The organism is Caenispirillum bisanense (assembly GCF_900230255.1).
Classification (GTDB): Bacteria; Pseudomonadota; Alphaproteobacteria; order Rhodospirillales; family Rhodospirillaceae; genus Caenispirillum; species Caenispirillum bisanense_A.
Genome location: NZ_OCNJ01000002.1, coordinates 53099 through 108184 on the forward strand (window position 1 = coordinate 53099; position 55086 = coordinate 108184).

A 55086-nucleotide genomic window follows, 5' to 3' on the forward strand; every position below is an offset into this window, starting at 1 on the left:
GATACGGCGTTCCGGGCCCCGATGGCCATTGCCGTGATCGGGGGGCTGATCTCGTCCACCGCTCTCAGCCTCGTGTTCGTGCCGGTGCTGTTCGACTACGTGCGCGATTTCGAGGACTGGCTGGTGCCCCGGCTCCGGCGGCTGCTCTGAACCGGAAGCGCCGCTTTCCCGCACTCCCCATCGCATCTCCACACGGCCCCGACCGCATCCCGACCTGCCTGTCCGATCACGCTCGCAGGGCGGGGTGTCGGGTCGGGGATGAGGACCGAACCCATGCGTCTCCCCATCCTGTTCCTGCTCCTGTCGTCGGTGTCGGCCTGCTCTCTGGTACCGCCGCTCGAAACGCCGGCGCCGCCCGTTCCCGTGGCCTTTCCCGACCATGAGGCGGTGCCTGCGGAGGCGAGCGCCGCCGGCCTGAGCCGCGCGGCGGTCTTCCGGGACCCGCGCCTGCTTTGGATCATCGATCTGGCGCTGGAGAACAACCGCGACCTGCGGCTGGCGCTGCTCGATGTCGAGGCTGCCCGCGCGCTGAACCGCGTTCAGACGGCGACCGCGCTGCCCGGCCTCGACGCCCAGGCCTCCTACAGCCGCGAGCGGACGCAGGGGCTCGGCGAGGGGCAACCCGCGACCGCCGATCGCCATGGGGCCTCCATCGGGCTCACTGCCTTCGAACTCGACCTGTTCGGCCGGGTCCGCGCCGTGTCCGACGCCGCCTTCGCCCGCTACCTCGCCAGCGAGGAGGGGTACCGGGCGGCGCGCGTCACCCTGATCGGCGCCGTCGCCGATGCCTATTTCGCCGAGCGGCTGGCCGTCGAGCAGCACGCGCTGTCCCAGCGGACGCTGGCGGATTGGCGCGGCTCGCTGGCGCTTGCGCGCGTCCTGCAGCAAAGCGGTCGCGGCGGTGCCCTGGACGTGGTCCGGGCGGAGGCTCAGGTGGCGTCGGCGGAGGCCGATCTGCGGGCGCGGGACCGAGCGGCCGCGCAAGCCGCCAACGCCCTGCGGCTGGTGGTCGGGGCCGAGGTACCGGCCGATCTCCCGCCGCCCCTGGCTCTGGAGCACGATCCGGTGGTGACGCGGTTGCCCGCCGGTCTCCCGTCGGACCTGCTGCTCAACCGTCCGGACATCCGCCAGGCCGAGCGGACGCTCGCCGCCGCCAACGCCGACATGGGCGCGGCCCGTGCCGCCTTCTTCCCGCGGCTGTCGCTGACCGCTGCGTTCGGCTTCGCCTCGCCGTCGCTGACGGCGTTGTTCAGTTCCCAGCACAGCGTCTGGAACGTCTCGCCCGGTATCGTCCTGCCGATCTTCGACGGCGGCAGACGGGACGCCGAGCTGGATCTGGCGAAGGTGCGCAAGACCGAAGCCGTGGCGCAGTACGAGAAGGCGATCCAGACGGCGTTCCGCGAGGTCGCCGACGGGCTGGCAGGGAGCGCCACGCTCGGCGCCCAGATCGAGGCCCAGACCCGTACCGTGTCGGAGTCCGCCCGCGCCGTGGCTCTGGCGGAAACCCGGTACCGCGCCGGGCTGGAGAGCCGCCTGGAGCTGCTGGATGCGCAGCGCCAGCTGCAGGCCGCGCAACAAGCGCTGCTGACCCTGCGCCATGACGAGATCGCCAACGCAGTCGCGCTGTACAAGGCGTTGGGCGGCGGAGCGGCGGGCGAGACCCGGACCGAGCCGAAACCATGACCTCGAACGAAACCGCCGATCCCATCGGCGCGCGCTGGAGAATCCGGTTCTGGACGATCTTCGGCGGTCAGGCCCTGTCCCTCGGCGGCTCGTCCCTGACGCAGTTCGTGTTGATGTGGTGGATCGCCGACACGACGGGCAGTGTCGCCGCCCTGTCGATGGCGGGCCTCGCCGCCCTGCTGCCGCACGCTCTGTTCAGCCCCATCGGCGGGGTTCTCGCGGACCGCTACAGCCGCCGTTGGCTGATGATCGCGGCCGATACCGTCAGCGCGTCGTGCATGGCGATCCTGATGATCCTGTTCCTGACGGGCCGGGTCGAGCCCTGGCATGTCTATGCGATGATGGCGATCCGCGGCGCCATGCAGGCGATCCAGGAGCCGGCCGCCATCGCATCGATCGGGATGCTCGTGCCGCGCTCGTTCCTGCCACGTGTCGGTGGTATTGAGCACTCCGTGCACAGCGTCACGGAAATCGTGGCCGCTCCCCTCGGCGCTTTGACGATGAGCCTGCTGCCATTGGGGTGGGCGCTCGCCATCGACGTCGTCACCGCCCTTCTCGGCATCGTACCCCTGCTGATCTTCCGCATACCGCAACACCGGATTCCCGCTGAAGACCGCACTGGCTTGTGGGGTGAGTTCCGCGACGGGATGCGTGTGGTGCGGCGCTCCCAGGGTTTGCAGCACCTGTTCCTGTTGCTGGCCGTGGGGCTGCTCGCGGTCATGCCGTCGTTCATGCTGATTCCCTTGCTGGTCAAGGAACATTTCGGCGGCGATGTTCGCGACGTGGCCTTGATGGAGGGGCTTTCGGGAGCGGGCATGATGATCGGCGCAATGATGGTGGCGGCCCTCGCCCCTCGGCGGCAGGTTCCCTGGGTTCTTTGGGGGATGACGCTGTCCTGTGCGTCGTTGGCGCTGACCGGTCTGGTGCCGTCCGGCCTGTTCGGCCTCGCCCTCGTGTGGTGGGTGCTGAGCGGCGTGACCTATTCCCTCAGCGCCGCCCCGTGCATGGTTCTGCTGCAACTGGTCGTACCCAACCATCTGCTGGGACGGGTGCAGTCGCTGCTCAACATGATGCTGAGCCTCGCCGCTCCGGTCGGCCTGGCCGTCGCCGCCCTGCTGAGTGAGTACACGGGGGTGCGCACGCTGTTCGTGTGCGCGGGCGCACTGGCCGCCGTTGTGACCACGTTGGGATTCCTGTCGCCCGCGTTGAGACGGCTCGACGAGGATGCGTGTGTCACGCCCGCCCGGGGGTGACCCGCTGCCACGCGCCGGGCCATCGACCTCCGCGACGGCGACACCGTCGACGCCGCGGCGTTCAAGGCGCTGGTCGAGGCGGCGGTCGCGTTCAACGAAGCGAACCGGAAGACGAAGCGCCGATAGCCGGGCCTGCGGCCGCGGCGGTGCGCTCCACCGGGTGCCCCATCGCCGGGGAGAGGCCCGAAGGACCCGCCCCGGCGATGGCGACGTCTGCGGTCTGCGGCAGCGCGGTCAGGGGGGCCGGGCGGATGGTCAGTGGGCGACGGTGAAGCGGGCGCGCCGATGCCGCGGGTTCTCCGCCTCGTCGAGCAGGGCCACGGCGAGGTCCTCCATGGAGATTGCCGAGCGGCCCGCGCCGTCGACCAGCAGCGTGTCGCCGCCGACCCGGTAGCGGCCCGTCCGCGCGCCGGGCTGGAGATCGGCGGGCGGGCTCAGGTAGGTCCAGTCCGCCTGCGTTTCCGCCTCGCAGACGGCGTACTGGTCGCAGCAGGCGACGGCGATGGCGCGCCACGCCGCCTGAACGTAGCGCTCGTCGTCGACGATGGGAAGCCCGGTGTCGGGCGCCAGCAGGCTGCCGGCGCCGCCCACCAGCAGAAGGCGCACGCCGGTCTGGCGGAGCCCCTCCAGCAGCGCCTCGGCGGTGGTCACGTGATCGCGCTCGTGGCCCGGCCCTGGGCGGGTGGCGCTGACGACGAGGTCGTGGCCGGCGCTCAGGGCCGCGACGTCGGCCGCACGGGCGGCATCGCCGGCGCGGAGGGTCGCCCCGTGCAGCGCGTCGGGCGCCTGGGACGGATCCCGCAGGACGGCCGTCACCGCATGGCCCCGCCGCAGGGCTTCGGCGACGACGCGCCGCCCGACGTTTCCGGCGGCTCCGAAGACGAGAATACGCATGGTCTTCACACTCCTGTATCCGAGGATGTCTATGGTGTCGGGGTCAGTGCCGGGCGGCCGCGCGGGCGGCGCAACAGCGAGGCGATCGCCAGCACCACCGCCGCGCTGCCGGGCAGCCACTGCCAGCCGATGGTGGCGGGATCGGTGGCGAACAGAATGAGCATCGAGAGGAAGGGGACGAGGTAGGTGTAGGCGGTCACCGTTCCCGGCGTGAGGACCGCCGCGCCGCGCTGCATCAGCCAGAAGGTGACGCCGCTGGAGAAGACGCCGAGGTAGGCCACCAGCAGCAGATCCGCGGCGGTGATGCGGGACAGCGCCTGCACCGGCTCGACCGCCAACCCCAGCAGGCCGATGAGCACGCCGCCGACGGCCAGGCTCCAGAAGGTCCGCAGCGCCGCACTGTCCGACAGCCACCCCCGCTCCAGACCCCACTTGCTGAGGACCGGATAGAGCGCCGAGGCGCCGCAGCCGAGGAAGAACAGCCCCTCCGCCAGGCCGAAGTCCAGCCCGCCGGCCGCACCGCCCGCGCCGACCCACGCCAGGGCCAGCGCGCCGCCGGCACCGAGGAGGAGCGACGCCACCAGGCCGCCGTTGCGCCGTTCCACGCCGAACAGCCGGCCGAGGCCGTAGGCGAGCAAGGGGACGCTGACGTAGAGGGTCGCCATGGACAGCGCCGTGACCTGATGTGCGGCCCAGAACATGGCGCCGAAGAAGCCGGCGAGGCACAGGCCCATCACCCCGTAGAGCGCGAGGCCCCGGCCGCCCGGCCAGCGGTCCCGCGCGCCCCGGATCACCACCGCCATGGCGGCTGCCGCAATGGCGAAGCGGATCGCCGTCAGCAGCAGCGGCGGCAGCCCGTCGCTCAGCAGCGTCACCGCCGGGAACGACAACCCGACGATCAGCGCCCACAGCAGCATGCCGGCGTGCGCCCCTTCGGGCGTGGCGGCGGAGGACTTCGACAGGGACGACATGGGCTTTCCTCTGCGGATCGGGGGAACGGCGCGGGGCGGGTGGACTCCGTCCGGCGCGCGGAAGTATCTTCACATCAAGATATCTCCTGGCGCCAAAGTGGTCGTGATTTATCTTGATGTCAAGCTATCTTCGGCCTCACCCGGAATAGGGACGCTTCGCCCGCGGCCGCTTCGGCGGCGAGGCGGTCGGCCAGGGCTTCTGCGGTGGCGTCGGCCCGGCGCAGGGAGTCCTGCAGGCGGGCGTCGGCGAACTCGTCGTATTCGGCCGCGACGCTGTCGACCCTGGTGATGCCGATGTAGCCGAAGGCGGTGCGGATGCTGGGTTCCACGTGGTTCATGTGGGCGATGCGCTGCGCCGGATCGTAGCCGAAGTCGCCGCGCGCGCTCAGGATCACCAGCCGCTTGTCCAGGCCCGCCAGCAGCGGCCAGTAGGGGACGTCGCCGCGCGTCCGGTCGAACCCGAAGGTCCGCCCGACGCGGACGATGTTGTCGATGTAGGCCTTGAACTGGGCCGGCGGGCCGAAGTTGTACATGGGCACGCCGGCGACGATGACGTCGGCCGCCAGCAGTTCGTCGACCAGGGCGTCGCTCTCGCGCAGCACCTCGGCCATCCAGGGTTCCCGCGCTTCCGGCGGGGTGAAGGCGGCGCGGATCCAGCGGCCGCTCACCGGCGTCGGCGGCTCCTGCCCGACGTCGCGGTAGACGATGCGGTCGTCCGGCCGGATCTGCGCCCAGCGCTCGACGAACTTGGCCGACAGCCGCCGGGTGTGGGCGCCGTAGCGGTCGCGGTCGGAGCGTCCGGGGCGGGCGCTGGCGTCGATGTGAAGTAGCGTGGCCATGGGCCTCTCCTGTCTCCTGCGGGATGAGCCGAAGGCGCCGCCGGACATCCGGACGGCGGCCCCTGCGATACCCCAGGGATGGCTCTTTTCCACCGCCTGCACAAAATCGTATTGCTCAGGAGGGGGATGAGGAGAATTCATCATGGACCGGTTCCGCCGGCTGCCGCCGCTCGCCGCCCTGCGGGCCTTCGAGGCGGCGGCGCGCCACCTGAACTTCCGCCGCGCCGCCGAGGAACTCGCGGTGACGCCGACCGCCATCAGTCATCAGGTGCGCCTGCTGGAGGAGACGCTGGGGCTGCGGCTGTTCGAGCGCGGCAGCCGCGGCGTGCGCCTCACCGCCGCCGGGGCGGACCTGTTCCCGGCACTGCGCGATGGCCTGGACACCATGACCGCCGGCGTCGACCGATTGCGCCGGCAGCGCGACCGGGCGGTGGTCCTGAGCGCCCCCATGGCCTTTTCCTCGCGCTGGGTGATCCCGCGCGTCGCCCGCTTCCACGCGACGAATCCGGGCATCCGGCTGCATGTGCTGGCGTCCGACGATGTCGTGGCGCTGGACGGGCGCGGCGCCGACCTCGCCGTGCGCTACGGCAGCGGCGAGGTGGCGGGCTGTGCCGTCACGGCGCTGCTGCCCGGTCTGTTCGCGCCCGTGGTCGGCGGTGCCCTGGCGCCGGCGCGGCCGGACGATCTCGCCGATCACACCCTCATCGGCTATCGCTGGCGCGAGCCGCGCGACCGGGCGCCGCTGTGGCCGGAATGGTGCCGCGCCGCCGGCATTCCCTGGGCGACGCCGGCCCGCGAGCTGTTCTTTTCGGAGGAAGGCGACGCCCTGCAGGCCGCCCTCGCGGGTCAGGGGGTGGCACTGGCCAACCTGGCGCTGGTGGCATCGGAGATCGCGGCCGGCCTCCTGCGGATTCCCTTCGGCCCCATCCTGCGGGACCGCGCCTTCCGGCTGGTGGTGCCGGACGGGCCGGCGCGCCGGCGGCCGGACGTGGCCGCCGTCTGCGACTGGCTGCGGGACGAAGCGGCGACGGCGGCGCACGACGTGGAGCGCCTCGCCGCCGCATGGCAGCCCGGGGCGGCGGCCCGGTGAGGGGCCGGCGTCCCGTCGGGGCGTCTCAGCTGCCGATGCCGGTCAGGTGTACCGCCTGCGAGCCGTACTCGTACACCGCCTCGTGGACCGGCCGCCACGGGTGCGGCGCGGGCTCGGTCACCGGCAGCGGCAGATCGGACTCGGGCAGGCGGCCGAGGACGTGCTCGGCGAGCAGGCGGCCGAACACGGTGCCCGGCGCGATGCCGCGGCCGTTGTAGCCGGAGAAGCCCACCGCCTGCGGCCCGAAGCGGTGGAAGCGCGGCAGGGCGTCGGCGGTCATGCCGATCCAGCCGTACCACGACTGCTCGAAGGGCACGCCGGCCAGCATGGGGAACAGGCGCTTCAGGGTGCGGCGCGCCCAGGCGCCGTGGATGGCCTTGCCGGTGCCGCGCAGGGCGCCGACGCTGCCGAGCACCAGCCGCCCCGCCGCATCCATGCGGAAGGAAGTCAGCACGTCGCGGGTGTTCCAGCAGCCCTCGCCGCCGGGCAGCACCGCCGCCCGCTGCTCCGCCGACAGCGGCACGGTCGCGAAGTTGAAGTAGGGCAGGTGGACGATCTCCGCCCGCACCTGCGGCCAGGGCGCGCTGGTATAGGCGTTGGTGGCGACGATCACCCAGTCGGCCTCCACCCGCCCGCCGCCGGCGGTGGTCAGCTGCCAGCGCTGGTCGCCGCGGTCGCAGGCGGTGACGCGGCTGTGGGTGTGGACGGTCGCGCCGGCCTTCAGTGCCGCCGCCGCCAGCCCGCGGGCATAGGCGAGCGGCTGGATGGTCCCGGCGCGCTCGTCGAGCAGGGCGCCGGCATAGGCGGTGGTGCCGATGCGGCGCGCCGCTTCCTCGGCCGACAGCACGCGCACCGGCGCGCCGCGCCTCTGCCACTGGGCGCAGCGTTCCTCGATCTCCGCCAGGCCCTCGGGGCCGACGGCGCAGTGCAGGGTGCCGGCGTGGCGGGCCTCGCAGTCGAGGCCGTGGCGGGCGACGATGTCGAACACCAGGCGCGGCCCGTCGCCGAGGCACTGCAGCAGGCGGTCGCCATGGACGGGGCCGAGCACGCCCGGCAGGTCGTCGGGCTTCACCCACATGCCGGCGTTGACCAGCCCGACATTGCGGCCGGAGCCGCCGGAGCCGATTTCCTCGCCTTCGAGCACCGCCACCGAGGCGCCGCCCTCGGCCAGGTGCAGGGCGGCCGACAGGCCGGTGTAGCCGCCGCCGACGATGGCGACGTCGACGCGGCTCAGGCCGCTCAGCGGGGCGGTGGCGGGGGCGGCAGGGGCACTGGCGGCCCACAGGCCATGGCTGTCGATCATCGGGTCTTTCCTCGCGGCACATGGCCGCTCTTGATTTTTCGCTCGGGTCAGCTTCTCGATAAGGACGGGTCGCTGCCAAGCGTCATTTCATCGAGACCTCATTCCGGGACGGAATACCCTTCATGCTCATGCCCCGCCGCTTCCTGCCGTCGCTGTCGCTGCTGACCGCCTTCGACGCCGCCGCGCGCACCGGCAGCATCACCAAGGCGGCGCGCGAGCTGAACCTGACGCAGAGCGCCGTCAGCCGACAGATCAAGCTGCTGGAGCAGCAGCTGGAGGTGGAGTTGTTCGTGCGCGAGCGCCAGACCATCCGCCTCAGCCTCGCCGGCGAAGTCTACGCCCGCGAAATCCGCGACGCGCTCCACCGCATCAGCATGGCATCGCTGAACCTGCGCGCCAACCCGCGCGGCGGCACGCTCAACCTGGCGATCCTGCCGACCTTCGGCACCCGCTGGCTGGCACCGCGCCTGCCGCGCTTCCTGGCGCGTCACGCCGGCATCACCATCAATCTGGTGACGCGCCTCAGCCAGTTCGATTTCCGGCTGGAGCCGGTGGACGCCGCCATCCACTTCGGCGCCCCGCACTGGCCGGGGGCGGAGATGGTGCTGCTGCGGCGGGAATTCGTGGTGCCGGCCTGCGCGCCGGCGCTGGCGGCGGAGTACGGCTTCGTCGAACCGGCCGACCTGCGGCGGGCGCCGCTGCTGCACCTGACGACGCGACCCGATGCCTGGGAACGCTGGTTCGCCGCTCACGACGTACCGCCCGAGCCGGTGCACGGCATGCTGTTCGACCATTTCGCCACGGCGGCCCAGGCGGCGGTCTCGGGCCTCGGCGTGGCGCTGCTGCCGACCTTCCTGGTGGAGGACGACCTGAGGCGCGGCGACCTGGTGCCGGCGCTCGACCTGGTGACGGAAAGCGCCGAACGCTATTACCTCGCCTGGCCGGCGGAACGGGCCACGTACCCGCCGCTGGTCGCCTTCAGGGAATGGCTGCTGGAAGAGACGGCGGGGGATAGATGAGTCTTTGTTTGCCCTCAGGCGCCGGGCGCGGCCTGCGCCCGCTTGGCTCCCGCGCCAGGGGGCGCGCGGCGCGGTCGCGCCGTCCGGGCCGCGCCGAGGAAGCCTCGGCACGGCCCGGTTCACGTCGTGTCACCCGATGTCGAACTTGATGCCCTGGGCGAGCGGCAGGTCGCGCGAGTAGTTCACCGTGTTGGTGGCGCGCCGCATGTAGCCCTTCCAGGCGTCGGAGCCCGACTCGCGGCCGCCGCCGGTTTCCTTCTCGCCGCCGAAGGCGCCGCCGATCTCGGCGCCCGAGGGGCCGATGTTGACGTTGGCGATGCCGCAGTCGGAGCCGGCGGCCGACAGGAACAGCTCCGTCTCGCGCAGGTCGGTGGAGAAGATGCACGACGACAGGCCCTGCGGCACGCCGTTGTGCAGGGCGATGGCCTCGTCCAGCGTGTCGTAGGTCATGACGTAGAGGATGGGGGCGAAGGTCTCCTCGCGCACGATCTCGGTCTGCTCGGGCATCTCGACGATGGCCGGGCGGACGTAGAAGGCGTCGGGGAAGCGGTCGGCCAGCAGGCGCTCGCCGCCGTGGACGGTGCCGCCCTGCAGGCGCGCCGATTCCAGGGCGTGCTGCATGGCGTCGAAGGCGCCCTGGTCGACCAGCGGCCCGATCAGGGTGCCGGCCTCCAGCGGGTTGCCGACGGGCGCGCTCTGGTAGGCCTTCAGCAGGCGCGGCAGCAGGGTGTCGCGCACGTCGCGGTGGACGATCAGGCGGCGCAGCGAGGTGCAGCGCTGGCCGCAGGTGCCGACCGCCGAGAACACGATGGCCCGCACGGCGAGGTCGAGGTCGGCCGAGGGCGCCACGATCATGGCGGCGTTGCCGCCCAGCTCCAGGATGCTGCGGCCGAAGCGGGCGGCCACCTTGGCGGCGACGTCGCGGCCCATGCGGGTGGAGCCGGTGGCCGAGACGATGGCGACGTCGGGGCTTTCGACCATGCGCTCGCCGATGTCACGGCCGCCGACGGCCACCTGCGACAGGCCGGCGGGCACGTCGCCGAAGCGGGCGGCGGCGCGCTCGAACAGCACCTGGCAGGCGAGCGCGGTCAGCGGCGTCTTCTCCGACGGCTTCCACAGCACGGGGTTGCCGCACACCAGCGCCAGGGCGGCGTTCCACGACCACACGGCGACCGGGAAGTTGAAGGCGCTGATGATGCCGCACACGCCCATGGGGTGCCAGGTTTCCATCATGCGGTGGCCGGGGCGCTCCGACGCGATGGTCAGGCCGTAGAGCTGGCGCGACAGGCCGACGGCGAAGTCGCAGATGTCGATCATCTCCTGCACTTCGCCCAGGCCTTCCTGGTAGATCTTGCCCGTTTCCAGGCTGACCAGGCGGCCGAGGTCGTCCTTGGCGGCGCGCAGTTCCTCGCCGAGCAGGCGGATCAGCTCGCCGCGGCGCGGCGCGGGCACGGTGCGCCAGGCGAGGAACGCCTGCTTGCCCGCGGCGATCATGGCGTCCATGTCGGCCGCCGTGGCTTCGGGGATGGTGGCGAGGCGGCTGCCGTCCACCGGCGAGCGGACGGCGAGGCTGCCGCCGGCGGGGAAGGAAAGGCCGAAGCGGTCGAGAATGTCGGCGTGGGACACGGTGTGAAGCTCCCGGTGTTGGTCTTGATCTGAAGGGTCAGCGGCCGGCGGCGACGGCGGCGGCGCGGATGTCGGACAGGGACCGCGCCGGCGTCAGCGCCTCGGGGTCCAGCTTGACGTGCAGGATGGCCGGCACGCCGGCGGCCAGGGCGCGGTCCATGGCCGGCGCGAAGTCTTCGGTGCGCTCCACCGTCTCTCCGTGGCCGCCGTAGGCGCGGGCGAAGGCGGCGAAGTCGGGGTTGGCGAGCTGGGTGCCCGAGACACGGCCGGGGTATTCGCGCTCCTGATGCATGCGGATGGTGCCGTACATGCCGTTGTCGACCACCACCACCACCACGGCGGCGCCCGCCTGCACGGCGGTGCCGAACTCGAGCCCGGTCATCTGGAAGCAGCCGTCGCCGGCGAAGCACACCACCGGCCGTTCGGGGTGCGCCAGCTTGGCGGCGACGGCGGCGGGCAGGCCGTAGCCCATGGAGCCCGAGGTCGGCGCGAGCTGGCTGCCGAAGGTGCGGAAGCGCCAGAAGCGATGGATCCAGGTGGCGTAGTTGCCGGCGCCGTTGGTGACGATGGCGTCCGGGCCGAGGCGCTCCTGCAGCCAGGCCATGATGGGCGCCATCTGCACCGGGCCGGGGACGACGGGGCTGGCGCCGCTCCACGCCAGGAAGGCCTCGTGCGCCGCCGCCGCGCTGCCGGCCCAGGCCGGGGCGGCGGGGGCGTCGAGGGCCAGCAGGCCGTCGAGGAAGGCGCCCGGCGTCGCGTTGACGGCGATCTCCGGCCGGTAGACGCGGCCCAGTTCCTCCGCCCCCGGATGGACGTGGATGAGCGCGGCCTCGGGGCTCGGGATGCCGAGCAGGCCGTAGCTCTGCGACGGCACTTCCGACAGGCGGCCGCCGAGCAGCAGCACGAGGTCGGCGCCCTGCAGGCGCTCCAGCAGCTTCGGATTGATGCCGAGGCCGACGTCGCCGGCATAGTTGGGGTGCAGGTGGTCGACCAGCATCTGGCGGCGGAACGAGCAGGCGACCGGCAGATCCCAGGCTTCCACGAAGCGGGCCAGGGCGGCGCGGCTGTCGGCGGTCCAGCGCGAGCCGCCGGCGATGACGACCGGGTTCTTGGCGGCCTTCAGGCGCGCGGCGACGGCGGCCAGGGTGGCGGGCGTCGCGGCCGGTTCGGCGATGACGGCGGGGCCGGCGGCGGCGACCTCGGCTTCCTCCACCAGCATGTCTTCCGGCAGCGCGAGCACCACCGGGCCGGGGCGGCCGGAGCAGGCGACGTGGAAGGCGCGGGAGATCATCTCCGGCACCCGGTCGGGGCTGTCGATCTCGGCCACCCACTTGGCCATGGTGCCGAACACGTGGGTGTAGTCCACTTCCTGGAAGGCGTCGCGGCCGCGCATGCCGCGCTCGATCTGGCCGATGAGCAGCACCATGGGCGTGCTGTCCTGCTGGGCCACGTGGACGCCCGAGGCGGCGTTGGTGGCGCCGGGGCCGCGGGTGACCATGCAGACGCCCGGCGTGCCGGTCAGCTTGCCGTGGGCTTCGGCCATCATGGCGGCGCCGCCTTCGTGGCGGCAGACGACGGTCTGGATCGCCGAGTCGTGCAGGGCATCGAGCACGGCGAGGTAGCTTTCGCCGGGGATGCAGAACACGCGCTCGACGCCCTGGGCGGCGAGGGCGTCGACGATCAGGCGGCCACCGGTCTTCTTCATGGAAACGGTCCTCGGGAACGGGGGTGTCACGACAGGGCGGCGCAGGCGGCGGCGATGCGGCGGCACGCCTCCTGCAGGTCGGCGGTGGCCGACGCGGTGGAGATGCGGAAGTGCTCGGGCGCGCCGAAGGCCTCGCCGGGCACCACGGCCACGTGGGCGGCCTCCAGCAGGTAGGTGGCGACGTCCATGGCGGAGGTCAACACGGCGCCGCCCGGCGTGCGGCGGCCGAACAGCCCGGCGCAGGACGGGAAGACGTAGAACGCCCCGCCCGGCGGCGGGCACGACAGGCCCGGCACGGCGTCCAGGGCGGCGCACACCAGGTCGCGGCGCTCGCGGTAGACGGCGACCATCTCGGCGACGCACGCCTGCGGCCCGGTCAGGGCGGCGACGGCGGCCGCCTGGGCGATGGAGCAGGCGCCGGAGGTGGATTGCCCCTGGGCGGCGGTCATGGCGGCGATCAGCGGCTTCGGCCCGGCGGCGTAGCCGATGCGCCAGCCGGTCATGGCATAGGCCTTGGACACGCCGTTGAGGGTCAGGGTGCGGTCGCGCAGCTCGGGGACGCAGGCCGCGGTGGTGACGAAGGGGCCGCCGTCGAAGCGGATGTGTTCGTAGATGTCGTCGCTCAGCACCCACACCGCCGGATGATCGGCGAGCGGCGCCAGGGCGGCGCGCAGCTGCTCGGGCGTGTAGGTGGCGCCCGACGGGTTGCCCGGCGCGTTCAGCAGCAGCCAGCGGGTGCGCGGGGTGATGGCGGCGCGCAGGGCCTCGGCCGTGATGCGGAAGCCGTCGTCGGCGGAGGTTTCCACCACCACCGGCACGCCGTCGCACACCCGCACGATGTCGAGGTAGCTGGTCCAGTAGGGGGCGGGGATGACGACCTCGTCGCCGGGGTCGAGGGTGGCGAAGAAGGCGTTGAACAGCACCTGCTTGGCGCCGGTGGAGACCAGGATCTGGTCGGGCGTGAAGACGAGGTCGTTCTCGCGGCGGAACTTCTCCACCACGGCGGCCTTCAGGGCGGCGGTGCCGGCGGTCGGCGGATAGCGGGTGTCGCCGGCGGCCATGGCGGCGGCGGCGGCGTCCTTGATGTGCTGCGGCGTATGGAAATCGGGCTCGCCGGTGCCGAGGCCGATGATCGGCTCGCCGCGCGCCTTGGCCTCGCGCGCCTTTTCCGAGATCTGGACGATCAGCGACACCTCGATGCCCGACAGGCGGGCGGAGCGGCGGAAGGCGGCGGCAGCGGTGGACATGGACAGGCGGACCTTCGTCGGAACGGGAATGATGTCGACCGATCCTGCGAAGAGACCGCCAGCCCTGCAAGCGATGATGCGGACTTAAGTCATGATGCTGCGTCATGACCCCCGGTCGCGGGGCGCCACTCAAGCGCCAGCTTCTCGCGCCAGGCGAAGCGGCCGAGGTGGTCGTCGACGACGGCGCGGATGCGGTCGACGCCCTCCGGCGACGCGGCGGTGACGGCGACGACGAGGTCGCCGTCCTCGGCGGTCATGCGGCAGGTGCCCCAGGCGAAATGGCAGAGCCCTTCGTCGGGGCGCGTGTCGGCGTCGTAGTCGACGGTGATCTTGTGGGCGAAGTGCTTGCACAACTGGCCCAGGTACTTGGCGGCGGCCGGGGTGGCGGCGCGGCCGGTGGCGGTGAACGTGTCCTCTTGCATGACTTGCCTTCTTGCAGCGGTCGGGCCGGGCCCTCCTGCGACGGAGGGTCCGGCCCGGTTTCGGCGAGCGGGTGGGAGGTCCGGCCTCAGAAGCGGACGGTCGACGACAGCAGGAACGACCGGCCCGGCTCGTAGACCGGCGTCACGCGCGAGGTCTGGCCGTAGCTGGCGCGGCTGACGTAGGCGGCGTCGAACACGTTGTTGGCCTCCGCCCGCAGGGTGAGCCACGGCGCCATCGGGTCGGGCGTCCACTCGGCGAAGAGGTCGACCACCGTGTAGGCTTCCAGGTTCTTATAGCCGTTGGCGGCGAGGTCGGCGTCCTCGAACGAGAAGGCGTGCTCGGCCGAGCCGCCGACGGTCAGGTCCGCCGGCTCGATGGTGTAGAAGCCGCTCAGCGTCACCACGTCGCCGACGGCCGTGCCCATGTTGTAGTCGCCGGGCAGGGCGATGCGGTCGCCGTAGGTGATGTCGGTGTGGGTGTACTTGGCGCTGATGCCGGCGCCGTCGGTGGTGTAGGACAGCGCCAGGTCGACGCCGCGGCTTTCCAGGTCTTCGCCGTTGATGCGGGTCCAGGTGGTGTAGTTCCAGTCCATGGGATTGCGCATGACCGTGCGGAAGTACGCCGCCTCGGCGCCGAAGCCCAGCCAGTCGGTGCGGACGCCGACGCGCATGTTGTGCGCCGTGGTCGGCTCCAGGTCGCCGGCGTAGGTATAGTTCTGGGCGTGGAACAGCGCCGTCTCCGACGGCTCCAGGCCGCCCCACACGTAGCTGTAGCCGCCGAACACCGACAGCCACTCGGTGACGCCGTATTCGGCCGAGACGTTGGGGCTGAGGCCGCCGTTGTCGAAGGTCTGGCCGTCCACCGACTCGTAGCTCTGGATGTCGCCGCGCAGGCCGGCCGACAGGGTCAGGCGGTCCACCGGCTCGACGGTCGCCTGGGCGAACAGGCCGGCCTGGGTGATCTCCTCCGACACGTCGGTCGTGAAGTGGAAGCGCTCGACCGTGATGTCGTCGTGGCTGAAGTCGGTGCCGACGGTCAGGCTGCCCATGGGGATGGCGAAGGTGTTCTGGATCTTGCCGCCGATGCTCTCGACCTGCGAGTTGAAGTCGCCGGACGGGCGGCGGTAGCCGCTCTCGTTGGGGCGCTTGAGGTCGTAGAGGTTGTAGGTCAGCAGCACCTCGGGGTCGAACAGGTCGGTCGGCGCCGTGGTGGTGTACTGGGCGGTGAAGGTGGTGCGCGTCAGGTCGTTGCGGTTCAGGTCGGCGCTGACGAAGCCCATGTTGGGGCGCAGGCGGCGCACCGTATCGTCGTTCAGGTACTCGCCGCTGACCTTGATGCGGTGGCCCTCGGGCGAGGTGTAGCCGACCTTGGCCAGCACGTCGACGAGGTCGCTGCCGGTGCCCTTCTCCTCGCCACCCTTGCCGTTCTCGTAGTCGTCGCCCTGCTCGCGGGTGACCAGGCCGAGCACGTCGAAGCCCTGCGCCGTGCCGTAGCCGGCGACGGTGCCGCGCACGGTGCCCGGATTGGTGTCGTAGGACGTGGTGACGTGGCCGCCGGCGGTGCGGCCGGGGGCGAGCAGGTCGGCGGCGTCCTTGGTCTCGAAGGCGACGGTGCCGCCGAGCGCCCCGAAGCCGGCATCGGCCGGCGCGACGCCGGGGTTGACCTCGACGCTCTTCAGCAGGCCGGGATCGAGGAACAGGTTGCCGTTGTGATGCCACACGTTGTTGCGCTGGCCGGCGCCGTCGATGGTGACGTTCAGCTTGTTCTGCGACACGCCGTGGACGAACAGCTTCTGCGCCGCCGCGCTGCCGCCCGAGACGCTGACCGCCGGCTGGTCGGCGAACAGGTCGCGCAGGGTCTGCGGCTGCTCGCGCTCCAGGGTCTCGGCGCCGAGGCGGATGGGCTCCACCGGGGCCGGGCGGGCCGCTTCGACGCTGATGGGCCGCAGTTGCACCGCCGCACCGGCCGCCGCATCCTGCGCCGCCGCCGCGCCGGACAGGGCGCCGGTGGTCAGCGCCGTCGTCGTCAGCAGCACCGTCAGCCGGCGCATCCCCCTCGTTGCACTCTGGTTCGTCATGCTCTCATCCCTCACCGCGGGAGCCGGGCACCGCAGCGCCGGCTCGACCGCATCGTCGTGTTGTGTTAATAATGCAAGTCATTCTCAATAACGGGGCGCAGAGTGCCCCGAAGCCGTCATCCTGTATAGGGCTTTCTCGCCGGCCCGGCTTTTGCGGAGCGATCAAATGCGTTTGCACGACGGTCAAAATGCGGGGCAGGCGGCCCTGTCGTGGCAGGACCTGGCGGCGCTGACCCAGGACCACGGCTTCAGCCTGGTGGCGCCCGACCTGCGGCCGCAGGACCCGGCGGTGCGCGGGCTGTTCGTGCGCCGCACCCTGCGCAGCGGCCTGTCGGTGCACATGTCCGACGCCGTCGACCTGCACGACCTGACGACCCGGGTGGTGGGGCGGCCGGGCACGACCCTGACCGTGTTCCTGCACGGCCGCGCCGCCGTCACCCTCGGCAGCCGGGCCTATGAGCTGGGGGCGGGGCGTGACGGCGGCGGCCGCCCGGTGCCGCAGGCGGCGCTCTATTCCCTCGCCGAGGCCGACCTGTTCGAGCGTCGCGGCATTCGCGGCCAGCACCTGCGCAAGGTGGCCCTGCGCCTGCCGCCCGGCTGGCTGAGCGGTGCCGGCCTGAGCGGCGACGCCGCCCGCCTGGCGGCCCGGCTCGACCACGAACACGCGGCGCTCACGACCCTGCCGGTGCCGCCCGAGGTGGTGCGTCTGGCCGAGTCCATGCTGACCGAGTCGGCGTCGGCCTGCCGCGGCTGCGGCGACCTGATGCAGGAGAGCCGGGCGCTGGAACTGCTCGCCCGCGTGCTGGAGGCGGCATCGGGTGCGGCGTCGGCGGGCACCGCGCCGCCCCATCACGCCGACGCCCGCCTGCGGGCCGCGCAGGAGTTCCTGGCCGCTCACCTGGACCAGGACGTGACCCTGGCCGAGGCGGCGAGTGCGGCCTGCGTCAGCGTCAGCACCCTGCAGCGCCTGTTCCGCGACCGCCTGGGCGTGCCGGTCTACGAATACCTCCGCCGCCTCCGCCTCGCCGAGGCCCGCCGTTTCCTCGAACGCGGCGAGGGCCCGGTGACCGAAGCCGCTCTGCGCGCCGGCTACACCTCGCCGGCCAACTTCGCCACCGCCTTCAAGCGCGAATTCGGCATCCCGCCGAGCCGCTGCCGAGGGTGAAGGGGGGCGGTGCCGGCGCGCGGCCGGGCATGACACGCCGCTGGGTCGGCACATGACCCGTCGTGGCCGCGTTCGGCGACGGACGGCCTACCGCTGCGCCGTCGCCCAGGTGTCGCTCACCCAGTACTGCGGGTCGGCATCGCGCAAGGGCGTGCGGCCGCGGATCAGGTCGGCGGCCTTCTCGGCGATCATGATGGTCGGCGCGTTCAGGTTGCCCGAGGTGATGGTCGGCATGATCGAGCTGTCCACCACCCTAAGGCCCTGCACGCCGCGCACCCGGCAGTCTTCGTCCACCACGGCCAGATCGTCGCTGCCCATCTTGCAGGTGCAGGAGGGGTGGTAGGCGCTTTCGCAGTTGGCGGCGACCCAGGCGTCGATCTCGGCGTCGGTCTTCACCTCCGGCCCCGGCTGCAGTTCCTTGCCGCGGAAGGGGGCGAAGGCGTCCTGGGCGAAGATCTCGCGGGTCAGGCGGACGGCGGCGCGCATTTCCACCCAGTCGTCGGGGTGGCTCATGTACTTGGGGTCGATGAGCGGCGCCTCGCGCGGGTCGGCGCTCGCCAGCTTCACGAAGCCCCGGCTCCGTGACCGCATGGGGCCGACGTGCGCCTGGTAGCCGTGGCGGTCGGACGGGTTGCGACCGTCGTAGCGCACCGCCATGGGCAGGAAGTGGTATTGCAGGTCGGGGTGCTTCACCCCCGGCCGCGAGCGGATGAAGGCGCCCGACTCGAAGTGGTTGGTGGCGCCGACGCCGGTCTTGAACAGGTACCACTCCATGCCGACCATCATCTTGTTCCACGGGTTCAGCACCCGGTAGAGCGTGATCGGCTGGGTGCATTCCTGCTGGACGTAGAGTTCCAGGTGGTCCTGCAGGTTCTGCCCGACGCCCGGCAGGTCGTGGACCGCATCGACCCCGACCGCCCGCAGGTCGTCGGCCGCGCCGATGCCCGACAGGTTGAGGATCTGCGGCGACTTGACGGGACCGGCCGACAGGATCACCTCGCGCTCCGCCCACACGGTGGTGGACGCGCCGCCGTCGACGCCCGCGACCTCGACGCCGCGCGCGACGCCGTTCTCCAGCACCACGCGCAAGGTCAGCGCGCCGGTGCGCACCGTCAGGTTGGGGCGCGTCATGGCGGGGCGCAGGTAGGCGGTGGCGGTCGACCAGCGCTTGCCGCGGTGGACGGTCATGTCCATGGACCCGAAGCCTTCCTGGCTGAAGCCGTTCTGGTCTTCGGTGCGGCGGTAGCCGGCCTGCACGCCGGCCTCGATGAAGGCGGTGTAGAGCGGGTTCTCGCAGGCGCCGGTGGCGACGTTCAGCGGCCCCTCGCCGCCGTGGTAGGCGTCCGCCCCCTTGGTGCGGTTGCCGGCCTTGCGGAAGTAGGGCAGCACGCCGGCGTAGTCCCAGCCGGCGAGAGCCGGGTCTTCCTGCGCCCAGCGCTCGTAATCGAGCGCATGGCCGCGCACGTAGGCCATGCCGTTGATGGACGACGACCCGCCGAGGGTGCGGCCGCGCGGGCAGTGCAGGCGGCGGCCGTTCAGGTGCTCCTGCGGCACCGTGTAGAAGTCCCAGTTGTAGGTCTTGGACTGCATGGGATAGCTGAGCGCGCTCGGCATGTGGATGCGCCAGTCCCAGGCGTGGTCCTTGGGGCCGGCCTCCAGCAGCAGGACGCGCACGTCGGCGTCCTCGGTCAGGCGGTTGGCCAGCACGCAGCCGGCCGAGCCGGCGCCGACGATGATGTAGTCGAAGGTCTCCGTCATGGCGGGGTTACCCCTCTTCTTCTTGCTCAGTAGGGCGCGTCGACGTCACCGAGGGCGACATAGACGCTCTTTTCCTGGGTGTAGTGGGCGATGGCGGCATGGCCGTTCTCGCGCCCGAGGCCCGACTGCTTGACGCCGCCGAAGGGCATCTCCACGGGCGTGATGTTGTAGGTGTTGATCCAGCAGGTGCCGGCCTCCAGCCGCGCCACCACCCGGTGGCCGCGGGCGAGGTCGCGGGTGAAGACACCGGCGGCGAGGCCGTAGTCGGTGGCGTTGGCGCGGGCGATCACCTCGTCCTCGTCGTCGAAGCACAGCACCGTCATGACCGGGCCGAAGATCTCCTCGCGCACGATGCTCATGGCGTCGGTGCAGTCGGCGAAGACGGTGGGGCGGATGAAGACGCCGGCGTCGCAGCCGGGCACACCCACCCGCTCGCCGCCGGTGACCACGGTCGCCCCGGCGGCGCGGCCGGCGGCGATGGCGGCCAGCACCTTCTCGCCGTGCTCGGGCGCGATCATGGGGCCGACGTGGGTGGCCGGGTCGCGCGGGTCGCCGATGACCATGGCCTCGGTGCGCGTCTTCAGCTTGGCGAGGAACTCGTCGCGCACCGCGCGGTGGACGAACACCCGCGTGCCGTTGGAGCAGATCTCGCCCTGGCTGTAGAAGTTGCCGAGCAGCGCCCCGCCGACGGCGTTGTCCAGGTTGGCGTCGTCGAACACGATGAGCGGCGACTTGCCGCCCAGTTCCATGGTGACGTGCTTCAGCGTCTTGGCCGCGTCGGCCATGACCGCCTTGCCGGTGCCGACCTCGCCGGTCAGCGAGACCTTGGCGATGCCGGGGTGGGCGGTGATGGCCCGGCCGGTGTCGGCGAAGCCCTGCACCACGTTGAACACGCCGTCGGGCAGGCCGGCTTCCTTGTAGATCTCGGCCAGCTTCAGCGCGGTCAACGGCGTCAGCTCGGCCGGCTTGAAGATCATGGCGTTGCCGCAGGCGAGCGCCGGGGCGCTCTTCCAGCAGGCGATCTGCAACGGGTAGTTCCACGCCCCGATGCCGGCGCAGATGCCGAGCGGCTCGCGCCGGGTATAGGCGAAGGCGCCCTCGCCGAGCGGGATGTGCTGCCCGGTCAGGGTGGCGGCCATGCCGGCGTAGTATTCGATGCAGTCGGCGCCGGACACCACGTCGACCACGGTGGTTTCCTGCAAGGGGCGGCCGCTGTCCAGGGTTTCGAGCAGCGCCAGCTCGTCGTTGCGGGCGCGCAGGAGGGATGCAGCGCGCATGAGAATGCGGCCGCGCTCGGCGCCGGTCATGGCCGACCACACACGGAAGCCCTCGCGCGCGGCCGCGACGGCGGCATCCACGTCGGCGGCGCCGGCCAGGGCGACGCGGCCGAGCGATTCGCCGGTGGCCGGGTTGCGGGTCTCGAAGGTCTCGCCGGAGGCGGCGGGCACGAAGGCGCCGCCGATGAACAGACGGTGGTCGGCGGTGGGATGGGTCACGGCAAATCCTCGTCTCGGTCGGTCGGTCAGGCGGGCGGTCGTTGGGCGGACGCTCAGGCGTCGGCGGCGGCGGCCAGCAGGTGCAGGCGCAGCACCGTCATGACGCGGCGGCGCGCGGCGGGGATGTCGAGCCCGTCCTCGGCCAGCGCGGCGCGCAGCCAGATGCCGTCGATGAGGCTGCCGAGCACCTCGGTCATCTCGTCGAGGTCGCGCTCGGCGAGCTTCAGCTGGCGCAGGGCATGGCGCAGGTCCGATCGCAGGCGGCGGCGGTAGACGCCCTGCAGGCGCGCCAGTTCGGGCGCGTGCGGCACCTGCGCCCAGAAGGCGAGCCAGGCGGCCACCACCTCGGGCGTGCACTGGGTTTCGTCGAAGTTGGCGGCGACGATGGCTTCCACCCGCGCCAGCGGCGAGTCGGCCTGCGTCAGGCGGCGGATGGCCTCGCGCCGCAGGTCTGTGAGCAGGCTGCGCATGGTCGCGGCCAGAAGCTCGTTCTTGCCGCCGAAGTAATGGGCGATGATGCCCGCCGACAAACCGGCGGTGGACGCAATGCGGGCCACAGTGGCGTCGCCATAGCCGTAGCGGTGGATGGCCTGGATTGTGGCGTCTATCAACTGCTTCCTGCGGATCGGCTGAACACCGACTTTCGGCATGGATATTCTCTTCAGCGGCAAGGGCATTTTGTGTTGACAGAGGCGACCCTGCCCTTTTTTAATTGAACGGTCAATCAAAAAAGACGGCGCACCGCGGACCGGCCCCAGGGCCAGCGACCATGGTCCGCCATCGCGGTTCGCAGGGCTTTCGCCGCGACCGCAGCGCCGTCCCTTTCCTTGGGCCGCCTGTCCTTTTCCAGGCCCGTCAACCCGCTGGTCGCTTCGACCGGTCGCCCCCGCGGGCGGCACCGGACGCCGAGGCCGACGCAGACACAGGAGACGAGACCATATGACCGCCCTCGCGCCTCGCGCCGCCGCAACCGCTTTCGCCGCTGCGCTCGCCGCCGGAACCACGCTGACCGCCGCGCCCGCCGCCTTCGCCGCCGACCCGGAGGCCTGCCGCAGCGTGCGCTTCGCCGACGTCGGCTGGACCGACATCACCGCCACCACCGCCGCCACCTCGGTGGTGCTGGAGGCCCTGGGCTACCAGCCGAGCGCCGAGATCCTGGCGGTGCCCGTCACCTACGCCAGCCTGAAGAACGGCGACGTCGACGTCTTCCTCGGCAACTGGATGCCGACCATGGAGGCCGACGTGCGGCCCTACCTGGAAGACGGCTCGGTGAAGGACCTCGGCGCCAATCTGGAAGGCGCCAAGTACACGCTCGCGGTGCCGCAGTACGCCTTCGACGGCGGCCTCAAGTCCTTCCAGGATATCGCCAAGTTCAAGGACAAGCTCGACGGCAAGATCTACGGCATCGAGCCGGGCAACGACGGCAACCGCCTGATCCAGGGCATGATCGATGACGACAAGTACGGCCTCGGCGGCTTCGAGCTGATCGAAAGCTCGGAACAGGGCATGCTGTCGCAGGTGACCCGCGCCGACCGCCGCGACGAGTGGGTGGTGTTCCTCGGCTGGGAGCCGCACCCCATGAACGCCAACCACGACATGGCCTACCTGTCGGGCGGCGACGACGTGTTCGGCCCGAACTTCGGCGGCGCCACCGTGCACACCAACGTGCGCGCCGGCCTGCCCGAGCAGTGCCCGAACCTGGCGCGCTTCATCGACAACGTGACGTTCTCGCTGGCCATGGAGAACGAGATCATGGGCGCCATCCTCAACGACAAGGAACAGCCCAACGCCGCCGCCCGCGCGTGGCTGAAGCAGAACCCGCAGATGGCGCTGTCGTGGCTGGACGGCGTGACCACCGCCGACGGCGGCGACGCCAAGGCCGCGGTAGAGACGGCTTTGGGCGGCAAGTAACCGCGCAAGGCCTCGTCTCCCGCAGCACCGCCGCGTCCGTCCGGTCCTCCCCTTCCCCCGGACGGACGCGGCGGTGCCCCTTCTCCCTTTTCAGGTCGAGACATGGACTGGCTCACCGACAATAAGATCCCGCTCGGAAACTGGATGCGGACCTTCGTCGACTGGTTGAACGACCATGCGGCGTTCGTCTTCTATTTCATTTCCGACGTCTTCGGCTTCCTCATCGACGGGCTGATCGACCTGCTGCTGTGGGTCCATCCGCTCGCCTTCATCGCGGCATTGGCCGGCCTGGGGTGGTGGCTGCACCGCTCCATCGGGCTGGTCGCCATGACGGTGCTGTCGCTGCTGCTGGTGGTGAACCTCGGCTACTGGGCCGACACCATGGAGACGCTGGCGCTGGTGCTGTTCGCCACCGCGCTGTGCATGGCCGTCGGCGTGCCGCTCGGCATCGCGGCGGCGCACCGGGCGTGGCTCTACCAGGTGCTGCGGCCGATCCTCGACCTCATGCAGACCATCCCCACCTTCGTCTACCTGATCCCGACGCTGATCCTGTTCGGGCTGGGCGTGGTGCCGGGGCTGATCTCGACGGTCATCTTCGCCATCGCAGCCCCCGTGCGCCTCACCTACCTCGGCATTTCCTCGGCGCCCAAGCAGTTGCTGGAGGCCGGCGAAAGCTTCGGCGCGACGCGCAGCCAGATGCTGTGGAAGATCGAGCTGCCGCACGCGATGCCGACCATCATGGCGGGGCTGACCCAGTGCATCATGCTCAGCCTGTCCATGGTGGTGATCGCCGCCCTGGTGGGCGCCGGTGGCCTCGGCAAGCCGGTGGTGCGGGCGCTGAACACGGTGAACATCGGCATGGGCTTCGAGGCCGGCCTGTCCATCGTGATCCTCGCCATCGTGCTCGACCGCCTGTTCAAGCAACCGGAACGGAGGGCCGCCCGATGACGACCCCGACCCAATCCGACGCCCGCACCGCCGTCGATTTCCGCCACGTCGACGTGATCTTCGGCAAGCGCCCGAAAAAGGCGCTGGAGCTGCTCGACGCCGGCCAGGACCGCGACGCCATCCAGGCCGCCACCGGCGACGTGGTCGGCGTGTGCGACGCCACGCTGGAGGTGAAGGAGGGCGAGATCTGCGTCCTCATGGGCCTGTCCGGCTCCGGCAAGTCGAGCCTGCTGCGCTGCGTCAACGGCCTCAACACCGTCACCCGCGGCGAGGTGCTGGTGCGCACCGGCGACGCCATGGTCGACGTCGCCCAGTGCAACGCCAAGACCCTGCGCCAGCTTCGCACCCACACCGTCGCCATGGTGTTCCAGCAGTTCGCCCTGCTGCCCTGGCGCACCGTCGCCGAGAACGTCGGCTTCGGCCTGGAGGTCCAGGGCATCCCGAAGAAGCAGCGCGACGAGGTGGTGGCAGAGAAGCTCGCCATGGTCGGCCTCGACGCCTGGAAGGACAGCTACGCCCACGAGCTGTCGGGCGGCATGCAGCAGCGCGTCGGCCTCGCCCGCGCCTTCGCCCAGGACGCGCCGATCCTTCTCATGGACGAGCCGTTCTCGGCGCTCGACCCGCTCATCCGCAACAAGCTGCAGGACGAGCTGCTGGAACTGCAGCAGACGCTGAAGAAGACCATCATCTTCGTCTCCCACGACCTCGACGAAGCCATGAAGATCGGCAGCCGCATCGCCATCATGGAATCGGGCCGCGTCGTGCAGTACGGCACGCCGGAAGACATCGCGCTCAACCCGGCCGACGCCTACGTCGCCGACTTCGTGGCGCACATGAACCCGGTGAACGTGCTGCGCGGCGCCTCCATCATGACGCCGGTGGAAGTGCTGAAGCGCCTGTCCGGCGGCCGCATCCTGGTCGAGCCGGCCAGCGGCACGGTGGTGAAGCTCGACGCCGAGGGCGGCGCCGCCACCGCCACGGCCACCGCCGCCGCCGAGCCCAGCCCGGTGGTGGAGTACCAGGGGCCGGAGCAGGTGGCCGACCTGCCGGCGCACGCCGTGGTCGCCGCGCCGGCCGACATCACCATGCGCGAGGCCATGGAGATCCACCGCGCCACCAACGCCCCCATCGTGGTGCAGGAGGACGGCAAGGCGGTCGGCGTCATCGGCCACCGCGAGATCTACCAGGGCATCCTCGGCCGCGAAGGCGCGCCGGAGGACGCCCCGGCGCCTCAGGACGGCAAGGCGGCCGGCGACACCTCGGCGGCCTGATCGGCCTCCACCCGCACGGCGGCGAACTTGAACTCGGGGATCTTGGCGGTCGGGTCGAGCGCCGGGTTGGTGAGCAGGTTGGCCGCCGCTTCCGTGTAGCAGAACGGCACGAAGACGATGCCCTCCGGCACCTGCGGGTCGGGCCGCCCGGCCAGCCGGATGCTGCCGCGCCGGGTGGTGAGGCGCACCGGCCCACCCTCGGCGATCCCGAGCCGCGCCAGGGCGGCGGGGGCGAGCAGGCAGTGCGGCTCGCCCTCCAGCGCTTCCAGCGCGGTCGCCCGGCGGGTCATGGCGCCGGTGTGCCAGTGTTCCAGCACGCGGCCCGTGGTCAGCACCAGCGGGTAATCGGCATCGGGCAGTTCGGCGGGCGGCAGCACGTCGGCGGTCTTCAGGCGCGCCTTGCCGCCGGGCAGCGGGAAGACGTCGTCGAACAGGATCGCCTTGCCAGGCTCGTCCTCGGCCGCGCAGGGGTAGGTGACGGCGCCCTCGCGCTCCAGCCGCGCCCACGAGATGCCGGCGATGGAGGGCATGCAGGCGCGCATCTCCTCGAACACCTCGGCCGGGCCGGCGTAGTCCCACGTCAGCCCGAGCCGGCGGCCCATCTCCTGGATGATCGCCAGGTCCTGGCGCGCCTCGCCGGGCGGCGTCAGGGCGGCGCGGCCCATCTGCACCAGACGGTCGGTGTTGGTGAAGGTGCCGGTCTTTTCCGGGAAAGCGGAGGCCGGCAGCACCACGTCGGCCAGCATGGCGGTTTCCGTCAGGAAGATGTCCTGCACCACCATGTGATCGAGCGCCGCCAGACTGGCGCGGGTGTGGACGAGGTCGGGGTCGGACATGGCCGGGTTCTCGCCCATGACGTAGAGACCCTTGATCCGACCGTCGGATGCAGCGTGCATGATCTCCACCACCGTCAGGCCCTTGTGCGGGTCGAGCGGGGTGTCCCACAGGTCTTCGTAGAAGCCGCGCACGGCGGCGTCCTCCACCGACCGGTAGTCGGGGTAGACCATGGGGATCAGCCCGGCGTCCGACGCGCCCTGCACGTTGTTCTGGCCGCGCAGCGGGTGCAGGCCGCTGCCGGGCTTGCCGACGTGGCCGCAGATCAGCGTCAGGTCGATGAGGCAGCGGGCGTTGTCGGTGCCGTGGGCGTGCTGCGACAGGCCCATGCCCCAGAACACCATGGCGCCGCGCGCCGTGGCGAAGGCGCGGGCGACCTCGCGCACCACGTCGGGCGCGATGCCGGTGATGGGCGCCATGACCTCGGGCGAGAAGGCGGAGACGTGCTGCTTCAGCACCTCGAACCCCTCCAGCCGCTCGGCCACGAAGGTGCGGTCGTAGAGGCCTTCGGCGATCACCACGTGCAGCAGGCTGTTGAGCAGCGCCACGTCGGTGCCGGGGTTGAACTGCAGCATCCAGGTGGCATGGCGCGACAGGGCCTGCCCGCGCGGGTCCATGACCACCAGCCTGGCGCCGTTCTGCACGGCGTTCTTGATGTGCGTCGCGCCGACCGGGTGGTTCACCGTCGGGTTGGCGCCGATGACGACGATGACCTCGGCATTGGCGCATTCGCGCACCGGCGCCGTCGTCGCGCCCGAGCCCACCATCTCCATGAGCGCCGCCACCGACGAGGCGTGGCAGAGCCGCGTGCAGTGGTCGACGTTGTTGGTGCGGAAGGCCGTGCGCACCAGCTTCTGGAACAGATAGGCTTCCTCGTTCGAGCCCTTGGCCGAGCCGAAGCCGGCCAGCGCGCCGCCGCCGTGGTTGTCGCGGATGCGACGGAAGCCGCCGGCCGCGCGCTCCAGCGCTTCCTCCCACGTCGCTTCGCGGAAATGCGTCCACGGGTTCGCCGGGTCCATGTCGCAGGTCTTCGGCGCACCGTCCTTGCGGATGAGCGGCACGGTCAGGCGCTGCGGATGGTGGACGTAGTCCATGCCGAAGCGGCCCTTCACGCACAGCCGGTTCTCGTTGGCCGGACCGTTGCGGCCTTCCACCTCGACGATGCGGTTGTCGGCGACCGTGAGGCGGACCTGACAGCCGACGCCGCAATAGGGGCAGGCGGTGTCGACGGTCTGCGCCGCCGCCGGCTCCGCCACGCGGGAGGCCGGCAGCAGGGCATCGGTCGGGCAGGCCTGGACGCATTCGCCGCAGCCGACGCAGGAGCTGTCGCCCATGGGCCGGGCGGTGTCGAAGACGATGGTCGTCTCCATGCCGCGCCCGGCGAAGCCGATGACGTCGTTCACCTGCACGTCGCGGCAGGCGCGGGCGCACAGGCCGCAGCTGATGCAGGCGCTCAGGTTCACCCGCATGGCCGGATGGCTGGCGTCGGGGGCGGGCGCTGCGTGGCGGCGGGCGGGGAAGCGGCTGCGGTCGATGCCGGCGTCGGCCATCCAGTGGTGGACGCGCGAGCGCTCGGCCGTCTCCGGCTGGTCGGCGCCGAGCAGTTCGAGCACCAGCGCCCGGCTCTTCTCGGCGCGGGCGCTTTCCGTCGTCACCACCATGCCGGCGGTGGGGGTGCGGATGCACGAGGCGGCCAGCGTCCGCTCGCCCTCGATCTCCACCAGACAGGCGCGGCAGTTGCCGCCGCGGCCGCCCTTGGCCTGGCCATAGCCGGGCTCGTCGCGGTAGCACAGGTGCGGCAGGGTGACGCCGAGGCGGTCGGCCACCTGCCAGATGGTCTCGCCGGGCCGGGCCTCGACGGACTGGCCGTTGAGCGTGAAGGCGGTCATCGGGCGGCCTCCTCGGGGAAATGGCGCAGCAGCGTCTGCCAGATGTTGGGGGCGGCCTGGCCGAGGCCGCAGATGGAGCCGTCGCGCATCACCTGCCCCAGATCGGCGAGCAGGTCCGTGTCCCACCGATCGGCCTCCAGCAGCGTCACCGCCTTGTCGCAGCCGACGCGGCAGGGGGTACACTGGCCGCAGCTTTCGTGCGCCATGAAGCGCATGAGGTCGGCCGCCACGACGCGCAGGTCGTCGGCGTCCGAAAACACGACCACCGCCGCCGAGCCGATGAAGCCGCCGTGCGGCTCGAAGCTGCCGAAGTCGAGCGGCAGGTCGGCGAGCGACGCCGGCATGATGCCGCCCGAAGCGCCGCCGGGCAGGAAGGCCTTCAGCGTGTGGCCCGGTGCCATGCCGCCGCAGTGTTCCTCGATCAGTTCGGCGAGGCTGATGCCGGCCGGCGCCACCTTGGCGCCCGGCTCGGCGACGCGGCCGGAGACGGAGAAGGCGCGGAGGCCGGCACGGCCGCGGCGGCCCTGGCTCTTCCACCAGTCGGGACCCTTCTCCAGGATCTCCGGCACCCAGGCCAGCGTCTCGACGTTGTTGACCACCGTCGGCCGCCCGAACAGGCCGCGCTCGGCGACGTAGGGCGGGCGGTGGCGCGGCCAGCCGCGCTTGCCCTCGATGCTCTCGATCATCGCCGACTCTTCGCCGCAGATGTAGGCGCCGGCGCCGCGCCGCAGGTCCACCGTCACGCCTTCCGTCAGGCCGTGGGCGGCGAGTTCGTCGATCTCGGCGGCGAGCAGCGCGTGGGCTTCCGGGTATTCGTCGCGCAGGTAGACCACCACCAGGTCGGCGCCGACCACGTGCGCCGCCACCAGCGCCCCTTCCAGCATGCGGTGCGGCCGGGTTTCCAGCCACACGCGGTCCTTGATGGTGCCGGGTTCGCCCTCGTCGGCGTTGACGCAGACCGCCTTGGGGCCGGGCAGGCCGCGCACCGTGCGCCACTTGCGCGCCGTCGGGAAGCCGGCGCCGCCGAGACCGCGCAAGGCCGCCTCCTCCAGCGTCGCCAGAACATCGTCGTCGGACCGCCGCCCGGCCCGCAGGTCGGCCAGCACGCGGTAGGCACCTTCGGCATGGGCATGGGCGAGGCGCTGGGCATCCGACGGCGGCAGCGGATCGGCGGCATGGGCCACCGCGTCGGCGACCGAGGCCGCGCTCGCCCGCGTCACCGCCCGGCGCCCGACCAGCACCGTCGGCCCCTGCTCGCAGCGGCCCATGCAGGGGCCGTGGGTCACCCGGCAGCCTTCGGGCGGCGCCGCGGCCAGGGTGTCGTGCAGGGCGTCGGCGCCGGCCATGCGGCAGGCCGGACCGTCGCAGACGCGCACCGCGACGGCCGGCGGCAGGGGCTCGGCGGCGGGGACGAGGTCGAAATGGGCATAGAAGGTGGCGACCTCGAAGACCTCCACCGGCGCCAGCTTCCAGGCGCTGGCCAGCGCCACCACATGCGCTTCCGGCAGGCAGCCCAGCGCGTCGTTGACCCGGTGCAGCGCCTCGATCACCAGGTCGCGCCGGCGCGGCAGGCCGGCCGTCAGCCGCTCCACCTCGGCCAGCGTCGCCGGGTCCGCCACCGGCCCGCGCTGCCGCCGCCGCCCGCGCGTCGGAGGGGTGAGGAGCGTCTCGGTCATGGCGGCATCTCCCTGTGGCCCGGCCGGATCATCGTTAACATCCGCCCGCCGCGCCCGTCCACAACAAGGCGGCAGTTTTGTTTCAGGCCTGAACATTTCAGGCATCACAGAACATTCATGGACCCGTCATCGCCGCGTAACGTCCTGATGATACTGGGGTACCCGAGAAACCTGACCAATAGATCAACCAATCGGGAGCACCCCCATGAAGGCGATCAAATACGGCGTCGCGAGCCTGGCGCTCGCCGCCACCCTCGGTGCCTGGCCCGCGCTCGCCGCGCCGACGGAGATCCAGTTCTGGCACGCCATGGGCGGCGGCGTCACCGGCGAGAAGGTCGTGGAATACGCCGAGAAGTTCAACGCCAGCCAGGACGCCTTCAAGGTCGTTCCGGTCTACAAGGGCAACTACACCGAGACCCTGACCGCCGCCGTCGCCGCCTTCCGCGCCAAGCAGCAGCCGCACATCGTGCAGGTGTTCGAGGTCGGCACCGCCTCCATGATGGCCGCCGAGGGCGCCGTCTACCCGGTCCACCAGCTGATGGCCGAGCACGGCGGCAGCTTCGACCCCGACCAGTACCTGGACGCCGTGAAGTCCTACTACACCACCACCGACGGCAAGATGCTGTCCATGCCGTTCAACAGCTCGACGCCGGTGATGTTCTACAACAAGGACGCCTTCGCCAAGGCGGGCATCGCCGAGCCGCCCAAGACCTGGGCCGAGCTGGCCGAGGCCAGCCGCAAGATCATGGCGGTGAAGGCCGAGGGCCAGCCGACCTGCGGCTTCACCACCGGCTGGCAGAGCTGGGTGCAGCTGGAGACCTTCGGCGCCCTGCACGACGCCGCCTTCGCCACCAAGGACAACGGCTTCGGCGGCTTCGACACCGAGCTGGCGTTCGATGCGCCGCCGTTCACCAAGCACATCGCCGACATGAAGGAGTGGCAGAAGGACCGCACCTTCGTCTACGGCGGCCGCCGCGGCGACCCGAACCCGCTGTTCCTGACCGGCGAATGCGCCATGCTGATGAACAGCTCCGCCTACTACGGCGCGGTGAAGGACGGCGCCAAGTTCGCCTGGGGCATCGCGCCCCTGCCCTACGACGACAGCGTCATCGACCAGCCGAAGAACTCCATCATCGGCGGCGCCACCCTGTGGGTGCTGCAGGGCCACGACGGCAAGGAATACGAGGGCGTCGCCGAGTTCCTGAAGTTCCTGTCCACCGACGACGTGCAGCTCGACTGGCACAAGGCGACCGGCTACGTGCCGATCACCCACGGCGCCTACGAAGCCGCCAAGGCCGAAGGCTTCTACGACAAGACCCCCGGCGCCGACGTCGCCATCCTGCAGCTGACCCGCGGCGAGCCCGGCCCCAACTCCAAGGGCCTGCGCCTCGGCAACTTCACCCAGATCCGCGACATCATCAACGAGGAGCTGGAAGCCGTGTGGTCCGACAAGAAGTCGGCCGACCAGGCGCTGAGCGATGCCGCGAGCCGCGGCAACGACCTGCTGCGCAAGTTCGAGAAGACGCACTGAGCCGTCTTCTCCTCGACCGGACCGCCCGCCGCCTTTCGGGGCGCGGGCGGTTCCCCGTTTTCGGCTGAAGCCCGGTTGCCCGTCCCATGCAGAAGCGCGTCACCTTCCCGTCGTCCCCGCTGCCCTACCTGCTGGTCCTGCCGCAGGTGGTGGTGACGCTCGTGTTCTTCATCTGGCCGGCGGGCCAGGCCCTCCATCAGTCGCTGCTGCGCGAGGACGCCTTCGGCCTGAGCACCGAGTTCGTCGGCCTGGAGAACTTCGAGGACCTGTTCTCGAGCGGCGAATACCTGGAGGTCTTCGGCAACACCGTCGTCTTCAGCGTCGCCACCACGGCGCTGTCCATGGGCTTCGCCCTGCTGCTGGCGGTCATGGCCGACCGGGTGGTGAAGGGCGGATCGGCCTACAAGACGCTGCTCATCTGGCCCTATGCCGTGGCCCCGGCCATCGCCGGCGTGCTCATGTGGTTCCTGTTCAACCCCTCGCTCGGCGTGGCGCCCTGGCTGCTGCGCGGCGTCGGGGTGACGTGGAACCACTACACGAACGGCGGCCAGGCCATGGCTCTGGTGGTGATCGCCGCGGCATGGAAGCAGATCAGCTACAACTTCCTGTTCTTCCTGGCCGGGCTGCAGGCCATCCCGCGCTCGCTGATCGAGGCGGCCGCCATCGATGGCGCCGGCCCGGCCAAGCGGTTCTGGACCGTGGTCTTCCCGCTGTTGTCGCCGACCACCTTCTTCCTGCTGGTGGTGAACGTCGTCTACGCCTTCTTCGAGACCTTCGGCATCATCCACGCCACCACCGAGGGCGGCCCGGCGGGCGCCACCGAGATCCTGGTCTACAAGGTCTACAAGGACGGCTTCGTCGGCCTCGACCTGGGCGGCAGCGCGGCGCAGTCGGTGGTGCTGATGGCCATCGTCATCGCGCTCACCGTTGTGCAGTTCCGCTACATCGAGCGCAAGGTGCAGTACTGATGGTCGAGAACCGCCCGGTCCTGACGCTGGTCAGCCACCTGATCCTGCTCCTCGGCCTCGCCACCGTCGCCCTGCCGCTGTGGGTCGCCTTCGTCGCCTCCACCCTGCCGCAGGACGCGATGGTGGCCGGCACCATCCCGCTGCTGCCGGGCGACGCCTTCCTCGCCAACTGGGGCGAGGCGGTGGCGCGCGGTCTCGCCAAGGCGGGCGGCGTGCCGGTCGGCATGATGCTGGTCAACAGCCTGGTCATGGCGCTCGGCATCGCGCTCGGCAAGATCGTGATCTCCATTCTGTCGGCCTATGCGGTGGTCTATTTCCGCTTTCCCTTCCGCATGCCGATCTTCTGGCTGATCTTCGTCACGCTCATGCTGCCGGTGGAGGTGCGCATCCTGCCGACCTTCAAGGTGGTGGCCGACCTCGGCATGCTCGACAGCTACGCGGGCCTGACCATCCCGCTCATCGCCTCGGCGACGGCCACCTTCCTGTTCCGCCAGGCCTTCCTGACCATCCCCGACGAACTGCTGGAGGCCGCCCGCATGGACGGCGCCGGGCCGCTGAAGTTCTTCCGCGACATCCTGCTGCCGCTGTCGTGGACCAACATCGCGGCGCTGTTCGTCATCCTCTTCATCTACGGCTGGAACCAGTACCTGTGGCCGCTGATCGTGACCACGGACGAGAGCTATTACACCATCGTCATGGGCATCCAGCGCATGGTGACGGTGTCCGACGAGGAACCGCGCTGGGGCATCGTCATGGCGACGGCCTGCCTCGCCATGCTGCCGCCGGTGGCGGTGGTGGTCGCCATGCAGCGGCTGTTCGTCAAAGGTCTGGTCGACGCCGAGAAATAACTAGCGAGAAGACGCCCCTCCCATGGCCACCGTGCAGTTTTCCGAGGTCGCAAAGACCTACGCCAACGGCTTCCGGGCCATTCCCGGCATCGACCTCGCCATCGCCGACGGCGAGTTCATCGTGCTGGTCGGCCCGTCGGGCTGCGGCAAGTCCACCCTCCTGCGCATGACCGCGGGGCTCGAAGAGGTGTCGGGCGGCGAGATCCGCATCGACGGGCGCGTCGTCAACCGGTTGGAGCCGGCCAAGCGCGACATCGCCATGGTGTTCCAGAACTACGCCCTCTATCCGCACATGACGGTGTTCGGAAACATGGCTTACGGCCTGCGCAACCGCGGCACGCCCAAGGCCGAGATCGAGCGCCGGGTGAAGGAAGCCGCGGCGATCCTCGAACTCGGGCCGCTGCTCGACCGTCGGCCGGGGCAGTTGTCGGGCGGCCAGCGCCAGCGCGTCGCCATGGGCCGCGCCATCGTGCGCGAGCCGGCGGTGTTCCTGTTCGACGAGCCGCTGTCCAACCTGGACGCCAAGCTGCGGGTGCAGATGCGCCTGGAAATCCGCCGCCTGCAGCGCGCCCTGCGCACCACCTCGCTCTACGTCACCCACGACCAGGTGGAAGCCATGACCATGGCCGACCGGCTGGTGGTGATGAACGCCGGCGTCGCCGAACAGGTGGGCGCGCCGCTGGAGGTCTACGCCCGGCCGGCGACAACCTTCGTCGCCGGCTTCATCGGCAGCCCCGCCATGACCCTGCTGCCGGCGGTGATCGGCCCCGCCGGCGCCGCCGTGCTGCTGGGCGAGGACGGCGACGGCCCGGCGATCACCCTGCCGCAGCCCCGCCCCGCCGAGGCCGGGCGCCCGGTCACCTTCGGCCTGCGGCCCGAGCACCTGCACCCCGAGGGCATGGCCGGCCCGCGCCTGTCGCTGACGGCCGACCTGGCGGAACCGCTCGGCGCCGACATCATCGTCCACGGCCGCATCACGGGGACCACGCTGCCGCTCACCATGCGCCTGCGCGGCACCCGCACGGTGGCGGACGGCGCGACGCTGACCGCCATCGCCGACCCCGCCCACCTGCACCTGTTCGACCGCGACACCGGCCGCCGCCTGCCCGACTGAGGCTCAGGCCAGGACGGCGTCCCAGTCGGCGCGCTGGCGGGCATCGCGCCAGCCTGGGGCAGGAGGCCCACGGCGTGCCCTGCCCACCCGGTAGGTGAGGCAGCAGGCCCCGCGGTCGCGCACGAGGCGATCACGGGCGTCGCCGCGCGGCTCAGCGCAGGGCGAACAGCACCGGCACGGTGATGTCCATGGTCCCCGCCGTCATGCCGGGGGGCATGGGCGGCAGGGGCGAGGCGCGGCGGATCATGGCGTCCACCTCGGCGTCCAGGGCGTCGTGGCCGGAACCGCGGACGATGCGGTGGCTGAGGACCCGGCCGCTGCGGTCGAGCACGAACTGCAGCAGCACCGTGCCCTCCTGGCGCCGCACGCGGGCCGAGCGCGGATACTCCTTGTGCCGTTCCAGCCAGGCCTGCACCTGGGCGAGGTAGTCGCGCCGCTCGCCCGGCGTGCCGCCGCCGGTGGCGGCGGGGCTGCTGCCGGTGGCGGCCCCGGCCGCCGCGCCCGCCTGACCGGCGTCGCCCGGCGGTGCCACCGGACCCGGCTGCGTCGGCGCCGGAGCGGCCTGCGTGGCGGCGGGGGGCGGGGCGGGCGGAGCGGGCTGGACCGGCTTCGGCTCGACCGGCCGGGTCGGCGGCTTGGGCGGCGGCGGCTTGCGCACGGGCGGCGGGGGCGGCTCGGGCGGCGGCGGCTCGACCGTCTCCACCGGCAGCGGTTCGACCGGCTCGGGTTCCGGTTCGGGTTCCGGCTCGACCACCGGTTCCGGCTCGGGCTGCGGCTCCTGTTTCACCACCGGCTCGGGTTCAGGCTGCGGCTCGACGACGGGTTCGGCCGGCTCCTCCACCGGCTCTTCAGCGGGTTCCTCGGCCGGTTCCTCCACGGGGGCGGCGGCGCTTTCCGCACCGGCGGCGGCACCGGCCGGCCCCAGGTCGATGAGGATGCCGCCGACACCGGCACCCAGCGCCGTCGCCGGCGGCGGTTTCGGCGCGTGCAGCCACCACACGGCGCCCACATGGGCCCCGAGCGCGAGCGTGAGGGCGAGCGGCCAACGGACGAAGGACCTCACCGCGCCGCCTCCGCCAGCAGCACCACCTGGGGCACGCCAGCGGCGCGCAGGTCTTCCAGCAGCGCCACCACCTCCAGCGCCTCGGCGGTGGCGTCGGCCTTGACCGTCAGGATCTGCTCGGGATTGGCCGCGCGCCACGCCTGCACGGCGGTGGCGAGGGCGCTGCGCTCCACCGGCTGGTCGGCGAGTGCGAGGCGCCCGTCGGCGGCCAGCAGCAGGACGCCGTGGCGATCCTCGGGCGTGGCCTCCACCGCCGTCTCGGGCGGCGTCACGGCGAACAGGTCGGCGCGCTCCAGGGCGCCGGCGACCATGAAGAACACCAGCAGCAGGAACACCACGTTGATGAGCGGCAGGACGTTCTCGCCGTCCGGGGCCGGACGGTGGCGGGTGCGGAAACGCATGGCTCAGCCCCCCGCGCCGCGCACGAGGGAGACCTTGGTCAGGCCGGCGGCGGCCACCGTCTCCATCACCGTCACCACCCGCTGCAACGGCACGCCGGCGTCCGGCTGCACGGCGACGCGGCGCTCGGGCGCGACGTCGGCCAGCCGCGCCGCCAGATCGGCCTCGGCCACGCGGGCGCCGGCCACGTCCAGCGCCCCGTCGGCGCGCACCCGTACCACCAGCGCGCCCTCCGCCGACGACGCCGCGGCGACGGCCTTGCCGGCGGTGGCGAGGTCGAGGGCGCGCCAGTCGGTGAAGCTCGACGCCAGCATGAAGAACACGAGCAGGATGAACACCACGTCGATGAGCGGCGTCAGGCTGATGAGGGCCCGGCCGCCGCGCCGGGCGCCGGTGACACGGAAGGCGCGGCTCATTCGGCGGCGCGCGCTTCGTGGCGGCGCCGCAGGGCGGTGGCCGGCTGGTGGGTGAAGATCTGCGTCGCGGCGTCCTCCATGGCGCGGCCGGCGCGCTCCACCACGCCCTCCAGCCACTGGTGGGCGGCGGCGGCGGGAATGGCGACCAGCAGGCCGGCGGCGGTGGTCAGCAGCGCCACCCAGATGCCGCCCGACAGGATTGACGGGTCGACCTTGCTGCCGGCGCTTTCCAGCGCCTGGAAGGCGTCGATCATGCCGATGACGGTCCCCAGCAGGCCGAGCAGCGGGCTCAGCGTCGCGATGACGGCGAGCAGGCGCAGGCCGCCGGTCAGGCGGTCCATGTGCAGGGCGGCGATGCGCTCCGCTTCCTCCCGCGCCTCGGTGGCCGGCAGGTTGGGATCGAGCCGCCCGAGCAGGGCCGCCAGCACCACCTTGGCGACCGGGCTGCGCTCCTTGCGCAGGACGGGCGCGGCCTCGGCGCCGCGGCCGGCGTGCCACAGCTCCAGCGCCCGGGCGACGCCGCGGCGCGCCCACAGGCGGGCACCGGCGAACTGCAGCAGCTTGACCAGCACCAGCGTGAGCGTCACCACCGACATGGCCGCCAGCACGTACATGATCGGCCCGCCGGCATCGAGCAGCCCGAGCGCCTCGGCGAAGGGTCCGAGCGCCTCCGGCGGCGGCACGGCATCGGCGGCCGGCATGGGGTCCAGGGCCGGCGTGGCGGCGACAGCGGCGGCGGGGTCGCCCGGCGGCGTGACGGCGGCGGCAGGATCGGCCGGCGGCGGGGTCTGGTCGGTCATGGTGGCGGTCCCCGGTTGGGATGACTGGTCTCGTTTGCGCGAATGACAATGCGAGTCATTTGCAAAGTCAAGGCAAAACCCGCATGGACGAAGGGTTTCGTCGGTCGCCGAAGGGTCGAAGGGCGGTGGCGGGGCCAGGTCATTCGGGGTGTGCGGCCGGACGGACAGGCGGACCTGCCAGGCCCGTGCCCGACTCGGCCCGCCCCACGGCGCACCCGCGGCATGCGAGGCGCGCCGTCCTCCGCGGCTCCACGGTCGGCCGTCGGGGAGAGCACTACCCCCGGCGATGCGGCCGGCTCACCCGCACTCCGCCCGCACCTGCATGAGCAGCCGGCCCAGTTCGTTGCGGCCGCCGGCGCGGGTGACGCCCCAGAAGGTGTCGCCGAAGACGTTGCGGTTGACGATCTCCGCCTCTCCCGTCGCCACCAGGCGGCGGCGCAGGGCGGGGATGGCGAACTTCTCGCGCAGCAGGCCAAGCATCACCGACAGCTTCACGTCCTCCCAGTCGGGCCGCAGGGCGACTTGCATGCCGCGCATCTTCGACTCGTCGGGGCCGCAGGTCTCGAAGGCGCGGCGGGCCTCCGGGTCGAGGGTCTTGGCCGCCTGGAAGGCGTTCTCCACGGTCACGTAGAGCGCCCCGCCCAGCTCCACCGGGGAAGGGAAGAAGTTGGACAGCCAGAAATGGTCGCCGGCGAAATCCGTGATGGGTGCGGTCGCCGTCATGGGTCCACCGCCTCCAGCAGGGCATCCAGGGTGCGCGTCAGGCGGGCGAGGTCGGCGTCGGTGGACAGGCGGTGATCGCCGGCCTTCACCAGGATCACCTCGACGTCGGCGCTCTCGGCCTTGTCCTGGATGGCCAGTGCCGTGCGCCACGGCACCGAGGCGTCCTGCTGGCCGTGGATGAGCCGGATGGGGCAGCGCACCGCCAGCGACTCGCCGCGCAGCACCAGCTGGTCGCGGCCGTCCTCGATGAGGGTGCGGCCGATGACGTAGGGCTCGTCGGAATACTCCGACGGTTCCTCGATGTAGCCGCGGTTCTGCAGTTCCGCCCTCTGGGCGTCGGTGAAGGACGGCCACATGAGGTCTTCGGTGAAGTCCGGCGCCGCGGCGATGCCGACCAGCCCCGCCACCCGCTCGGGCCGCGCCAGCGCCGCCTTCAGCATGAGCCAGCCGCCCATGGACGAGCCGACCAGGACCTGCGGCCCCTCGGCCACCTCGTCCAGGATCGCCAGCGTGTCCTCGGTCCAGCGGCCGATGCCGCCGTCGACGAAGCGGCCGGACGACAGGCCGTGGCCGTACTGGTCGAAGCGGATGAAACCGCGGCCCGCCCGGCGGCAGTGCTCCTCCAGGTGCAGGGCCTTGCCGCCTTCCATGTCGGACATCAGGCCGTGCAGGAACACGACGCCGGCACGGCCGCGGAAGGCCGGCGCGGCCTCGAGCTTGTGGTAGGCGATGGACGCGCCGTCGCGGCGTGATAGAGTGCGCGGCGCGGGCCGGTCGGCGGTGTCTTCGGGCATCGGGACGGTCGGCTCCTGATTTCTGTTCCAGACTGTGATTCGGACCCTTGCGGTGAACGCCGACAGTAGCACCTCCGCCGCCCTCGACAAGCCGGGCCGCACCCCTCCCACCATCCTGCAGGTCCTGCCGCGCCTGGAAACGGGCGGGGTGGAACGTGGCACCATCGAGATCGCCGAAGGCATCGTGCAGGCCGGCGGCCGCGCGCTGGTTGCCAGCGAAGGCGGCCGCATGGTGCGCGAGCTGACCCGCGTCGGCGCCGACCACGTCACCCTGCCGCTCGCCAGCAAGAACCCGCTGGTCATCCGCCGCAACATCGAGCGGCTGAAGACGCTCATCGGCGAGCGCGGCGTGAGCCTGGTGCATGCCCGCTCCCGCGCCCCGGCGTGGAGTGCGCGGGCGGCGGCGCGGGCGCTGGGCGTGCCCTTCGTCACCACCTTCCACGGCACCTACAACCTCGGTCCCATGGGGCTGAAGCGGGCCTACAACGCCGTCATGGCCGACGGCGACCGGGTCATCGCCATTTCCGAATTCATCCGCAGCCACATCGCCCGCGTCTACGGCGTGAGCGGCGACCGCGTCACCGTCATCCACCGCGGCGTCGACTTCGCCCGCTTCGACCCCGACCGGGTGAGCCAGGAGCGCATGATCCAGCTGGTACAGCGCTGGCGCCTGCCCGACGGCGTGCCGGTGATCGTGCTGCCCGGCCGCCTGACCCGCTGGAAGGGGCAGGAAGTGCTCATCCGGGCGCTCGCCAAGGTGCGGCACCGGCCGGTGCGGGCGCTGCTGGTCGGCTCCGACCAGGGGCGCACCGCCTACAGCGAGGAACTGCGGGCGTTGATCGAGCGGCTGGACCTGGTCGATTCGGTGCATCTTGTGGGCGACTGCGACGACATGCCGGCCGTCTACAAGCTGGCCGACGTGGTGGTCTCGGCCTCCACCGACCCGGAAGCCTTCGGCCGGGTGGTCGCCGAGGGGGCCGCCATGGGCCGGCCGGTGATCGCGCCCAACCACGGCGCAGCGCCGGAGATCATCGCCTCGGGCGGCGAGACGGGCTGGCTGTTCTGGCCGGAAAGCGCCGACGACCTGGCGCGCGCGCTGGACGAGGCGCTGGCCCTGTCGCCGGCGGAGCGCGACGCCCTGTCGCTGCGCGCCGTCGCCCGCATGCGCGCCGAATTCGGCAAGGACAAGATGGTCGACCGGACGCTGGCGGTCTATGCCGAGCTTCTCGGGCTGGACTCGCGCGCCGTCTCGCCCTAACTTCGGTCGGCACAATTCTCCACAAGTCGAGCCAGACACCCGTGCTTTCCGTGGTCTTCAGGATCGAGGTCCTGCCCAGCCTTCATCGCGCCGGCCTGCCCGGTGGCGGGGCGGCCACGCGAACTATGGGCACGGGTGTGGTTCGCGCCGCGTGACGCCCGCCGCGGCCGGGGTTCGCCTCCCGCCCATCCGACATGCTTCGGCGACGGATCGCCGCGCGCCTTGATCGCGCGCCGATTCCCTGTAGATTTCGACCCTCCACCGAGGAAGAAGAGTGTTCGCCATGGTCGCCATTTCCCTGCCCGACGGCAGCGTCCGCAACTACGAAGGCCCGGTCACGGCCCTGAAGGTCGCCGAGGACATCGGTCCCGGCCTCGCCAAGGCCGCCCTGGCCTGCAAGGTGGACGGCGCCCTGTGGGACCTCACCCGCCCCATCGACCGCGACGCCAGCCTCGCCATCGTGACCGCCAAGGACCCCGAGGCGCTGGAGCTGATCCGTCACGACGCCGCCCACATCATGGCGGAAGCGGTGCAGGAACTCTATCCCGGCACCCAGGTCACCATCGGCCCGGCCATCGAGAACGGCTACTACTACGACTTCGCCCGCGACGAGCCCTTCACGCCCGACGACCTGGCGAAGATCGAGCAGCGCATGCTGGAGATCGTGGAGCGCAACGAGCCCATCGTCCGCGAGGAATGGGACCGCGACGAGGCCATCGCCTACTTCGAGAAGATCGGCGAGACGTACAAGGCCGAGATCATCCGCGACCTGCCGGCGACGGAGACGATCACCGTCTACCGCCAGGGCGAATGGCTCGACCTCTGCCGCGGCCCGCACCTGCCGTCGACGGGCAAGCTGCCCAAGGCCTTCAAGGTCATGAAGCTAGCCGGCGCCTACTGGCGCGGCGATTCGCGCAACGAGATGCTGCAGCGCATCTACGGCACGGCCTGGGGCACGGACAAGCAGCTCAAAGAGTATCTGACGATGCTCGAAGAGGCGGAGAAGCGCGACCATCGGCGCCTCGGCCGCGAGCTCGACCTGTTCCACATGCAGGAAGAAGCGCAAGGCTCCGTGTTCTGGCACCCCTACGGCTGGACGCTGTACCGCAAGCTGCAGCAGTACATGCGCGAGCGCCTGGAGGCCTCGGGCTACGTCGAGGTGAACACGCCGCAGCTGGTCGATCGCGTCCTGTGGGAGCGGTCCGGCCACTGGGAGAAGTTCCGCGAGAACATGTTCACGGCGCAGACGGAAGACGAGCGCACGCTCGCCATCAAGCCGATGAACTGCCCGTGCCACGTGCAGATCTTCAACCAGGGCATCAAGTCCTACCGCGACCTGCCGCTGCGCATGGCCGAATTCGGCGCCTGCAGCCGCTACGAGCCGTCGGGCGCCCTGCACGGGCTGATGCGCGTGCGTGCCTTCACCCAGGACGACGCCCACATCTTCTGCACGGAAGACCAGATCACCAGCGAGACGCAGGACTTCTGCGCCCTGCTGCTGTCGGTCTACCAGGACCTCGGGTTCACCGAGGTGCGGGTGAAGTTCTCCGACCGCCCGGCGGTGCGCGCCGGCAGCGACGAGACGTGGGACAAGGCCGAAGCCGCGCTGAAGGAAGCCACCGAGGCGGCCGGCCTGGAATGGACGCTCAACCCGGGCGAGGGCGCCTTCTACGGACCCAAGCTCGAGTTCGTGCTGCGCGACGCCATCGGCCGCGACTGGCAGTGCGGCACCCTGCAGGTGGACTTCGTGCTGCCCGAGCGCCTGGGCGCCGAATACGTCGGCGAGGACGGCAACCGCCATCGCCCGGTCATGCTGCACCGCGCGATCCTCGGCAGCTTCGAGCGCTTCATCGGCATCCTGATCGAGAACTACGCCGGCAAGTTCCCGCTGTGGCTCTCGCCGGTGCAGGCGGTGGTGACGACCATCACCCAGGACGGCGACGACTACGCCCGCCGGGTGCTGCACGAGCTGAAGGCGGCCGGCATCCGCGCGGAACTCGATCTTCGTAACGAGAAGATCAACTACAAGGTGCGCGAGCACTCCCTGCGCAAGGTGCCGTTCATCGTCGCCATCGGCAAGCGGGAGGCGGAGGAAGGTACCGTCGCCGTCCGCCGCCTGGGCGACAACAAGCAGGAAGTCCTTGCGCTGAAGGACTTCGTTGCTACACTGAAAGCCGAATCGGCCATGCCCGGCCGGCCGTCCCTGGCCGTCGCCGCGGAGTGACCGATCGGCAATTCGTCGGGCACGTCCCCCCGCTTCCTGCGGCCGATACCGGGGCCGGCAACGGTTTCGCCGGCTCAGGCGTCGGTGGACGTCGGGCCTCGGTGGACGTGGGAAGCGCCAGCGGGATGTGCCTGTTTGTACCGTTTTTGACGATGGAGAGTGTTCATAGCTAGACCACCGATGACGGCGCCGCCGTCCAAAGATGGACCGCGCGTCAACGATGCCATCAACGTGCAGCAGGTGCGCCTGATCGACCAGGACGGCGAGCAGGTCGGCGTCGTGCACATTCGCGAAGCGCTGGAAATGGCTGAAGAAGCCGGTCTCGACCTAGTCGAGATTTCCCCCAACGCCGAGCCGCCCGTCTGCAAGATTCTCGACTACGGCAAGTTCAAGTTCGAGAGTCAGAAGAAGAAGGCGGAAGCGAAGAAGAAGCAGAAGATCGTCGAGATCAAGGAGGTCAAACTCCGCCCGAACATCGACGAGAACGACTACCAGGTGAAGATGCGCAACGTGAAGCGTTTCCTGGAGGACGGCGACAAGGTGAAGCTCACCCTGCGCTTCCGGGGCCGTGAAATGGCGCACCAGGACCTGGGCATGAAGGTTCTCGACCGGGTTCGCGACGACTTCACCGAGATGGCGAAGGTCGAGCAGCACCCCAAGCTGGAAGGCCGCCAGATGGTCATGGTGATGGCGCCGCGCTGACGGCGCCCACCGGACCCGTCGGAAAGGACACGGTCTTGGTCGCACCTGTGCCCCTGTGCCTGTCCGCCCGCGCTTCCGCCACGGCTTCGACGGCCGCCCCTCGCCGGGCGGCCGTCGGCGTGTCCGCCATTCGGGGGCGGCCATGAGCCCCGCCACCGCCCCCGACGACAAGGTCGACGCCGCCCTGGTCGCCGCCATCCGCAACCTGGAAGCGGCGGTGCAGGAGCAGGAGCGGGCGGTCAACCGCATCCTCGGCCTCGTGGAGCTGCTCATGGAGCGGCGGCCGGACCAGAGCACCCTGCTGCGGCTGGAAGGCATCATGGAGGCTTGCGCCTTCCAGGACCTGACCGGTCAGCGCATCCGAAAGGTCAACCGCTTCCTCCGCCACATGGCCGCCCACAAGGGGCTGGTCCCGGCCGGCATCGACCGCGCCGCGGCGGCGGAGGACGAGCAGGCGCTGAACAAGGCCAAAGGTCTCTCGCAGGACGAGGTCGACCGGCTGCTCGGCAACCGCTGAGGCGCCCCACCGCGGCCGGATGGCAGGCGCGACCGGGGCTTCCCGCCCAAAGGTCGTGCTGCTTGCGCCTGTGAACCGCTGCCCCTATAGTGGAATTTGGGGTTTATCCTTTCGGGGACGTGTGGGGTTCCGTTGACATGAAAGTTCTGCTTGCCGACGACCACACGCTGGTCCGCCAGGGCCTGATGCCGTTCATCGGCCTGCTGGCGGCGGACGTGGCCATCGTCGAGGCCGACTCGCTCGACGAGGCGCTGGTCAAGGCGGAGGCGGAGCGTCCGCTGGACCTCGTCCTGCTCGACCTCAACATGCCCGGCATGAACCGCCTGGAGGGCCTGGCGCGCATCCGCAGCGCCCTGCCGCAGACGCCTGTCGTCATCCTCACCGGCTCGGTCGCCGCCGAGGACGTGCACGAGGCGGCGGAGGCGGGCGCTTCGGGCTACATTCCCAAGACGCTCAACTCCACGGCCATGGTCAACGCCCTGCGGCTGGTGCTGTCGGGCGAGCGGTACTTCCCGTCCTTCGCCTTCCAGACGCCGCGGGCGCCCGAGCCCGCCGCCGTCCCGGCCGCGCCGGCCGAGGACAATCCGCTCGGCCGCCTGGACGGCCGCGAGCGGCAGATCGTCGGCATGATGGTCGACGGCGCCACCAACAAGGTGATCGCCCGCGAGCTCGGCCTGCAGGAAGTGACCATCAAGGTCCACACCCGCAAGATCTACCGCAAGCTCGGTGCCGCCAACCGCAGCCAGGCCATCCGCATCATCATGGAAAGCGGCTGGGCCGAGCGGTCCGCCGCCAATTGACGGTCACGGCCGCTCGGCGTCGGGCGGCTCGCGGGTGATGAGGCGGGCGCCGCGCTGGTAGGTCAGCCAGCGCCACAGCCATTGCACCGTCACCATCAGCCGCTTCTCGAAGTTCACCAGCAGCCACACGTGGACGATGGCCCACAGGAGCCACGCCAGCCGCCCCTTCAGCCGCCGCCGGCCGAAGTCGAAGACGGCGGCGTTGCGCCCGACGATGGCCGTGTTGCCGCGATTGCGGAAGCGGAATGGGCCGACCGGCGCGCCGCCCGCCAGTTCGCGCGCGAGCCCCGCCCCCAGGTGCTCGCCCTGCTGCTTGGCCACCTGCGCGAGGCCGGGCAGCGGCGCGCCGTCGGCGCCGAGCGCCTGGGCCGTGTCGCCGAGCGCATAGACGCCCGGCAGGCCCGGCACCGACAGGTCGGCCTCTACCGCGATGCGGCCGCCCTTGGCCGGCTCCACACCCAGCCAGCGGGCGGCCGGCGAGGCCTTGACGCCGGCGCCCCACACCATGGTGGCGGCGGGGATCTTGCGGCCGCCCACCACCACGCCGTCGGCCTCGATGCGCTCCACCATGGCGCCGGTCATCACCTGCACGCCCTTGTCGCGCAGCGCCCGTTCCGCATAGGCGCCGAGGTCGTCGGGGAAGGTGCCGAGGATGCGCGGTGCGGCCTCCACCAGCAGGATGCGCGCCTTGGTCGGGTCGATGCGGCGGAAGTCGCGGCTGAGGGTGTAGCGCGCCAGTTCCGCCACCGAGCCGGCCATCTCCACCCCCGTCGGGCCGCCGCCGATCACCACGGTGGTGAGCAGGCGGTCGCGCTCCGCTGCGTCGTCGCATACCTCGGCGGCCTCGAAGGCCTGCAGCAGGCGGGCGCGGATCTCGCGGGCGTTCTCGATGGTCTTGAGGCCGGGGGCGTGGCGCTCCCACTCCGCCTCGTGGCCGAAGTAGCTGTAGACGGAGCCGGTGGCGATCACCAGGCGGTCGTAGGGCAGGCGGGCGCCGTCGGCGAGCCGCACGGCGCGGCCGGCGGTGTCGACGCCGGTGACCTCGGCCATGCGCACGTCGATGTTGCGGTGGCGGTGCAGGATGCGGCGGATGGGCTCGGCGATGTCGGCCGGCGACAGGGCGGCCGTCGCCACCTGATAGAGCAGCGGCTGGAACAGGTGGTAGTTGTGGCGGTCGACCACCGTCACCCGCACCGGCGCGGCGCCCAGCGCCTGGGCGCAGGCCAGCCCGCCGAAGCCGGCGCCGACGATCACCACGCGCGGCCGGTCGTTCCCCTCCGCCATGCGCCGCTCCTCCTTCCTCCTGGTCCGGGGTCCGAGGGAGCAACGGCGCGCCTGCCGCGCGGGTTGGCGGGCGGTCAGGCCTCGGCGCAGGCGTCCAGGAAGCGGCGGATGAGGTCGGGGTCCTTGACGCCCTTGCTGCGCTCGACGCCCGAGGAGACGTCGACCATGGCCGCGCCGGCGGTGCGGGCGGCCTGGGTGACGGTGTCGGGCGTCAGGCCGCCGGCCAGCATCCACGGCACGTCGGGGCGGCTCCAGCCGCGCAGCAGGTCCCACGGCAGGGCGGTGCCGTGGCCGCCGGGGCGGTCCGACCCGGCCGGCGCCTTGGCGTCGAACAGCAGCATGTCGGCGACGTCGGCATAGGCCTCGGCGGCCTTCAGGTCCTCGGCGGTGGCGATGCCGAGGGCCTTGATGACCGGCACGCCCCAGTCCTGGCGGATCTGTTCCACCCGCGCCGGCGTCTCCGTCCCGTGCAGCTGCACCATGGCGAGGCGCACGTGGCCGAGCACCTCGGCCAGCTGGTCGTCGGTGGGGTCGACGAACAAGCCGACGGCCTTCACGTCCTCGGGCAGGCCGTCGAGCAGCTCGGCGGCGGCCTCGGGCGTGATGGCGCGCGGGCTCGGCGGGAAGAACACGAGGCCGACGTAGTCCGCCCCGCCCTCGACGGCGGCGACCAGCGCGTCTTCGTCGGTGAGGCCGCAGATCTTGGCGACGAGGGGCATCACGAGGCCTCCCCGTTGCGGCGCGGCAGTTCGGAGACGATCTTCTCCGCCGCCGCGATGGGCTCGGCGGCGCCGGTGATGGGGCGGCCGACCACCAGGTAGTCGGCACCGGCCGCCACGGCTTCCGTCGGCGTCATGATGCGCTTCTGGTCGTCGGCACCGGCCCAGTGGGGGCGCACGCCGGGGCACAGCAGCTTGAAGTCGGCGCCCAGGTCGGCGCGCAGCACCGAGGCCTCGTGCGGCGAGCAGACGACGCCGTCGATGCCGCTCTCGCGCGCCAGCGCCGCCAGCGCCCGCACCTGATCGGAGACGGGGCGCACGACGCCGGTTTCCGACAGGTCGCCGTCGTCCATGCTGGTCAGCACGGTGACGGCCAGCACCAGCGGCCGCGCCACGCCGAATTCCGCCGCCGCCTCGCTGGCGGCCTTCACGGCCGCCTGCATCATGGTGCGGCCGCCGCCGGCGTGGACGTTGACGATGGCCGGCTTGAGCGACACGGCGGCGCGGATGGCGCCGGCGACGGTGTTCGGGATGTCGTGGAACTTGAGGTCGAGGAACAGCGGCGCCTCGCTCGCCTTGGCCACCTGCTCGACGCCGCGGCGCCCCTGGCTGGTGAAGAACTCGAGCCCGAGCTTGATGCCGCCCACCGTATCGCCGATGCGCGCGGCCAGCCGCGTCGCCTTGTTCAGGTCGGTGGTGTCGATGGCGCAGAAGACGGGATTGCGGAGCTGGATCATGCGGCGGGCCTTGGCGGTCAGCGGTTCTCCACCCTTACACCACGGCCATGGGGCGCGGCAACGGCGGAACCCGGCGGCCCCTGCCGACAGCCGCCCAATGGCGGTTGTCGCCGTGGCCGCGATGCCCGTATGCTCCCGCGCACGCGACAGACCGCAGGGAGCCGAGGGGGCATGCGCGAGTATCCGCGGCGGGGCGGGCCGCCGGCGGCGGACCTGGGCGTGGACGATCCGCGCCACCGGAGCCACGTTCTCGTCAACCGGATGTACTTCGCCGGTTTCGTGCTGCTCGGGTTCTTCACCCTCTTCGACCTGTTCGTCACCGGCTATCTGGTGGATGCGACGGTGGAGGCGGTGACCCTCGTCCTCATCAGCATCCTCTGGCTGCGCCTGCAGCGGACGGGCGACCTGGACGGCACCGGATGGGCCGCCTCCGCCATCGCCGGCGTCGCCATCCTCGCGGTGGTGCTGATGGGGTCGGCGCCGGACGGCGTGGTGGCGTGGGTGCCGCTCTATCCCGTCGTGCCGTTCTTCCTGCTGGGCTGTCGGCGCGGCGCCCTGTGCGCCGGCATCTACTTCGTCGTCGTCGTCGGTGCCTTCGCCTTCGACCTCATGCCCCAGGCGCAGGGATTCGCCATGCCGACGGTCTTCAACGTCGGCGGGGCGCTCGCCGGCGCGACGGCCATCCTCTACTGGTACGAACACAGCCGCGAGACGGCCGCCGCCGCCCTGCGCCAGGCGGCCGACACCGACTTCCTGACCGGCGTCGCCAACCGCCGCAGCGTCCAGCGCACCTTCGACGCCGAGGCCGCCCGCGCCCGCCGCCACGGCCGGCCGCTTTCGCTGCTGCTGGTCGACCTCGACCACTTCAAGCGCATCAACGACACCCACGGGCACGAGGCGGGCGACGCCGCCATCGTCCATTGCGCCGGCCTGCTGGCGGCGGGGGTGCGCGGCGAGGACACGGTCGGCCGCATCGGCGGCGAGGAGTTCGCCGTCCTCCTGCCCGACACCGACGCCGCCGGCGCCGTGGCGGCCGCCGAGGGCCTGCGCCAGGCGCTGGAAGACCGTCCGGTGCCGTGGCGCGACGCCGCGCTGCCGTTGACGGCGAGCATCGGCGTCGCCGTGCTCGGCCCGACCGACGACTTCACGACCCTGTTCGCCGCCGCCGACGACCGCCTCTACGCCGCCAAGGCCGGCGGCCGCAACCGGGTGGTCGGACCGCCGCCGCCGACCGAAAATGTCGTGTCCCGTCAAAAAGTTCTGGACAAGGACGGCGGGGTTCGGTAAATCGCGGGCCTCCGAGGCTGATCCGGCGTAGCTCAACGGTAGAGCATGCGACTGTTAATCGCAGGGTTGTAGGTTCGAATCCTACCGCCGGAGCCATCTTCAGGAGTATCCGAACCGGGCGGCCGCAAGGCCGGGCCCGGTTTTTTCATGGCCGCACGGCGCGCGCGAACAAAAAACCGGCGCCGTGACGGGCACGGCGCCGGAGGTGGTCCAGGGAGGACCTCTGGATCAGGCGGCCAGCTTGCGGCCGGCGCGCTGGCGGACGAAGTCGGCGAGGCGGGAGTCGTCCTCTTCCATGTGGTTGCGCCACCAGCTGCCGAGCAGGCCGAGCAGGTCCATGCCCGCCGAGGCGTCGCCGCCGCGATAGGCCGCGTACAGGCGGTCCAGGCGCTCGATGAACTGGGCGTGGTGGCGCTGGTGGTCGGCCGCGCCGGCATAGCCGCTGCGGCTCATGTAGTCCTCTTCCTTGGCGAAATGCTCGGCCGTGTAGCGCTTCAGGTGATCGAACGACCGGTCGAGCATGGCGCGGTCGGTGCCGGACTTGATGGCGCGGTAGAGGTCGTTGGTCACCTCCATCAGGCGGCGGTGCTCGTCGTCGATGGCTGGCACGCCGAAGGCATGTTCGTCCTCGAAGCGCACGAACTCCGAGGTCTCGCCTTCGGTGGCGCGCACCGACGACAGGAACTCGCGCACTTCCTCCTTCAGGGTCTTGGACTGGGTGCTGATCTGCCGCGACGAGGCGCTGATCTCGGCCGCCACCCGGCCCTGTTCCTGGGCGGCGTCGCGCAGCTCGCCCATGACGTCCACCACCGAACGGGTGGCGGTGGCCGTGTGCTCGGCGCCGCGGGCGATTTCCGCCGTGGCGGCGCCCTGTTCCTCGACGGCGGCGGCGATGCCGGCCGAGATTTCGTCGATCTCGCGGATGATGCCGGAGACGCGGTCGATGGCCGCCACGGCCTTGCGGGTCGCGTCCTGGATGGCGCTGATCTGGCGGGCGACGTCCTCGGTGGCGCGGGCGGTCTGGGTGGCGAGGCCCTTCACCTCGTTGGCGACCACGGCGAAGCCCTTGCCGGCGTCGCCGGCACGGGCGGCCTCGATGGTGGCGTTGAGCGCGAGCAGGTTGGTCTGGCTGGCGATGTCGTTGATGAGTCCGACCACCTCGCCGATGCGGGCGACGCTCTGGTCGAGCTGGGCGATCTCGGCCGAGCCGGTTTCGGCCTCGGCGACGCCGCGGTTGGCGACGGCGGTGGCCTCGGCGACGCGGCGGGCGATCTCCTGGATGGAGCTCGACAGTTCCTCGGCGCTGGCGGCGACGGTGTTCACGTCCTCCGACGCGCCGCTGGCGGCGTGACCGGCGGCGTCGGCGGTGTCGATGGTGTGGGCCGAGCCGGAAGTCATCTTGTCGGCCGTTTCGCGCAGCAGGTGGTCGGCGCGGCTGAGGCCGTCGAGCACGCCGACGACGGTGCCTTCGAAGGACTGCACCAGGCGCTCCAGCTCCTTCTGCTGGCGTTCGCGCTCGGCGTGCTGGCGTTCCTGGTCGGCGGTCAGGTCGCGGGCGCGCACCAGCCCCGTGCGGAACACGCCGACCGCGTCGGCCATGGTGCCGATCTCGTCGCGGCGGCCGCTGCCGGGAATGGCCGCGTCGTCCAGGGCGCCCTCGCTCAGGCGGTCCATGTAGCGGGTCATGCCGGTGATGGGCGTGGCGATGGCGCGCGACAGCAGGAAGCCGAGCACCAGCGCGAGGCCAATCGCCACGGCGGTGCCGACGTAGGTGGCGACCTGAAGCGTGTTGGCGGCGTCGTCGCGGGCCGCCGCGGCCTCCGTGAGCCTGGCGTGCACGGCATCTTCCATGGCGGTGATGGCGTTGGCGCGGGCGGTCAGAAGGCGCTCGGGCAGGGTGGTGATCTCGATGACGCGGGCGTCGTTGACCGTGTCGCTGCGGCGCATGAGGGCGATCTGGCGCTCGAGCACCTGCGTGCGCAGCGCCTCGTCGGCCGCGAACACGGCCTCCAGCGCCTGCGTCTCGATGGCTTCCGAGCGCAGGCGATCCATGAGCGCCGTCCGGTCGCCTTCCATGGCGGCGATCTTGTCGAGCAGGCTGCGCTCGCCGGTCAGCATGAAGGCCAGCACCATGCTGCGCTCCTGCGGCAGCAGCGCCGTGTAGCGGTCGGTGTGGTCGTTGAAGGTGGCGAGGGCGTCCAGCCGCTCCCCGGCCTCGTCGAAGGCCTGGAACGACGTCAGGTTCACCACGCCGACCCCGAGGATGACCACGCAGACCGACGCGAAGGCGACGGCGATCTTGTAGGGAATGCGGATGTTGTCGAGCAGGGACATGGGCCGGCTCCTCCGATCAGTAGGCGACGCCGGCGCGGCGGGCCAGTTCCGTGGCGTTGAGTTCGACGGTGGCGGTGCCGATGGCCTTGCCGTTTTCCGCCAGCGTGAGGTTCAGCTGCACCAGCCACACCTTCAGCCCGTCGTCGAATTCCGGCGCGTCGAGGAAGACGGCGTCGGGGCCGACGGGGAAGGTCTTGGTGAACTTGTCCTCGTCGCCCTGCCAGTAGTCGGAGGTGACGGCCGACTGGCCGACGTTCAGCCCGTTGGCGTCCATGACGAAAAGGGCGGCGTAGAGACCGCCGGAGCCGGCCTGCACCTGCGTCAGGTAGGCCGACGACGGGCTCGACAGGGTGGCCGCGATCAGCGGCTGGTCGTCGGCTTCGCGCTGGGCCTTCCATTCGGCGTCCAGCTTGTCGATGCCGGCCTGGTCGATGCCGGCGCGGCGTTCGTTCTGCGCCGTGATCGACAGCGTGATCACCGGCGCGTCCAGCATGCCGCGGATGTCTTCCATGAGGGCTGGCGTCAGCAGCGCCTGAACGTCGGGAGCCGGCGGCGCCGCGACGGCCGGCAGGGCCGCCAGGCAGACGAGACCGGCTACCGCACTCGCCATCGCGGGCAGCGGCATCGAAACCATTCTTCTACTCCTTCGGTATGGTACCCCCGGGGCATGCGGCCGCTGGGCAGTACGGGAGGCAGGCTTCGGCGGCCTTCCCTATCCCTAGTAGAACACCAGGGTACCCCTTTGACCATGGGATGATTCTCCATCCGGTCATATTTCATACATTCAGATAGACCTTTGGGGGTAGGGTTTAGCGGGAGGCTGAGGCTTGCCCGTGCACTTCAACTGCCGGTTATCCCCTTCGGGCGGAGGGTCGTTCGCCCGATGCGCCTTTGTCTCCCGAGTCGCGGCCGTCGACACTGTGGTATCCGCCACCGTCGAAGGACCCGCCGATGACGTCGCGTCTCCCTGCCTCCATCGCCCTCGCCCTGACGCTGGTTCTGGCCGCCGGTGCATCGGCACGGGCCGAGCAGGTGGCGGCGTTGCGGCTGCAGGCGGAGGTGGCGGTGGAGGCGTCGTGCATGATCCCGCCGGACGGCGACCAACCGGAGGTTCTCGCCCGGCTGGACGCCGACCCGGCCGCCAAGGCGGCGGTCTGCCGCTGCTTCGCCGCGGCGGTTGCGCGCAACGCGCCGCCGGCCGATCAGGAGGAATTGATCGAAACCCAGGGCGTGCCGCCCGAGGAGGCGAGCGCCGCCGCCGCCGATCGCTGCGCCGCCGGTGTGGGCGGGCGCTGAGGCGTCAGACCGTCTCGCCTTCGAACAGGCCGTCGCCGTCGTCGAGCCCTTCCAGCATGTCGAGCACGAGCGCGCGGTTGCGGGCGTCGATGCCGCCCCAGGTGGTGAAGACGCGCGGCATCAGCGCGTCGGCCTGCGCCGCGTAATCGGCCTTCATGAGCACGCAGGCCAGCACCAGCCGCTCCGACTTGTTGCCCAGGAAATTCCCGAGCAGGGTGTCGAGGCGGTCGGCGTCGCCGAGCAGGTCCGTCAGGTCGTGCCAGTCGCGCACCACCGCGCCGGCCGGCAGCACGGCCGCGAAGGCGCGGGCGAGCGTCGCGTTGTGGGCGAGCACGGCGGCGAACAGCGGCTGCTCGACGGTGAAGGGCAGGGCGGGGGAAGCGATGATCATGGCGGCGGGGGTCCTTCGGCCGCCAGCGCCCGCAGCAGGGCGCCGGCCTTGGTGAGGCTTTCCTCGTACTCGGCGGCGGGGTCGCTGTCGGACACGATGCCGCCGCCGGCCTGGGCGGCGATGCGGCCCGTGGCGCCGAGGCAGAGGGTGCGGATGACGATGCTGGAATCCATGGCCCCGTCGGCGCCGAGCCAGGCGATGGCGCCGCAGTAGGGGCCGCGGCGCGCCGGCTCCAGCTCGGCGATGATCTCCATGGCGCGCACCTTGGGGGCGCCGGTGACCGAGCCGCCGGGGAAGCAGGCGCGCAGCAGGTCCACCGCCGTGCGTCCGGGGGCGAGGCGCCCTTCCACCACCGACACCAGATGATGCACGGCGGCGAAGCTCTCCAGCCCGCACAGCAGCGGCACGCGCACCGACCCGACGGTGCAGACGCGGCCGATGTCGTTGCGCAGCAGGTCGACGATCATGAGGTTCTCCGCCCGGTCCTTGGCGCTGGCCAGCAGCGCCGCGGCCTCGGCGGCGTCGGCGGCGGGGTCGGCGCGGCGCGGCCGGGTGCCCTTGATGGGCCGCGTTTCCACCCGCCCTTCGGCGTCGAGCTTGAGGAACCGCTCCGGCGAGGCGGAGGCGACGGCGGCGCCCTCGCCCAGGTTCAGGAAGGCGGCGAAGGGGGCGGGCGAGGCGGCGCGCAGGCGGCGGTAGAGGTCGAAGGCGGGCAGGTCTGCCGGGCGCTCGGCCAGAAAGCGCTGGGTGATGTTGGCCTGGAAGACGTCGCCGGCCCCGATGTAAGCGATGGTGCGGGCGACCGCCGCCTCGTGCGCCGCCCGCGTCCGTTCCGCCCGCGCCGGGGCGGGCACCGCGACGGGCGGCGGCGGCGGCTCGGTGCCGAGGCGGGCGGCGAAAGCGGCGGCGGCCTCGGGCCCGGCGGTGGAGATCACCCAGGCGCGGCGCTCGGCGGTGTCGAAGGCGGCGAGGGTGTCGAAGCGGGCCGCCCACAGGTCGGGCAGGCCGAGGTCGTCGGGGCGGGGCGACGGCAGGCGCTCGACCGCGCCGCCCAACTCGTAGCCGAGCACGGCGACGACGCCGGTCTGGAACGGCGGCAGGTCGGGCAAGGTGTCGACGGTCGGCGGCAGCAGGGCGGCCAGGGCGGCGAAGGGGTCGGCCTCTCCCAGGCGCAGGCGCACCACGGTGCTCGGGGCGGCGCAGACGTAGGCGTAGCGGCCGCGCGGGTCGGCCGGCGTGGCGGCGTCGAGCAGCACCGCGCCATCCTCCGCCGCCAGCGGTGCGAAGGCGGTCAGCGGGTCACGCCACGGCAGGGGATGGACGGTCGGCGTCATGGCCGGTCGCTGTGGCACACCGCCTCGATCCGGTTGCCGTCGGGGTCGAGCAGGAAGGCGGCGTAGTAGCCGGCGTGGTAGTGCGGCCGCAGGCCCGGCGGCCCGTCGCAGCGCCCGCCGTGCCCGAGGCCGGCGGCATGGAAGGCGTCCACCGCCGCCCGGTCGGCGGCCTTGAAGCACCAGTGGCGGCGATCGGCGGCGACGCCGTCGGGGGCGAGGAAGAGCGAGAGGTAGGACCGCTCCGGGTGCTCCGGCCCGGCGCGCTCGCCATAGCCGGCCCAGGTGTCGGAGGTGCCGACGCAGGGGTAGCCGAGGGCGGCCATCACCGCGTCCCAGAAGGCGCGGGCGCGGGGCATGTCGGAAACGGTGACGGATACGTGGTCGATCATCATGGCCTCAGCCTCGTGCGGCGCCCTTCAGACGCCCCCAATAGACGGCCTCCAGCGCGCCGAAGCCGAGCCGCACCACCGCCAGCAGGCCGAGCAGGGCGGCGCCCACGAACCCGATGCCGAGGGTGCCGGAGCCGAGCGCGGCGACGATCACCGCCGCGCTGCCCAGGTTGGCCACGGCGCCGGCGGCGCAGACCACCCGCGCCGCCGGCGGTCCGGCGGCCGGGGCGGTGGCCAGCGCAACGGCGACGGCGCCCGTCAGCACGCCGGCCAGCGGTGCCCACAGGGTCGGCGCCGGCAGATCCAGCAGGGCCAGAAGGCCCGTCGGGCTCAGCAGCAGCAGGACGGCCAGCACCGCCGAGACGGCGGCATCGGCCTTCAGGATGGTGCGCGCCTTCGGCAGTCCGCCCACCGGCTCAGTCCGCCATGGCGGGGCAGACACCGCCGCCGCAGCCGCCGGTGGCGCAGGGCGGCAGGGCGGGAGTGGCCGGGGTCTTTGTGGCGGCGCCGAGCGCCGGCGCCATCAGGGCCTTGGACACGGTGCGGTCGCCGCACTCGGGGCAGCTGAGGCTGCCGGCGTCCTGGCGGGCGTCGTAGTCGGCCATGTTGTCGAACCACTGTTCGAAGGCATGGCCCTGGCTGCATTGCAGGGTATAGCGGATCATGATGCGGCGATGCTCCCCGTCGTCGGTGCGTGCCCCGGTTATAGCGCCGGGCGGGCAGCGGTTCCAGACGGGGCGATGGCTGCGCGACGGCGGGCAGCGCCGGCCGCCGTCGCGCAGCCGTGCGGATCACTGCAGGGTGTAGGACCGCAGCTCGCAGAGGTCGATGCCCTCTTCCGTCAGCTCCTCGCCGCCATTGCCGACGAAGTTGATGTCGTAGACGCAGGTGGATTCGCCGTCGGCGATGGTGACGCGGGCCGATTCGCCCGGGTTCAGCACGTCGACGCCGAGGATGTCGGAGCCCCAGGAGTCGGTATGGGTCGGCGACACGTACAGTTCCTGCAGCGTGACGCTCGACTTGTTGTGCAGGTCGAACACGAGGTCTTCCGCCAGGGCCGGCGCGGCCGCGGCGAACAGGAAGGCGCCGGCCAGAAGGCCCGCTACCCGAACGGTCATGATGTGGAAACTCCCCCAAGAGACAAAGTGGTAAATCTACCACGGCCGGACGAGGCGGCACAGAGACCCCGATGGGTACGGGGCGGCCGTTCCGGCCCCTGCGGATCGATGTCCCGCCACTGTTGCGGCGCGGCCACGGTTTGCCTATATACGAGGCCGTCCCCGCCGGTCGTCCGGCGCGGAGCGTATCTGTTCGCGTCAAACCCATGGGGGTCTCCGACGGCGCCTTCCCGAAGAGGGCCGCGCCAGACCTGCCGCAGCGAGAGGTAAGAACATGAGCAAGGTGATCGGTATCGACCTCGGCACCACGAACTCGTGCGTGGCCGTGATGGAAGGCAAGGACGTCCGCGTCATCGAAAACAGCGAAGGCGCCCGCACCACGCCGTCCATCGTCGCTTTCAAGGGCGACGGCAGCGATGTCGAGCGTCTGGTCGGCCAGCCCGCCAAGCGCCAGGCCGTGACCAACCCCGAGAACACCCTGTTCGCCATCAAGCGCCTGATCGGCCGCCGCTACAGCGACCCGACCGCGCAGAAGGACAAGGGCCTCGTCCCCTACAAGATCGTCGAGGGCGACAACGGCGACGCCTGGGTCGAAACCCACGGCACCAAGTACTCGCCCAGCCAGGTGTCCGCCTTCATCCTGCAGAAGATGAAGGAAACGGCCGAGAGCTACCTCGGCGAGAAGGTCACGCAGGCCGTCATCACCGTGCCGGCGTACTTCAACGACAGCCAGCGCCAGGCCACCAAGGACGCCGGCAAGATCGCCGGCCTGGAAGTGCTGCGCATCATCAACGAGCCGACGGCCGCCGCGCTCGCCTACGGCATGGACAAGAAGACCGCCGGCACCATCGCCGTCTACGACCTGGGCGGCGGCACCTTCGACGTGTCGATCCTGGAAATCGGCGACGGCGTGTTCGAGGTGAAGTCCACCAACGGCGACACCTTCCTCGGCGGTGAAGACT

The 55086-nt window shown here is 71.5% G+C and carries 51 protein-coding genes, 1 tRNA gene and 1 pseudogene (2 of these 53 only partly in view); 22 read left to right on the plus strand and 31 right to left on the minus strand.

The genetic code is table 11. The annotated features are described in order from the left end of the window. The 3 genes from CRP50_RS04720 to CRP50_RS04730 all read left to right on the plus strand — a co-directional run. Window positions 1-150 carry the final stretch of an efflux RND transporter permease subunit gene (locus CRP50_RS04720; RefSeq protein ID WP_097277851.1) on the plus strand. Its footprint begins 2880 nt before the window's first position, so the window shows 150 of its 3030 coding nt (coding positions 2881-3030); its start codon lies beyond the left edge, outside the window; it ends in the stop codon at window positions 148-150. Window positions 151-273: 123 nt separating this feature from the next. After that, on the plus strand, window positions 274-1683 hold the full coding sequence (locus CRP50_RS04725; protein WP_097277852.1) for an efflux transporter outer membrane subunit: 1410 nt from the start codon (window positions 274-276) through the stop codon (window positions 1681-1683). Further along, window positions 1680-2936 carry an MFS transporter gene (locus CRP50_RS04730; RefSeq protein ID WP_097277853.1) on the plus strand — a complete coding sequence of 419 codons (1257 nt, stop codon included), beginning with the start codon at window positions 1680-1682 and terminating at the stop codon, window positions 2934-2936. Before CRP50_RS04725 ends, CRP50_RS04730 begins: the two co-directional genes overlap by 4 nt. A gap of 255 nt (window positions 2937-3191) precedes the next feature. Here CRP50_RS04730 and CRP50_RS04740 read toward each other — a convergent pair whose 3' ends face one another. The 3 genes from CRP50_RS04740 to CRP50_RS04750 form a co-directional block, all read right to left on the minus strand. Then, window positions 3192-3830 (minus strand): NAD(P)-dependent oxidoreductase, encoded by a 639-nt coding sequence (locus CRP50_RS04740; protein WP_097277854.1) that lies wholly within the window; start codon window positions 3828-3830, stop codon window positions 3192-3194. A 29-nt stretch (window positions 3831-3859) separates the two neighbouring features. Then, on the minus strand, window positions 3860-4801 hold the full coding sequence (locus tag CRP50_RS04745) for a DMT family transporter (RefSeq protein ID WP_217991992.1): 942 nt from the start codon (window positions 4799-4801) through the stop codon (window positions 3860-3862). Window positions 4802-4920: 119 nt separating this feature from the next. Then, complete coding sequence (locus CRP50_RS04750; protein WP_097277855.1) at window positions 4921-5640, minus strand: FMN-dependent NADH-azoreductase; 720 nt, start codon at window positions 5638-5640, stop codon at window positions 4921-4923. 142 nt (window positions 5641-5782) lie between these two features. Between CRP50_RS04750 and CRP50_RS04755 the strand changes: the two genes are divergently transcribed. Beyond that, window positions 5783-6730 (plus strand): LysR substrate-binding domain-containing protein, encoded by a 948-nt coding sequence (locus CRP50_RS04755; RefSeq protein ID WP_097277856.1) that lies wholly within the window; start codon window positions 5783-5785, stop codon window positions 6728-6730. A 25-nt stretch (window positions 6731-6755) separates the two neighbouring features. Here the strand turns inward: CRP50_RS04755 and CRP50_RS04760 are convergent, their stop codons facing one another. After that, the gene (locus tag CRP50_RS04760) at window positions 6756-8033 is read right to left on the minus strand and encodes an NAD(P)/FAD-dependent oxidoreductase (protein ID WP_097277857.1); all 1278 of its coding nucleotides are present in this window, start codon (window positions 8031-8033) and stop codon (window positions 6756-6758) included. Between the two features lie 122 nt (window positions 8034-8155). Here CRP50_RS04760 and CRP50_RS04765 point away from each other — a divergent pair, with 122 nt between their 5' ends. Beyond that, window positions 8156-9052 carry a LysR family transcriptional regulator gene (locus CRP50_RS04765; RefSeq protein ID WP_097277858.1) on the plus strand — a complete coding sequence of 299 codons (897 nt, stop codon included), beginning with the start codon at window positions 8156-8158 and terminating at the stop codon, window positions 9050-9052. 129 nt (window positions 9053-9181) lie between these two features. On the opposite strand, the gene CRP50_RS04770 is transcribed toward CRP50_RS04765, so the two are convergent. The 5 genes from CRP50_RS04770 to CRP50_RS04790 all read right to left on the minus strand — a co-directional run bounded on the left by CRP50_RS04770 (window position 9182) and on the right by CRP50_RS04790 (window position 16130). Further along, entirely contained in the window at window positions 9182-10678 is a 1497-nt protein-coding gene (locus CRP50_RS04770) for an aldehyde dehydrogenase family protein (protein ID WP_097277859.1), read from the minus strand. Window positions 10679-10715: 37 nt separating this feature from the next. Continuing rightward, window positions 10716-12383: a thiamine pyrophosphate-binding protein gene (locus CRP50_RS04775; protein WP_097277860.1), complete on the minus strand. Its 1668-nt coding sequence runs from the start codon at window positions 12381-12383 to the stop codon at window positions 10716-10718. Between the two features lie 26 nt (window positions 12384-12409). Continuing rightward, window positions 12410-13630: a pyridoxal phosphate-dependent aminotransferase gene (locus CRP50_RS04780; protein ID WP_097277861.1), complete on the minus strand. Its 1221-nt coding sequence runs from the start codon at window positions 13628-13630 to the stop codon at window positions 12410-12412. Window positions 13631-13719: 89 nt separating this feature from the next. Then, on the minus strand, window positions 13720-14052 hold the full coding sequence (locus tag CRP50_RS04785; RefSeq protein ID WP_097277862.1) for a DUF2218 domain-containing protein: 333 nt from the start codon (window positions 14050-14052) through the stop codon (window positions 13720-13722). Window positions 14053-14138: 86 nt separating this feature from the next. Beyond that, the gene (locus CRP50_RS04790; RefSeq protein WP_097277863.1) at window positions 14139-16130 is read right to left on the minus strand and encodes a TonB-dependent receptor domain-containing protein; all 1992 of its coding nucleotides are present in this window, start codon (window positions 16128-16130) and stop codon (window positions 14139-14141) included. A 166-nt stretch (window positions 16131-16296) separates the two neighbouring features. Here CRP50_RS04790 and CRP50_RS04795 point away from each other — a divergent pair, with 166 nt between their 5' ends. Continuing rightward, the gene (locus tag CRP50_RS04795; protein ID WP_097277864.1) at window positions 16297-17295 is read left to right on the plus strand and encodes a helix-turn-helix domain-containing protein; all 999 of its coding nucleotides are present in this window, start codon (window positions 16297-16299) and stop codon (window positions 17293-17295) included. Between the two features lie 87 nt (window positions 17296-17382). Here CRP50_RS04795 and betA read toward each other — a convergent pair whose 3' ends face one another. Genes betA through betI form a run of 3 tightly spaced genes read right to left on the minus strand, consistent with a single transcriptional unit; the run spans window position 17383 to window position 21199 of the window. Beyond that, entirely contained in the window at window positions 17383-19053 is a 1671-nt protein-coding gene (betA, locus tag CRP50_RS04800; protein WP_097277865.1) for a choline dehydrogenase, read from the minus strand. Between the two features lie 26 nt (window positions 19054-19079). Then, window positions 19080-20549 carry a betaine-aldehyde dehydrogenase gene (betB, locus tag CRP50_RS04805; protein WP_097277866.1) on the minus strand — a complete coding sequence of 490 codons (1470 nt, stop codon included), beginning with the start codon at window positions 20547-20549 and terminating at the stop codon, window positions 19080-19082. A 53-nt stretch (window positions 20550-20602) separates the two neighbouring features. Next, window positions 20603-21199 carry a choline-responsive transcriptional repressor BetI gene (gene betI, locus CRP50_RS04810; protein ID WP_097277867.1) on the minus strand — a complete coding sequence of 199 codons (597 nt, stop codon included), beginning with the start codon at window positions 21197-21199 and terminating at the stop codon, window positions 20603-20605. Between the two features lie 289 nt (window positions 21200-21488). Between betI and CRP50_RS04815 the strand changes: the two genes are divergently transcribed. From CRP50_RS04815 to choV, 3 genes are all read left to right on the plus strand, one after another. Beyond that, window positions 21489-22460 carry a choline ABC transporter substrate-binding protein gene (locus CRP50_RS04815; RefSeq protein WP_097277868.1) on the plus strand — a complete coding sequence of 324 codons (972 nt, stop codon included), beginning with the start codon at window positions 21489-21491 and terminating at the stop codon, window positions 22458-22460. A gap of 102 nt (window positions 22461-22562) precedes the next feature. Continuing rightward, window positions 22563-23408 carry a choline ABC transporter permease subunit gene (gene choW / locus CRP50_RS04820; RefSeq protein ID WP_097277869.1) on the plus strand — a complete coding sequence of 282 codons (846 nt, stop codon included), beginning with the start codon at window positions 22563-22565 and terminating at the stop codon, window positions 23406-23408. Continuing rightward, on the plus strand, window positions 23405-24679 hold the full coding sequence (gene choV / locus CRP50_RS04825) for a choline ABC transporter ATP-binding protein (protein ID WP_097277870.1): 1275 nt from the start codon (window positions 23405-23407) through the stop codon (window positions 24677-24679). The genes choW and choV overlap by 4 nt, the downstream gene beginning before the upstream one ends. On the opposite strand, the gene fdhF is transcribed toward choV, so the two are convergent. Then, a complete protein-coding gene (gene fdhF / locus CRP50_RS04830; protein ID WP_097277871.1) occupies window positions 24640-27402 on the minus strand; it encodes a formate dehydrogenase subunit alpha in 2763 nt (920 codons plus the stop codon). The genes choV and fdhF overlap by 40 nt on opposite strands. Further along, window positions 27399-29078 carry an NADH-ubiquinone oxidoreductase-F iron-sulfur binding region domain-containing protein gene (locus tag CRP50_RS04835; RefSeq protein ID WP_097277872.1) on the minus strand — a complete coding sequence of 560 codons (1680 nt, stop codon included), beginning with the start codon at window positions 29076-29078 and terminating at the stop codon, window positions 27399-27401. The genes fdhF and CRP50_RS04835 overlap by 4 nt, the downstream gene beginning before the upstream one ends. A gap of 205 nt (window positions 29079-29283) precedes the next feature. Between CRP50_RS04835 and ugpB the strand changes: the two genes are divergently transcribed. The 4 genes from ugpB (at window position 29284) to CRP50_RS04855 (ending at window position 33539) form a co-directional block, all read left to right on the plus strand. Continuing rightward, window positions 29284-30609, plus strand: a complete 1326-nt coding sequence (ugpB, locus tag CRP50_RS04840) for a sn-glycerol-3-phosphate ABC transporter substrate-binding protein UgpB (protein WP_097277873.1) — start codon at window positions 29284-29286, stop codon at window positions 30607-30609. Window positions 30610-30695: 86 nt separating this feature from the next. Beyond that, window positions 30696-31577 (plus strand): sn-glycerol-3-phosphate ABC transporter permease UgpA, encoded by an 882-nt coding sequence (gene ugpA, locus CRP50_RS04845; protein WP_097277874.1) that lies wholly within the window; start codon window positions 30696-30698, stop codon window positions 31575-31577. Next, a complete protein-coding gene (ugpE, locus tag CRP50_RS04850) occupies window positions 31577-32425 on the plus strand; it encodes a sn-glycerol-3-phosphate ABC transporter permease UgpE (protein WP_097277875.1) in 849 nt (282 codons plus the stop codon). The genes ugpA and ugpE overlap by 1 nt, the downstream gene beginning before the upstream one ends. Window positions 32426-32447: 22 nt before the next feature. After that, window positions 32448-33539, plus strand: coding sequence for a sn-glycerol-3-phosphate import ATP-binding protein UgpC (locus tag CRP50_RS04855; RefSeq protein WP_097277876.1), 1092 nt, complete (start codon window positions 32448-32450; stop codon window positions 33537-33539). A gap of 151 nt (window positions 33540-33690) precedes the next feature. Here the strand turns inward: CRP50_RS04855 and CRP50_RS04860 are convergent, their stop codons facing one another. The 6 genes from CRP50_RS04860 to CRP50_RS04885 all read right to left on the minus strand — a co-directional run bounded on the left by CRP50_RS04860 (window position 33691) and on the right by CRP50_RS04885 (window position 37734). After that, entirely contained in the window at window positions 33691-34602 is a 912-nt protein-coding gene (locus CRP50_RS04860) for an energy transducer TonB (RefSeq protein ID WP_097277877.1), read from the minus strand. Beyond that, window positions 34599-35003: an ExbD/TolR family protein gene (locus CRP50_RS04865; RefSeq protein ID WP_097277878.1), complete on the minus strand. Its 405-nt coding sequence runs from the start codon at window positions 35001-35003 to the stop codon at window positions 34599-34601. The genes CRP50_RS04860 and CRP50_RS04865 overlap by 4 nt, the downstream gene beginning before the upstream one ends. Window positions 35004-35006: 3 nt before the next feature. Further along, window positions 35007-35417 carry an ExbD/TolR family protein gene (locus CRP50_RS04870; RefSeq protein WP_097277879.1) on the minus strand — a complete coding sequence of 137 codons (411 nt, stop codon included), beginning with the start codon at window positions 35415-35417 and terminating at the stop codon, window positions 35007-35009. Beyond that, on the minus strand, window positions 35414-36217 hold the full coding sequence (locus tag CRP50_RS04875) for a MotA/TolQ/ExbB proton channel family protein (protein WP_245913371.1): 804 nt from the start codon (window positions 36215-36217) through the stop codon (window positions 35414-35416). Before CRP50_RS04875 ends, CRP50_RS04870 begins: the two co-directional genes overlap by 4 nt. Before the next feature lie 297 nt (window positions 36218-36514). Further along, on the minus strand, window positions 36515-36940 hold the full coding sequence (locus tag CRP50_RS04880) for an NADAR family protein (RefSeq protein WP_097277880.1): 426 nt from the start codon (window positions 36938-36940) through the stop codon (window positions 36515-36517). Next, window positions 36937-37734: an alpha/beta hydrolase gene (locus tag CRP50_RS04885; RefSeq protein WP_097277881.1), complete on the minus strand. Its 798-nt coding sequence runs from the start codon at window positions 37732-37734 to the stop codon at window positions 36937-36939. The genes CRP50_RS04880 and CRP50_RS04885 overlap by 4 nt, the downstream gene beginning before the upstream one ends. Window positions 37735-37786: 52 nt before the next feature. Here CRP50_RS04885 and CRP50_RS04890 point away from each other — a divergent pair, with 52 nt between their 5' ends. The 5 genes from CRP50_RS04890 (at window position 37787) to CRP50_RS04910 (ending at window position 43235) form a co-directional block, all read left to right on the plus strand. Continuing rightward, a complete protein-coding gene (locus tag CRP50_RS04890; RefSeq protein ID WP_097277882.1) occupies window positions 37787-38992 on the plus strand; it encodes a glycosyltransferase family 4 protein in 1206 nt (401 codons plus the stop codon). A 283-nt stretch (window positions 38993-39275) separates the two neighbouring features. Beyond that, entirely contained in the window at window positions 39276-41216 is a 1941-nt protein-coding gene (gene thrS / locus CRP50_RS04895) for a threonine--tRNA ligase (protein ID WP_097278337.1), read from the plus strand. Between the two features lie 180 nt (window positions 41217-41396). Beyond that, window positions 41397-41918 (plus strand): translation initiation factor IF-3, encoded by a 522-nt coding sequence (infC, locus tag CRP50_RS04900; RefSeq protein WP_097277883.1) that lies wholly within the window; start codon window positions 41397-41399, stop codon window positions 41916-41918. A gap of 142 nt (window positions 41919-42060) precedes the next feature. Next, window positions 42061-42435, plus strand: a complete 375-nt coding sequence (locus CRP50_RS04905; RefSeq protein ID WP_097278338.1) for a hypothetical protein — start codon at window positions 42061-42063, stop codon at window positions 42433-42435. 137 nt (window positions 42436-42572) lie between these two features. Then, window positions 42573-43235, plus strand: a complete 663-nt coding sequence (locus CRP50_RS04910) for a response regulator (RefSeq protein WP_097277884.1) — start codon at window positions 42573-42575, stop codon at window positions 43233-43235. A gap of 3 nt (window positions 43236-43238) precedes the next feature. On the opposite strand, the gene CRP50_RS04915 is transcribed toward CRP50_RS04910, so the two are convergent. From CRP50_RS04915 to pyrF, 3 genes are all read right to left on the minus strand, one after another. Beyond that, window positions 43239-44519, minus strand: a complete 1281-nt coding sequence (locus CRP50_RS04915) for an NAD(P)/FAD-dependent oxidoreductase (protein WP_097277885.1) — start codon at window positions 44517-44519, stop codon at window positions 43239-43241. Window positions 44520-44593: 74 nt separating this feature from the next. Then, window positions 44594-45241, minus strand: coding sequence for a phosphoribosylanthranilate isomerase (locus CRP50_RS04920; RefSeq protein ID WP_176525030.1), 648 nt, complete (start codon window positions 45239-45241; stop codon window positions 44594-44596). Then, the gene (pyrF, locus tag CRP50_RS04925) at window positions 45238-45975 is read right to left on the minus strand and encodes an orotidine-5'-phosphate decarboxylase (RefSeq protein ID WP_097277887.1); all 738 of its coding nucleotides are present in this window, start codon (window positions 45973-45975) and stop codon (window positions 45238-45240) included. Before pyrF ends, CRP50_RS04920 begins: the two co-directional genes overlap by 4 nt. A 171-nt stretch (window positions 45976-46146) precedes the next feature. Between pyrF and CRP50_RS04930 the strand changes: the two genes are divergently transcribed. Beyond that, entirely contained in the window at window positions 46147-47262 is a 1116-nt protein-coding gene (locus CRP50_RS04930) for a GGDEF domain-containing protein (protein WP_176525031.1), read from the plus strand. Window positions 47263-47283: 21 nt separating this feature from the next. Then, window positions 47284-47358 (plus strand) — tRNA-Asn (locus CRP50_RS04935). Between the two features lie 132 nt (window positions 47359-47490). Here the strand turns inward: CRP50_RS04935 and CRP50_RS04940 are convergent. Then, a pseudogene (locus tag CRP50_RS04940) lies at window positions 47491-48972 on the minus strand (bacteriohemerythrin); the annotation flags it as partial. A gap of 640 nt (window positions 48973-49612) precedes the next feature. Continuing rightward, window positions 49613-50221: a hypothetical protein gene (locus CRP50_RS04945; protein ID WP_176525032.1), complete on the minus strand. Its 609-nt coding sequence runs from the start codon at window positions 50219-50221 to the stop codon at window positions 49613-49615. Between the two features lie 326 nt (window positions 50222-50547). Between CRP50_RS04945 and CRP50_RS04950 the strand changes: the two genes are divergently transcribed. After that, window positions 50548-50892 (plus strand): hypothetical protein, encoded by a 345-nt coding sequence (locus CRP50_RS04950; protein ID WP_097277890.1) that lies wholly within the window; start codon window positions 50548-50550, stop codon window positions 50890-50892. A gap of 4 nt (window positions 50893-50896) precedes the next feature. Here CRP50_RS04950 and CRP50_RS04955 read toward each other — a convergent pair whose 3' ends face one another. From CRP50_RS04955 to CRP50_RS04980, 6 genes are all read right to left on the minus strand, one after another. Continuing rightward, window positions 50897-51283 carry a hypothetical protein gene (locus tag CRP50_RS04955; RefSeq protein WP_097277891.1) on the minus strand — a complete coding sequence of 129 codons (387 nt, stop codon included), beginning with the start codon at window positions 51281-51283 and terminating at the stop codon, window positions 50897-50899. Next, window positions 51280-52617, minus strand: a complete 1338-nt coding sequence (gene pabB / locus CRP50_RS04960; protein ID WP_097277892.1) for an aminodeoxychorismate synthase component I — start codon at window positions 52615-52617, stop codon at window positions 51280-51282. The genes CRP50_RS04955 and pabB overlap by 4 nt, the downstream gene beginning before the upstream one ends. Then, window positions 52614-53009: a VOC family protein gene (locus CRP50_RS04965; RefSeq protein ID WP_245913372.1), complete on the minus strand. Its 396-nt coding sequence runs from the start codon at window positions 53007-53009 to the stop codon at window positions 52614-52616. Before CRP50_RS04965 ends, pabB begins: the two co-directional genes overlap by 4 nt. A 4-nt stretch (window positions 53010-53013) precedes the next feature. Continuing rightward, the gene (locus CRP50_RS04970; RefSeq protein ID WP_097277893.1) at window positions 53014-53418 is read right to left on the minus strand and encodes a hypothetical protein; all 405 of its coding nucleotides are present in this window, start codon (window positions 53416-53418) and stop codon (window positions 53014-53016) included. A gap of 4 nt (window positions 53419-53422) precedes the next feature. Continuing rightward, window positions 53423-53671, minus strand: coding sequence for a DUF1178 family protein (locus CRP50_RS04975; RefSeq protein ID WP_097277894.1), 249 nt, complete (start codon window positions 53669-53671; stop codon window positions 53423-53425). Window positions 53672-53797: 126 nt separating this feature from the next. Beyond that, window positions 53798-54124: a hypothetical protein gene (locus CRP50_RS04980; RefSeq protein ID WP_097277895.1), complete on the minus strand. Its 327-nt coding sequence runs from the start codon at window positions 54122-54124 to the stop codon at window positions 53798-53800. A 274-nt stretch (window positions 54125-54398) separates the two neighbouring features. Between CRP50_RS04980 and dnaK the strand changes: the two genes are divergently transcribed. Further along, on the plus strand, window positions 54399-55086 hold the 5' portion of the coding sequence (gene dnaK / locus CRP50_RS04985; RefSeq protein ID WP_097277896.1) for a molecular chaperone DnaK. Its footprint extends 1262 nt past the window's final position; 688 of the gene's 1950 nt are visible here — the first part of the coding sequence; the start codon lies at window positions 54399-54401; the stop codon falls past the right edge of the window.

Excerpts from the sequence above, each read along its gene's own strand:
- CRP50_RS04955 (WP_097277891.1), bottom strand. The coding sequence starts at position 51,283 with ATGATCATCGCTTCCCCCGCCCTGCCCTTCACCGTCGAGCAGCCGCTG.
- CRP50_RS04745 (WP_217991992.1), bottom strand. The coding sequence starts at position 4,801 with ATGTCGTCCCTGTCGAAGTCCTCCGCCGCCACGCCCGAAGGGGCGCAC.
- CRP50_RS04880 (WP_097277880.1), bottom strand. The coding sequence starts at position 36,940 with ATGACGGCGACCGCACCCATCACGGATTTCGCCGGCGACCATTTCTGG.
- CRP50_RS04865 (WP_097277878.1), bottom strand. The coding sequence starts at position 35,003 with ATGCGTTTCCGCACCCGCCACCGTCCGGCCCCGGACGGCGAGAACGTC.
- CRP50_RS04795 (WP_097277864.1), top strand. The coding sequence starts at position 16,297 with ATGCGTTTGCACGACGGTCAAAATGCGGGGCAGGCGGCCCTGTCGTGG.
- CRP50_RS04785 (WP_097277862.1), bottom strand. The coding sequence starts at position 14,052 with ATGCAAGAGGACACGTTCACCGCCACCGGCCGCGCCGCCACCCCGGCC.
- CRP50_RS04740 (WP_097277854.1), bottom strand. The coding sequence starts at position 3,830 with ATGCGTATTCTCGTCTTCGGAGCCGCCGGAAACGTCGGGCGGCGCGTC.
- CRP50_RS04855 (WP_097277876.1), top strand. The coding sequence starts at position 32,448 with ATGGCCACCGTGCAGTTTTCCGAGGTCGCAAAGACCTACGCCAACGGC.
- betA (WP_097277865.1), bottom strand. The coding sequence starts at position 19,053 with ATGACGGAGACCTTCGACTACATCATCGTCGGCGCCGGCTCGGCCGGC.
- CRP50_RS04765 (WP_097277858.1), top strand. The coding sequence starts at position 8,156 with ATGCTCATGCCCCGCCGCTTCCTGCCGTCGCTGTCGCTGCTGACCGCC.
- pyrF (WP_097277887.1), bottom strand. The coding sequence starts at position 45,975 with ATGATCCAGCTCCGCAATCCCGTCTTCTGCGCCATCGACACCACCGAC.
- CRP50_RS04790 (WP_097277863.1), bottom strand. The coding sequence starts at position 16,130 with ATGACGAACCAGAGTGCAACGAGGGGGATGCGCCGGCTGACGGTGCTG.
- betI (WP_097277867.1), bottom strand. The coding sequence starts at position 21,199 with ATGCCGAAAGTCGGTGTTCAGCCGATCCGCAGGAAGCAGTTGATAGAC.
- CRP50_RS04760 (WP_097277857.1), bottom strand. The coding sequence starts at position 8,033 with ATGATCGACAGCCATGGCCTGTGGGCCGCCAGTGCCCCTGCCGCCCCC.
- infC (WP_097277883.1), top strand. The coding sequence starts at position 41,397 with ATGACGGCGCCGCCGTCCAAAGATGGACCGCGCGTCAACGATGCCATC.
- CRP50_RS04730 (WP_097277853.1), top strand. The coding sequence starts at position 1,680 with ATGACCTCGAACGAAACCGCCGATCCCATCGGCGCGCGCTGGAGAATC.
- fdhF (WP_097277871.1), bottom strand. The coding sequence starts at position 27,402 with ATGACCGCCTTCACGCTCAACGGCCAGTCCGTCGAGGCCCGGCCCGGC.
- CRP50_RS04780 (WP_097277861.1), bottom strand. The coding sequence starts at position 13,630 with ATGTCCACCGCTGCCGCCGCCTTCCGCCGCTCCGCCCGCCTGTCGGGC.
- CRP50_RS04950 (WP_097277890.1), top strand. The coding sequence starts at position 50,548 with ATGACGTCGCGTCTCCCTGCCTCCATCGCCCTCGCCCTGACGCTGGTT.
- ugpA (WP_097277874.1), top strand. The coding sequence starts at position 30,696 with ATGCAGAAGCGCGTCACCTTCCCGTCGTCCCCGCTGCCCTACCTGCTG.
- ugpB (WP_097277873.1), top strand. The coding sequence starts at position 29,284 with ATGAAGGCGATCAAATACGGCGTCGCGAGCCTGGCGCTCGCCGCCACC.
- choV (WP_097277870.1), top strand. The coding sequence starts at position 23,405 with ATGACGACCCCGACCCAATCCGACGCCCGCACCGCCGTCGATTTCCGC.
- CRP50_RS04750 (WP_097277855.1), bottom strand. The coding sequence starts at position 5,640 with ATGGCCACGCTACTTCACATCGACGCCAGCGCCCGCCCCGGACGCTCC.
- CRP50_RS04980 (WP_097277895.1), bottom strand. The coding sequence starts at position 54,124 with ATGACCGTTCGGGTAGCGGGCCTTCTGGCCGGCGCCTTCCTGTTCGCC.
- CRP50_RS04975 (WP_097277894.1), bottom strand. The coding sequence starts at position 53,671 with ATGATCCGCTATACCCTGCAATGCAGCCAGGGCCATGCCTTCGAACAG.
- CRP50_RS04905 (WP_097278338.1), top strand. The coding sequence starts at position 42,061 with ATGAGCCCCGCCACCGCCCCCGACGACAAGGTCGACGCCGCCCTGGTC.
- CRP50_RS04815 (WP_097277868.1), top strand. The coding sequence starts at position 21,489 with ATGACCGCCCTCGCGCCTCGCGCCGCCGCAACCGCTTTCGCCGCTGCG.
- CRP50_RS04915 (WP_097277885.1), bottom strand. The coding sequence starts at position 44,519 with ATGGCGGAGGGGAACGACCGGCCGCGCGTGGTGATCGTCGGCGCCGGC.
- CRP50_RS04755 (WP_097277856.1), top strand. The coding sequence starts at position 5,783 with ATGGACCGGTTCCGCCGGCTGCCGCCGCTCGCCGCCCTGCGGGCCTTC.
- ugpE (WP_097277875.1), top strand. The coding sequence starts at position 31,577 with ATGGTCGAGAACCGCCCGGTCCTGACGCTGGTCAGCCACCTGATCCTG.
- CRP50_RS04875 (WP_245913371.1), bottom strand. The coding sequence starts at position 36,217 with ATGACCGACCAGACCCCGCCGCCGGCCGATCCTGCCGCCGCCGTCACG.
- CRP50_RS04775 (WP_097277860.1), bottom strand. The coding sequence starts at position 12,383 with ATGAAGAAGACCGGTGGCCGCCTGATCGTCGACGCCCTCGCCGCCCAG.
- CRP50_RS04870 (WP_097277879.1), bottom strand. The coding sequence starts at position 35,417 with ATGAGCCGCGCCTTCCGTGTCACCGGCGCCCGGCGCGGCGGCCGGGCC.
- CRP50_RS04835 (WP_097277872.1), bottom strand. The coding sequence starts at position 29,078 with ATGACCGAGACGCTCCTCACCCCTCCGACGCGCGGGCGGCGGCGGCAG.
- CRP50_RS04965 (WP_245913372.1), bottom strand. The coding sequence starts at position 53,009 with ATGATGATCGACCACGTATCCGTCACCGTTTCCGACATGCCCCGCGCC.
- CRP50_RS04725 (WP_097277852.1), top strand. The coding sequence starts at position 274 with ATGCGTCTCCCCATCCTGTTCCTGCTCCTGTCGTCGGTGTCGGCCTGC.
- CRP50_RS04930 (WP_176525031.1), top strand. The coding sequence starts at position 46,147 with ATGCGCGAGTATCCGCGGCGGGGCGGGCCGCCGGCGGCGGACCTGGGC.
- thrS (WP_097278337.1), top strand. The coding sequence starts at position 39,276 with ATGGTCGCCATTTCCCTGCCCGACGGCAGCGTCCGCAACTACGAAGGC.
- CRP50_RS04910 (WP_097277884.1), top strand. The coding sequence starts at position 42,573 with ATGAAAGTTCTGCTTGCCGACGACCACACGCTGGTCCGCCAGGGCCTG.
- pabB (WP_097277892.1), bottom strand. The coding sequence starts at position 52,617 with ATGACGCCGACCGTCCATCCCCTGCCGTGGCGTGACCCGCTGACCGCC.
- CRP50_RS04885 (WP_097277881.1), bottom strand. The coding sequence starts at position 37,734 with ATGCCCGAAGACACCGCCGACCGGCCCGCGCCGCGCACTCTATCACGC.
- choW (WP_097277869.1), top strand. The coding sequence starts at position 22,563 with ATGGACTGGCTCACCGACAATAAGATCCCGCTCGGAAACTGGATGCGG.
- CRP50_RS04945 (WP_176525032.1), bottom strand. The coding sequence starts at position 50,221 with ATGCCGCTGCCCGCGATGGCGAGTGCGGTAGCCGGTCTCGTCTGCCTG.